Annotated in this window: 47 protein-coding genes and 1 pseudogene (2 of these 48 only partly in view); 26 read left to right on the forward strand and 22 right to left on the reverse strand. The window is 67.6% G+C overall.

Going from position 1 to position 57,671, the window contains the following annotated elements; genetic code table 11:
* Positions 1-388, forward strand: the 3' portion of a protein-coding gene (gene greA / locus ABNK63_RS07950) for a transcription elongation factor GreA (protein WP_007805425.1). Its footprint begins 89 nt before the window's first position; the window shows 388 of its 477 coding nt (coding positions 90-477); the start codon falls outside the window, past its left edge; its stop codon occupies positions 386-388.
* Positions 389-495: 107 nt separating this feature from the next.
* On the opposite strand, the gene ykgO is transcribed toward greA, so the two are convergent.
* The 4 genes from ykgO to ABNK63_RS07970 all read right to left on the reverse strand — a co-directional run bounded on the left by ykgO (position 496) and on the right by ABNK63_RS07970 (position 4,331).
* Positions 496-621 (reverse strand): type B 50S ribosomal protein L36, encoded by a 126-nt coding sequence (gene ykgO / locus ABNK63_RS07955; protein WP_007508267.1) that lies wholly within the window; start codon positions 619-621, stop codon positions 496-498.
* 61 nt (positions 622-682) lie between these two features.
* Positions 683-1,594, reverse strand: coding sequence for a LysR substrate-binding domain-containing protein (locus tag ABNK63_RS07960; protein WP_007805427.1), 912 nt, complete (start codon positions 1,592-1,594; stop codon positions 683-685).
* A gap of 372 nt (positions 1,595-1,966) precedes the next feature.
* Entirely contained in the window at positions 1,967-3,985 is a 2,019-nt protein-coding gene (locus tag ABNK63_RS07965; protein WP_350017115.1) for an NADPH-dependent 2,4-dienoyl-CoA reductase, read from the reverse strand.
* Positions 3,986-4,073: 88 nt separating this feature from the next.
* Positions 4,074-4,331, reverse strand: a complete 258-nt coding sequence (locus tag ABNK63_RS07970) for an acyl-CoA-binding protein (RefSeq protein ID WP_007805431.1) — start codon at positions 4,329-4,331, stop codon at positions 4,074-4,076.
* A gap of 111 nt (positions 4,332-4,442) precedes the next feature.
* On the opposite strand from ABNK63_RS07970, the gene cmk reads away from it, so the two are divergent.
* The 10 genes from cmk (at position 4,443) to ABNK63_RS08020 (ending at position 14,411) form a co-directional block, all read left to right on the forward strand.
* Positions 4,443-5,120, forward strand: a complete 678-nt coding sequence (cmk, locus tag ABNK63_RS07975; protein WP_007805433.1) for a (d)CMP kinase — start codon at positions 4,443-4,445, stop codon at positions 5,118-5,120.
* Positions 5,121-5,294: 174 nt separating this feature from the next.
* Positions 5,295-6,968, forward strand: coding sequence for a 30S ribosomal protein S1 (gene rpsA, locus ABNK63_RS07980; protein WP_007805435.1), 1,674 nt, complete (start codon positions 5,295-5,297; stop codon positions 6,966-6,968).
* 71 nt (positions 6,969-7,039) lie between these two features.
* Complete coding sequence (locus tag ABNK63_RS07985; protein ID WP_007805437.1) at positions 7,040-7,339, forward strand: integration host factor subunit beta; 300 nt, start codon at positions 7,040-7,042, stop codon at positions 7,337-7,339.
* 160 nt (positions 7,340-7,499) lie between these two features.
* Positions 7,500-7,757: a lipopolysaccharide assembly protein LapA domain-containing protein gene (locus ABNK63_RS07990; protein ID WP_007805439.1), complete on the forward strand. Its 258-nt coding sequence runs from the start codon at positions 7,500-7,502 to the stop codon at positions 7,755-7,757.
* Positions 7,754-8,926, forward strand: a complete 1,173-nt coding sequence (gene lapB, locus ABNK63_RS07995; protein ID WP_007805440.1) for a lipopolysaccharide assembly protein LapB — start codon at positions 7,754-7,756, stop codon at positions 8,924-8,926. The genes ABNK63_RS07990 and lapB overlap by 4 nt, the downstream gene beginning before the upstream one ends.
* 7 nt (positions 8,927-8,933) lie before the next feature.
* Complete coding sequence (locus ABNK63_RS08000) at positions 8,934-9,956, forward strand: glycosyltransferase family 4 protein (RefSeq protein ID WP_007805442.1); 1,023 nt, start codon at positions 8,934-8,936, stop codon at positions 9,954-9,956.
* Positions 9,943-11,841, forward strand: a complete 1,899-nt coding sequence (locus tag ABNK63_RS08005; protein ID WP_350017116.1) for a nucleoside-diphosphate sugar epimerase/dehydratase — start codon at positions 9,943-9,945, stop codon at positions 11,839-11,841. Before ABNK63_RS08000 ends, ABNK63_RS08005 begins: the two co-directional genes overlap by 14 nt.
* Entirely contained in the window at positions 11,838-12,713 is an 876-nt protein-coding gene (gene galU / locus ABNK63_RS08010) for a UTP--glucose-1-phosphate uridylyltransferase GalU (protein WP_007805444.1), read from the forward strand. Before ABNK63_RS08005 ends, galU begins: the two co-directional genes overlap by 4 nt.
* Before the next feature lie 46 nt (positions 12,714-12,759).
* A complete protein-coding gene (locus ABNK63_RS08015) occupies positions 12,760-14,067 on the forward strand; it encodes an FAD-binding oxidoreductase (protein ID WP_007805446.1) in 1,308 nt (435 codons plus the stop codon).
* Positions 14,064-14,411: a tRNA-binding protein gene (locus tag ABNK63_RS08020; protein WP_007805447.1), complete on the forward strand. Its 348-nt coding sequence runs from the start codon at positions 14,064-14,066 to the stop codon at positions 14,409-14,411. Before ABNK63_RS08015 ends, ABNK63_RS08020 begins: the two co-directional genes overlap by 4 nt.
* Before the next feature lie 4 nt (positions 14,412-14,415).
* Here ABNK63_RS08020 and ABNK63_RS08025 read toward each other — a convergent pair whose 3' ends face one another.
* A complete protein-coding gene (locus tag ABNK63_RS08025) occupies positions 14,416-15,336 on the reverse strand; it encodes an MBL fold metallo-hydrolase (protein ID WP_007805449.1) in 921 nt (306 codons plus the stop codon).
* 144 nt (positions 15,337-15,480) lie between these two features.
* Between ABNK63_RS08025 and ABNK63_RS08030 the strand changes: the two genes are divergently transcribed.
* The 5 genes from ABNK63_RS08030 to ABNK63_RS08050 all read left to right on the forward strand — a co-directional run bounded on the left by ABNK63_RS08030 (position 15,481) and on the right by ABNK63_RS08050 (position 20,739).
* Positions 15,481-16,134 carry a hypothetical protein gene (locus tag ABNK63_RS08030; RefSeq protein ID WP_007805450.1) on the forward strand — a complete coding sequence of 218 codons (654 nt, stop codon included), beginning with the start codon at positions 15,481-15,483 and terminating at the stop codon, positions 16,132-16,134.
* Between the two features lie 7 nt (positions 16,135-16,141).
* Positions 16,142-18,496, forward strand: a complete 2,355-nt coding sequence (locus ABNK63_RS08035; protein WP_007805452.1) for an EAL domain-containing protein — start codon at positions 16,142-16,144, stop codon at positions 18,494-18,496.
* The gene (locus ABNK63_RS08040) at positions 18,493-19,704 is read left to right on the forward strand and encodes a hypothetical protein (RefSeq protein WP_350017117.1); all 1,212 of its coding nucleotides are present in this window, start codon (positions 18,493-18,495) and stop codon (positions 19,702-19,704) included. Before ABNK63_RS08035 ends, ABNK63_RS08040 begins: the two co-directional genes overlap by 4 nt.
* A gap of 261 nt (positions 19,705-19,965) precedes the next feature.
* Entirely contained in the window at positions 19,966-20,307 is a 342-nt protein-coding gene (locus ABNK63_RS08045) for a hypothetical protein (RefSeq protein WP_007805456.1), read from the forward strand.
* Positions 20,308-20,313: 6 nt separating this feature from the next.
* Entirely contained in the window at positions 20,314-20,739 is a 426-nt protein-coding gene (locus ABNK63_RS08050; protein ID WP_007805458.1) for a DUF2231 domain-containing protein, read from the forward strand.
* On the opposite strand, the gene ABNK63_RS08055 is transcribed toward ABNK63_RS08050, so the two are convergent.
* The 4 genes from ABNK63_RS08055 to ada are packed head-to-tail and all read right to left on the reverse strand — an operon-like array spanning position 20,720 to position 23,859.
* Positions 20,720-21,382, reverse strand: a complete 663-nt coding sequence (locus tag ABNK63_RS08055) for a DNA-3-methyladenine glycosylase (protein ID WP_007805460.1) — start codon at positions 21,380-21,382, stop codon at positions 20,720-20,722. The two genes, ABNK63_RS08050 and ABNK63_RS08055, sit on opposite strands and share 20 nt — an antisense overlap.
* A gap of 16 nt (positions 21,383-21,398) precedes the next feature.
* Entirely contained in the window at positions 21,399-22,052 is a 654-nt protein-coding gene (gene alkB, locus ABNK63_RS08060; protein WP_007805462.1) for a DNA oxidative demethylase AlkB, read from the reverse strand.
* Positions 22,049-22,783 carry a 2OG-Fe(II) oxygenase gene (locus ABNK63_RS08065; RefSeq protein WP_350017118.1) on the reverse strand — a complete coding sequence of 245 codons (735 nt, stop codon included), beginning with the start codon at positions 22,781-22,783 and terminating at the stop codon, positions 22,049-22,051. Before ABNK63_RS08065 ends, alkB begins: the two co-directional genes overlap by 4 nt.
* Positions 22,780-23,859 (reverse strand): bifunctional DNA-binding transcriptional regulator/O6-methylguanine-DNA methyltransferase Ada, encoded by a 1,080-nt coding sequence (gene ada, locus ABNK63_RS08070; RefSeq protein WP_350017119.1) that lies wholly within the window; start codon positions 23,857-23,859, stop codon positions 22,780-22,782. The genes ABNK63_RS08065 and ada overlap by 4 nt, the downstream gene beginning before the upstream one ends.
* Positions 23,860-24,131: 272 nt before the next feature.
* Between ada and ABNK63_RS08075 the strand changes: the two genes are divergently transcribed.
* From ABNK63_RS08075 to ABNK63_RS08095, 5 genes are all read left to right on the forward strand, one after another.
* Entirely contained in the window at positions 24,132-26,759 is a 2,628-nt protein-coding gene (locus ABNK63_RS08075) for a glycoside hydrolase family 2 protein (RefSeq protein WP_350017120.1), read from the forward strand.
* Positions 26,756-28,195, forward strand: a complete 1,440-nt coding sequence (locus tag ABNK63_RS08080) for a glycoside hydrolase family 125 protein (RefSeq protein WP_007805469.1) — start codon at positions 26,756-26,758, stop codon at positions 28,193-28,195. Before ABNK63_RS08075 ends, ABNK63_RS08080 begins: the two co-directional genes overlap by 4 nt.
* 28 nt (positions 28,196-28,223) lie before the next feature.
* Positions 28,224-30,647 (forward strand): GH92 family glycosyl hydrolase, encoded by a 2,424-nt coding sequence (locus ABNK63_RS08085; protein WP_350017121.1) that lies wholly within the window; start codon positions 28,224-28,226, stop codon positions 30,645-30,647.
* Positions 30,648-31,068: 421 nt separating this feature from the next.
* Entirely contained in the window at positions 31,069-31,449 is a 381-nt protein-coding gene (locus ABNK63_RS08090) for a carboxypeptidase-like regulatory domain-containing protein (protein ID WP_350017122.1), read from the forward strand.
* A 226-nt stretch (positions 31,450-31,675) separates the two neighbouring features.
* Positions 31,676-32,245 carry a carboxypeptidase-like regulatory domain-containing protein gene (locus tag ABNK63_RS08095; RefSeq protein WP_238530873.1) on the forward strand — a complete coding sequence of 190 codons (570 nt, stop codon included), beginning with the start codon at positions 31,676-31,678 and terminating at the stop codon, positions 32,243-32,245.
* 143 nt (positions 32,246-32,388) lie between these two features.
* Here ABNK63_RS08095 and ABNK63_RS08100 read toward each other — a convergent pair whose 3' ends face one another.
* Complete coding sequence (locus ABNK63_RS08100; protein WP_238530878.1) at positions 32,389-33,945, reverse strand: SDR family oxidoreductase; 1,557 nt, start codon at positions 33,943-33,945, stop codon at positions 32,389-32,391.
* 346 nt (positions 33,946-34,291) lie between these two features.
* Here ABNK63_RS08100 and ABNK63_RS08105 point away from each other — a divergent pair, with 346 nt between their 5' ends.
* From ABNK63_RS08105 to ABNK63_RS08120, 4 genes are all read left to right on the forward strand, one after another.
* Positions 34,292-35,329: a hypothetical protein gene (locus ABNK63_RS08105; protein ID WP_007805478.1), complete on the forward strand. Its 1,038-nt coding sequence runs from the start codon at positions 34,292-34,294 to the stop codon at positions 35,327-35,329.
* A gap of 116 nt (positions 35,330-35,445) precedes the next feature.
* Positions 35,446-35,976: an ECF-type sigma factor gene (locus ABNK63_RS08110; RefSeq protein WP_040672800.1), complete on the forward strand. Its 531-nt coding sequence runs from the start codon at positions 35,446-35,448 to the stop codon at positions 35,974-35,976.
* A 131-nt stretch (positions 35,977-36,107) separates the two neighbouring features.
* Entirely contained in the window at positions 36,108-38,918 is a 2,811-nt protein-coding gene (locus ABNK63_RS08115; RefSeq protein WP_350017123.1) for a serine/threonine-protein kinase, read from the forward strand.
* A 161-nt stretch (positions 38,919-39,079) separates the two neighbouring features.
* Complete coding sequence (locus ABNK63_RS08120; RefSeq protein WP_350017124.1) at positions 39,080-40,501, forward strand: hypothetical protein; 1,422 nt, start codon at positions 39,080-39,082, stop codon at positions 40,499-40,501.
* Positions 40,502-40,520: 19 nt separating this feature from the next.
* On the opposite strand, the pseudogene ABNK63_RS08125 reads toward ABNK63_RS08120, so the two are convergent.
* The 5 genes and pseudogenes from ABNK63_RS08125 to ABNK63_RS08145 form a co-directional block, all read right to left on the reverse strand.
* A pseudogene (locus ABNK63_RS08125) lies at positions 40,521-41,195 on the reverse strand (ribonuclease H-like domain-containing protein); the annotation flags it as partial.
* A 230-nt stretch (positions 41,196-41,425) separates the two neighbouring features.
* Complete coding sequence (locus ABNK63_RS08130) at positions 41,426-43,834, reverse strand: DEAD/DEAH box helicase (RefSeq protein ID WP_350017125.1); 2,409 nt, start codon at positions 43,832-43,834, stop codon at positions 41,426-41,428.
* 170 nt (positions 43,835-44,004) lie between these two features.
* Positions 44,005-46,473: a PAS domain-containing protein gene (locus ABNK63_RS08135; RefSeq protein ID WP_350017126.1), complete on the reverse strand. Its 2,469-nt coding sequence runs from the start codon at positions 46,471-46,473 to the stop codon at positions 44,005-44,007.
* A 181-nt stretch (positions 46,474-46,654) separates the two neighbouring features.
* On the reverse strand, positions 46,655-47,158 hold the full coding sequence (locus ABNK63_RS08140; RefSeq protein WP_350017127.1) for a PepSY domain-containing protein: 504 nt from the start codon (positions 47,156-47,158) through the stop codon (positions 46,655-46,657).
* A gap of 256 nt (positions 47,159-47,414) precedes the next feature.
* Positions 47,415-48,911, reverse strand: coding sequence for a catalase (locus ABNK63_RS08145; protein ID WP_350017128.1), 1,497 nt, complete (start codon positions 48,909-48,911; stop codon positions 47,415-47,417).
* Positions 48,912-49,156: 245 nt separating this feature from the next.
* Between ABNK63_RS08145 and ABNK63_RS08150 the strand changes: the two genes are divergently transcribed.
* Entirely contained in the window at positions 49,157-50,209 is a 1,053-nt protein-coding gene (locus ABNK63_RS08150) for an NAD(P)-dependent alcohol dehydrogenase (RefSeq protein WP_007805496.1), read from the forward strand.
* 60 nt (positions 50,210-50,269) lie between these two features.
* Here the strand turns inward: ABNK63_RS08150 and ABNK63_RS08155 are convergent, their stop codons facing one another.
* From ABNK63_RS08155 to ABNK63_RS08185, 7 genes are all read right to left on the reverse strand, one after another.
* Entirely contained in the window at positions 50,270-50,827 is a 558-nt protein-coding gene (locus ABNK63_RS08155) for a DUF3228 family protein (protein ID WP_350017129.1), read from the reverse strand.
* A 21-nt stretch (positions 50,828-50,848) separates the two neighbouring features.
* A complete protein-coding gene (locus ABNK63_RS08160; RefSeq protein WP_350017130.1) occupies positions 50,849-51,532 on the reverse strand; it encodes an SDR family NAD(P)-dependent oxidoreductase in 684 nt (227 codons plus the stop codon).
* Between the two features lie 94 nt (positions 51,533-51,626).
* Positions 51,627-53,399: an ABC transporter transmembrane domain-containing protein gene (locus ABNK63_RS08165; RefSeq protein ID WP_350017131.1), complete on the reverse strand. Its 1,773-nt coding sequence runs from the start codon at positions 53,397-53,399 to the stop codon at positions 51,627-51,629.
* Positions 53,400-53,515: 116 nt separating this feature from the next.
* Positions 53,516-54,112, reverse strand: a complete 597-nt coding sequence (locus ABNK63_RS08170) for a YigZ family protein (protein ID WP_350017132.1) — start codon at positions 54,110-54,112, stop codon at positions 53,516-53,518.
* The gene (locus ABNK63_RS08175; RefSeq protein WP_350017133.1) at positions 54,109-55,074 is read right to left on the reverse strand and encodes a hypothetical protein; all 966 of its coding nucleotides are present in this window, start codon (positions 55,072-55,074) and stop codon (positions 54,109-54,111) included. Before ABNK63_RS08175 ends, ABNK63_RS08170 begins: the two co-directional genes overlap by 4 nt.
* Positions 55,071-55,625: an RNA polymerase sigma factor gene (locus tag ABNK63_RS08180; RefSeq protein WP_350017134.1), complete on the reverse strand. Its 555-nt coding sequence runs from the start codon at positions 55,623-55,625 to the stop codon at positions 55,071-55,073. Before ABNK63_RS08180 ends, ABNK63_RS08175 begins: the two co-directional genes overlap by 4 nt.
* 283 nt (positions 55,626-55,908) lie before the next feature.
* On the reverse strand, positions 55,909-57,671 hold the 3' portion of the coding sequence (locus tag ABNK63_RS08185; protein ID WP_350017135.1) for a VWA domain-containing protein. 61 nt of this gene lie beyond the right edge of the window; 1,763 of the gene's 1,824 nt are visible here — the last part of the coding sequence; its start codon lies beyond the right edge, outside the window — the gene reads right to left on this strand; the stop codon is at positions 55,909-55,911.

Consider the following 57,671-nt stretch of genomic DNA (forward strand, 5'->3'; position numbering starts at 1 on the left):
CGCGGCGATTGCCGAGGCCCGCGCGCATGGCGATCTGAAGGAAAACGCCGAGTATCACGCGGCGCGCGAGCTGCAGAGCTTCACCGAGGGGCGCATCGCCCAGCTGGAAGCCCTGTTGTCGAACGCCGAAGTGATCGACGTGGCGAAGTTGAACCCCGGCAAGCGGGTCGTCTTCGGCGCGATCGTGGATCTGGAGGACGAAGACAGCGGCGTGGCGGTGACCTACCAGATCGTGGGTGACTTGGAAGCCGACATCAAGCAGAGCCTGATAGCCGTGTCATCGCCGATCGCGCGGGCGCTGATCGGCAAGCATGAAGGTGACAGCTTCGAATTCACCGCGCCGAACGGCGTCAAGCATTACGAAATCACCGGCGTGCGTTACGAATAGCCGGCCTGGCGGCTTCGGTGGATACGATCCGCCGAAGCCACCAGGTGGTTTGCAGACACGAAAAAGGCCGCTTGCGCGGCCTTCTTCGTGTCGCCTTGCGCGATGACTCAGCGCTGACGAGCCTTGAAACGGGGGTTGCTCTTGCAGATCACGAACACCTTGCCGCGACGGCGAACAACCTTGCAGTCGCGATGCCGCGCCTTGGCGGACTTCAAAGAGTTAAGCACCTTCACGGCCAGCTCCTGACACAAAAGAATAAAGTAAGCTGGCAATTGTAACCAGTTGAAAGCCTTGTCACAAGCCCGGGGCAATCACCGTTTCCGTGACCGTGGCCAGGAACTGCTGCAGCACGGGCGAGCTGTCGTCGACGCGGGAGGCCAGGGCCAGCAACAGGTAGGCATCGGCGTCTTCCAGCGGCACATAACTGACGCCTGCCAGCCGCACGGCCCGCATGCTGGCCGGGACCAGGGCCAACCCCAGGCCCCCGGCAACCAGGGCCAGCAAGCCGTTGACCTGCTGAGCGTGCTGGATGATCGTGGGCTGAAAACCGGCCCTGGTGGCCAACTTCACCAGGCGATCGTAGAGCGTGGCGACCAGTTGGCGCGGCTGCGACACGAACGCATCGCCGGCGACTTCGGCCAGGTGCAGGCTGCTGCGCCCGGCCAGCGGATGACCGGTGGGGAGCGCCAGCAGCAGCGGTTCACGGTCGATCACGTTCAGCCGCAGGCTGCGCGCCGTCTGGGGGTTGGCCGGTTCATCCCGCACGAAGCCGACGTCGATCTGGCCGGCGAGCAGGGCGGCAAACTGCGGTTCGGTATACATCTCGCTCAACTGCAGCGCGACCCTGGGCGCGATCTGGCCGTAACGGAGCAGGGTCTGGGGCAGGGCGGGATGGAACGAGACAGACACGCTATAGGCCAGCCGCAGCTGGCCGCTGTAGCCGGCAGCAGCGGCGGTGACCTGGCTGCGCGCCTCATCGGCCTTGGCGAGAATCTGTCGAGCCTGTTCGAGGAACACGCGGCCCGGTTCGGTCAGGGCCACGTGGCGCTTGTTGCGCTCGAGCAGCCGTACATCGAGGTCCTCCTCGAGGGCGCGGATCTGCTGGGACAGCGGCGGTTGGGATAGGTGCAGGCGCAACGCCGCCCGGGTGAAGCTCAGCTCCTCGGCGACGGCGACGAAATAGCGCAACTGGCGAAGGTCAAACATATAGCGATATCGAATTAATAATGGGCAAAATATATATTAGATACTTTATTGAGGCGATCATAAAATGACGCCGTCCCGCCACCTCCCCTCCCCCCAGTGGCGGTGACCCTCGCCCCGCAGCGACGCTAAATACGACGTCTGGTTCAACTCCCCCCCTGAACCCACGTCGATGCGTCTCACCTGCGGGGCGCTTTCTTTTTCAGGATCGAACGACACCGCTGTCATCCGGCAGCGGTGTCGTCGCCATGGGCGGCCGCACGACTCCGGTCTCCGAGCGCCCCGGAATGCGCACGCCCTGCGGGCGGTGGCTGGCCCGATTCGGCGCCTCGAAAAAGCGCCGCGCGGTCGGGCAAGACTGGAGGAAGGGCGAGACTAGATCCTGCTGGCGAGTCGAGTGCCCTGGTCGATGGCCCGTTTCGCATCGAGTTCCGCCGCCACGTCGGCGCCGCCGATCACGTGCACCGTGATGCCGGCAGCGATGAGTTCGTCGGCAAGTCGACGGTTGGGTTCCTGGCCGGCGCATATCACCACGTTGTCGACGGGCAGGATCTGCGCCTTGCCATCGACGGTGACGTGCAGGCCCTGGTCATCGAAGCGTTCATAACCGACCTTGCCGAGCATGCCGACCTGCTTGGCCTTCAGCGTCGCACGATGCACCCAGCCGGTGGTCTTGTTGAGTCGAGCGCCAGGGCGGCCCTCGCTGCGCTGGAGCAGCCACACTTGCCGCGCGGGCGGCTCCGGCTGCGGCGCCTGCAGGCCGCTGCGCTGCCGGAGTTCCATGTCCACGCCCCATTCCCGGGTCCAGCGAGCCACGTCCGTGGTGGGCGAGGGCAGGTGTTCGACCAGGAATTCGGCCACGTCGAAACCGATGCCGCCGGCGCCGATGACGGCCACCCGTGCACCGACCGGCTGGTGCCGGGCCAGCACGTCGAGATAGCCAAGCACGCGCGGATCATCACTGCCGGGAAAGCTCACCTTGCGTGGCGTGATGCCGGTGGCGATGACCACCTCGTCATAGCCGCCTTCGCGCACCGTCGTGGCATCCGCCAACTGGCCGAGTCGTACCTCGACGCCGACGTCCTCAAGCCGGTGGCGGAAGTAGCGCAAGGTCTCGTGGAACTCTTCCTTGCCCGGAATCTGTTTGGCGACGTTGAACTGGCCACCGATTTCATTGGCCTGGTCGATCAGGGTCACCGCGTGACCCCGTTCGCCCAGGGTGCTGGCGCAGGCCATGCCGGCGGGGCCTGCACCGATCACGGCGATGCGCTTGCGGAGGCTCGCCGGCTCGATCTTCAGCTCGGTCTCGTGACAGGCGCGCGGATTGACCAGGCAGCTGGCGCGCCGGTTCTGGAACACGTGGTCGAGGCAGGCCTGGTTGCAGGCGATGCAGGTGTTGATGCGTTCGCTGCGCCCGGCTCTGGCCTTGTTCGCCCAGGCGGGATCGGCCAGCAGTGGCCGCGCCATCGAAACCATGTCGGCTTCGCCGTCGGCCAGGATGCGTTCGGCCACGTCGGGCATGTTGATCCGGTTGGTGGCGACCAGCGGGATCGCGACCTCGCCCTTCAGTTTTTGCGTGACCCAGGCGAAGCCGGCACGTGGCACGCTGGTGACGATGGTGGGAATGCGTGCCTCGTGCCAGCCGATGCCGGTGTTGATGATGCTGGCGCCGGCCGCCTCGATGCCCCTGGCCAGCGTGGCGATTTCATCCCAGTCCTGGCCGCCCTCGACCAGGTCGAGCATCGACAGCCGATAGATGATGATGAAATCCCGCCCCACCGCTTCGCGCGTGCGGCGCACGACCTCGATCGGAAAGCGCATGCGCCGGTCGGCGTCGCCACCCCAGCGGTCGTTGCGCCGATTGGTGCGCGCGGCGATGAACTCGTTGATCAGATAGCCTTCCGAGCCCATCACCTCGACACCGTCGTAGCCGGCCTCCCGCGCTAGCCGGGCGCAATCCACGAAGTCATTGATGGTGCGCTCCACCCCGCGGGCGGACAGCGCGCGCGGCGTGAACGGGGTGATCGGCGACTTGATCTTCGACGGTGCCACCGACAACGGGTGGTAGCCGTAACGTCCCGCGTGCAGGATCTGCATGCAGATCCGTCCGCCCTCGGCATGGACGGCGTCCGTGAGCTTGCGGTGGCGGGGCTTGTGCCAGGGCATCGTCAGGCGGCCGCCGAACGGCTTCAACCAGCCCTCGATGTTGGGCGAGATGCCGCCGGTGACCATCAGCCCCACGCCGCCGCGGGCGCGCTCGGCGAAATACGCGGCCAGCTTGTCGTAATCGCCGGCCTTGTCTTCCAGCCCGGTGTGCATCGAGCCCATCAGGATGCGGTTGGGCAGGGTGACGTGGCCCAGATCGAGCGGGGCAAACAGGTTGGGGTAGTTCATGCGATCCACGGCAGACTCAAACGATCGTATGAATGTGCCGGTGTTCGCTATCCGAAAGCAAGCACCATCTGCGGATGCAGGCGGTGCTTTAGGCCAGCAGTTGCTGTACCAGCGCGATGTAGCGGCGCATGGCCTCGTCTTGCGGAACACCGCTCAATTGGGCCCAGGCCTCGTGTTTGGCCGTGCCGACAAAATCGAAGAAACCGGGTTGGGTGCGCTTCAGATCACCCTCCGAACCCTGTTTGTACAGGGCATACAGCTTCAGCAAGGTGTCGTTGTCGGGGCGCATTCCCAGTCGTTGGATGTCTGCGGCAGCCTGTTCGAACTCGCGGCGAAGATCGGTCATAAGGCAGTTCGACAACGCAGACAGGCAAGGTGGGATCGGCTAGATAGCACGCGTCCGGTAGCGGGTCAACGCGTTAAACTGCGCGCTTTGCCGTTCAGCCAGGATACCGCCATGAGCCATGCCCCAGCCCCCGTACTCACCATCGACGGACCATCGGGATCGGGCAAGGGCACCATCAGCGCGCTGGTGGCCGAGCGGCTGGGCTGGCGCCTGCTGGACTCGGGGGCGCTCTATCGTGCCGTGGGTTACGCCGCGGGGATGGCCGGGCTCGACCTTTCGGACGTGGAGGCGGTGACCCGTTGCGCGCAGGGGACGAAGATCCAGTTCCGGGCCGCGCCCGATGGCGGCGAGACCCGGGTGATCGTCAACGGCCACGATGCGACCGACGAATTGCGTACCGAAACCGCCGGTGCAGCCGCTTCGGCGATCGCCTCGATGCCCTCGGTGCGCGAAGCGCTGGTGGCGCTGCAACTGGGCTTCCGCAAGCTGCCGGGCCTGGTGGCTGACGGGCGCGACATGGGCACGGTGATCTTCCCCGATGCCCGGTACAAGGTTTTCCTCACCGCCAGCGCCGTGGAACGGGCGAAAAGGCGCTATAAGCAGTTGAAGGAAAAGGGACTCAGCGTTACACTTGCTGGCCTTCAGCGCGAAATTGAGGCGCGTGACAGCCGCGATGCTTCGCGTGCCGTGGCGCCGCTCAAGCCTGCCGCTGATGCCTTGCTGGTGGATACCACCGGCATGGGCATCGACGAGGTCGTTGCGAAAGTATTTGCCGTCGTGCAGCCCTGAACGGGTTGCGCGGCGGCTTTTGTGCCCCTGCCATGGCAGGGGGTTTTGGCCAACGGTGATGGCGGTCGGTTCCTTGTTGGAACCCCTCATGCACCCTCAACCGGTGGATCGGAAGTTCGCGCACCAACCATTCCAGCGCAATGAACCACGATCCTTTCCCACTATGGAATCAACATGACTGAAAGTTTTGCCGAACTGTTTGAACAGAGCCAGCAGGCCATCTCCAAGCTGAAGCCCGGCGCCATCGTCACCGGCATCGTTGTGGAAATCCGCAACGACGTCGTCGTGATCAACGCTGGCCTGAAGAGCGAAGGCATCGTCCCCATCGAGCAGTTCAAGAGCGAAGAGGGCGTGCTGGAGGTGCAGGTAGGCGACGAGGTGAAGGTAGCCCTCGAAGCTTTGGAAGACGGTTTCGGCGAGACCAAGCTGTCGCGCGAGAAAGCCAAGCGCTCGATGGTGTGGGACGACCTGGAACAGGCGTTCGACAAGGAAGAGACCATCAAGGGCATGATCTCGGGCAAGGTCAAGGGCGGTTTCACCGTCGACATCAAGGACGTTCGCGCGTTCCTGCCCGGTTCGCTGGTCGACGTGCGCCCGGTGCGCGAGCCGACCTACCTCGAGGGCAAGGAACTCGAGTTCAAGATCATCAAGCTCGACCGCAAGCGCAACAACGTGGTGGTCAGCCGCCGCGCCGTCGTCGAGACCGAGTTCTCCGCCGAGCGCGAGCAGCTGCTTGAGCGCCTGACCGAGGGTGCCGTCGTCAAGGGTGTGGTGAAGAACCTCACCGATTACGGCGCGTTCGTGGACCTGGGCGGCATCGACGGCCTGCTGCACATCACCGACATGGCGTGGAAGCGCGTGCGTCATCCGTCCGAAGTGGTCAACGTCGGCGACGAGCTGGACGTGCGCGTGCTGAAGTACGACAAGGAGCGCAACCGCGTTTCGCTGGGCCTGAAGCAGCTGGGCGACGACCCGTGGGTCGCCATCGCCCGCCGTTACCCGGTCGGCAGCCGCCTGTTCGGCAAGGTCTCCAACGTCACCGATTACGGCTGCTTCGTGGAGATCGAGCCGGGCGTGGAAGGCCTGGTGCACGTGTCCGAGATGGACTGGACCAACAAGAACGTCAATCCGGCCAAGGTGGTTCAGGTCGGTGACGAAACCGAAGTCACCGTGCTGGACGTGGACGAGGAGCGTCGCCGCATCTCGCTGGGCATCAAGCAGACCCGCTCGAACCCGTGGGAAGCATTCGCAGCGATGCACAAGAAGGGTGACAAGGTGTCCGGCCAGATCAAGTCGATCACCGACTTCGGCGTGTTCATCGGCCTGGACGGCGGCATCGACGGCCTGGTGCACCTGTCCGACATCTCCTGGCAGATGTCCGGCGAAGATCTGGTTCGCAACTTCAAGAAGGGCGACGAGATCGAGGCCGTGGTGCTGGCGGTTGATCCTGAGCGCGAGCGCATCTCGCTCGGCATCAAGCAGATGGAGCAGGATCCGTTCGGCCAGTTCATGGCGGCGAATCCGCGCGGCACCATCGTCAACGGCACCGTCAAGGAAGTCGATGCGAAGGGTGCGGTGATCGATCTGGGCGAAGGCGTCGAGGGTTACCTGCGCGCCAACGACATCGCCAAGGAGCGCATCGACGATGCCACGCTGCATCTGAAGGTGGGCGACAAGGTCGAGGCCAAGTTCACCGGCATGGATCGCAAGGGTCGCCAGCTGGCGCTCTCGATCCGCGCGAAGGACGAGGAAGACGCACCGGATACGTCGGTCGACTATTCGTCTGCCGCCAGCGGCACGACCAAGCTTGGTGCGCTGCTCAAGGAGCAGTTCAACAAGGCTGACTGATCGCGTTGCATCCGTCTGACACGGGGCGGCTTCTGCCGCCCCGTTGTTTCACGTCACGGACATTGGGGCCCATGACTAAATCCGAATTGATCGAGGCGCTGGCCAGGCGTCAGACCCATCTTGCGTTTGCCGATGTCGAGATGGCCGTCAAGAGCGTCATCGAACAGATGAGCCATGCCCTGGCTCATGGCGAGCGTATCGAGGTGCGTGGTTTCGGCAGCTTCGCGCTGCATTACCGGCCACCGCGCATGGGGCGCAACCCCAAGACCGGCGAAGCCGTGGCATTGCCCGGCAAGCACGTTCCGCACTTCAAGCCAGGCAAGGAGCTGCGTGAACGGGTCAACCAGGATCTCGAGACAGGCACCGTCTGACCGGCAGGTCATGCACAGTGCCATGGAAACAAGGCAGGCGACGCGAGTCGGCCTGCTTTTTTTCGTCTTTGATCCGGGCCGGCGCACACGCATGAATCATCGCCGCACGGAATCCCTGTGGCGCCTGTGCCAGTCATCACCAATCGGGTAAAGTCGCCCCATGCGACTGCTCGCCATCATTCTCCTGCTGATCTTCATCGCCGCCGGCATCGTCTTCGGTGCGCTCAACGCCGACCTCGTCGGCTACGACCTGGGCATTGCGCAACTCCGTCTGCCCAAGGGCGCAGCGCTGCTCGGCGCGGTCGTGATCGGATGGCTGCTCGGTGGACTGACCGCCTGGCTGGGCGTGAGCATGCGCCAGGGTCGCCAGCAGCGCCGCCAGTCGCGCGCGGACAAGAAGTCGCCGGTCAAGCCATGAATCTCGTGCTCGTGCTGGTTTCCCTGGTGCCGATCGCGTTCGTGCTGGGCTGGTGGACTTCGCGCCAGTTCGGCGCACGCCGCTCCGGCGCCGAGGTCAGCGCGTTGTCGTCGGACTACTTCCGTGGCCTGAACTACCTGCTCAACGAGGAGCAGGACAAGGCGATCGAGGTGTTCCTCAAGCTGGCCGAATACAACCGCGATACGGTCGAGACGCACCTGGCCCTGGGCAACCTGTTCCGCCGGCGCGGCGAGGTGGATCGGGCGATCCGCCTGCACCAGCACCTGGTTTCGCGCCCCGGCCTCACCGATGCAATGAAGACGGTGGCGCTGCTGGAACTGGGTGAAGACTACATGCGGGCGGGGCTGCTCGATCGCGCCGAGGCGCTGTTCTGCGACCTGGTGGCGATGAACGCACACGCGCCCTCTGCGCTGCGGCACCTGATTGCCATCTACCAGCACGAACGCGACTGGCACAAGGCGATCGAGCACGCACGCCGCCTCGAGGTGATGACCGGCGAGGACGAGGCGCCGATGATCGCCCAGTTCTATTGCGAGCTGGCCGACCGCTCGCGCCAGCACGGAGCGCGCGCCGAAGCACGCGACTATCTCAGGCAGGCCTTCGACTGCCAGCCGGATTGCGTGCGGGCATTCATGTTGACCGGCAGGTTGCTGTCCGAAGATGGCCAGCACGCCGACGCCGTGACGGCGTATGAATCGGCGATCCAGGCCGATATCGCATTCACCCCGGAAATCCTGCCGCCGCTGCTCAACAGTTACGCCAGGTCTCAGCAGATGGAACGTGCGGAAGTTTTTCTGCGCGAGATGATCGGTCGCTACCACGGCGTCTCGCCGGTGCTGGCGCTGGCCCACCTTTACAAGGAGCGCGACGGCGAGCGTGCGGCGATCGATTTCCTCACCACCCAGCTGCGCCAGCGGCCTTCGGTGCGCGGCCTGATGGCGCTGATCGACGCGACCATGGACAAGATCGAGGGGGAGGCACGCGAGAACTTCCTGATCCTGCGCGACCTTACCCGCAAGCTGCTTGAAGGGCAGGCGATGTACCGCTGCAGTCGATGCGGTTTCGGTGCCAAGGCCCATCACTGGCAGTGTCCGAGCTGCAAGAGCTGGAGCACGATCCGGCCCATCCATGGTGTGGCCAGCGAGTGAGCAGCGGATGTTCGTGACCATCGGATGGTTGTCCTGCAGTTTCCTGATCACCTTGCTCGTGGTCCGAGCTTCGATCAGTTATGCCCGTCGACGCGGCATGCTGGATCTGCCCGGGCAGCGACGATCTCACAGCGTAGCCACGCCGCGCGGCGGCGGGATCGGCGTGGTGGTAGCCATGCTGGGGTGTCTTCCGGGCGTGTTGTGTGCGGCGCCGGCGGGCTGGCCCCTCGGCGTGACGGCCGGGCTGCTCGCCGGATTCCTGCTCGTCGCCGTCGCCGGGTGGTGGGACGACCATCGCTCGTTGCCGGTGTTGCCACGGCTGTTTGCCCAGTTGCTCGGCACGGGCCTGTTTTCGGCAGGCTTGCTGGCGACTGGCATGCCGGCGTGGTGGTTGCCCCTGCTGCTGGTAGGTGGCGTATGGAGCATCAACCTGCACAATTTCATGGACGGCATCGATGGTTTGCTGGCGCAACAGGCGATCTTCCTCGGCGCGGGGCTGGCCCTGTTGGCATGGCAGGCGGCGCAGCCGGCCCTGGCGCTGGCGGCGGCGGTGATGGCGGTGTCGCTGGCAGGATTCTGGTGGTTCAATCGCCCGCCCGCGAAGATCTTCATGGGTGATGTGGGCAGCGGCAGCATCGGCCTGCTGATCTTCGCCTTTACCGCCATGCTGTGGCGCGTCGAGGCGGCGCTGGTCTGGCCCGCTCTGATCCTGTCCTCGGCGTTCGCGGTGGACGCCAGCCTGACGCTGTTGACGCGCATGTGGCGGGGGCGGCGCTGGTACACTGCGCATCGCGAGCATCTCTACCAGTGGACGGTACGTCGTGGTGCCACCCACGCCCAGACCGATCTCGCCTATCTGGGCTGGAACCTGCTTGTTGCCGCGCCAACGGCCTGGTTGGCCTGCAGTCATCTGCGCCTGGCCCTGCCGATTACCATGGCGGTCTATGCAGTGGCGTCGACCGTGTGGCTGGCGCTGAAACGTCGTTGTCTGCGGCGCAACTTGAACGGGACATCTCATGTCGCTGCGTAAGCTTGTCGGTTTCATCCATCCCCGCATCGCCGTCGTCCTGCACGACTTGATGATGGCCGCGCTGGCCTGGTGGATTGCCAAGCTGTTCCGCTATGCCTTGAAGCCCGATGAAGTGGTCAGCTTCCAGCTGCTGGAGTTTCCCATCGTGCTGCTGGTGCAGGGCCTGATCTTCCGCTGGACCGGGCTGTACAAGAGCGTATGGCGCTTCGCCAGCCTGCCTGATCTGTGGAACATCGTGCGGGCGGTGCTGGCGGGTACGATCTCCATCGGCGTGACGCTGTTCCTCTACGAGCGCCTGGAAGGCGTGCCGCGCTCCGTGCTGGTGCTCTATCCGCTGCTGTTGTCGATACTGCTTGGCGTACCCCGACTGGCTTATCGCTACTGGAAGGACAGCCGCAACGACCTGCTGCAGAACCAGAGCGTCAAGCGCGTGCTGATCGTGGGCGCGGATCGCGCCGGCGAGGTGCTTTCGCGCGACCTCCATCGCGACCGACGTTACGCGGTGGTCGGTTTTGTCGACGACAAGTCCAGCCTGCGTGGCGCCAGCATCAACGGACATCCGATCCTGGGACGACTGGAGCAATTGCCCGAAGTGGCACGCGAGGCGGCGGTCGACATGCTGCTGATCGCACTGCCGGGCGCTTCCACGATCGAGATGCGACGGGTGGTCGCGCTGTGCGATGCCACCGACCTGCCATACCGCACGGTGCCCCGGCTGGAGGACGTGGTTGCCGGCCGGGCCCAGTTCAACCAGATCAAGGAAGTGGCGATCGAGGACCTGCTTGGTCGCGACGCGGTCGAACTGGACTGGACGGCCATCCGCGAAACGCTCAGCGGCCGTCGCGTGCTGATCACCGGTGGTGGCGGCTCGATCGGTTCGGAGCTGTGCCGGCAGGTGGCTCGTCTGGGGGCGCAGTCGCTGACCGTGGTGGAGCAGAGCGAGTACAACCTGTACCGCATTGGCCAGGAACTGCGCGCCGAGTTTCCCGAGTTGATCTTCGACGGCGTCCTGGCTCGCTGTGGCGACCGGGTGGCCATGCGCAAGGTGTTTGCCGACCTGCAACCTCAGGTCGTGTTCCACGCGGCAGCGTACAAGCACGTGCCGATGCTGCAGGGGCAGCTTCGTGCAGGCTTCGACAACAACGTGCTGGGTACCTGCGTGGTGGCCGATGCCGCACGCGAGACGGGCGTCGAATGCTTCGTGCTGATCTCCACCGACAAGGCGGTCAACCCGACCAGCGTCATGGGCGCGTGCAAGCGCGTGGCCGAGATCTACTGCCAGAACCTCAATGCGCAGACCACCACCCGTTTCATGACGGTGCGCTTCGGCAACGTGCTGGACTCGGCCGGATCGGTGGTGCCGCTGTTCCGGCGGCAGATCCGTGCAGGTGGCCCGGTCACCGTCACCCATCCCGAGGTGTCGCGCTATTTCATGACGATTCCCGAAGCCTGCCAGCTGATCCTGCAGACTGCGAGCATCGGCAAGGGCGGCGAGATCTATGCCCTGGACATGGGCGAGCCGGTGAAGATCCGCGACCTGGCCGAGCAGATGATCCGCCTGGCCGGCAAGAAGCCCGGCAGCGAGGTCCCGATCGTGTACACCGGCCTGCGCTCTGGCGAGAAGCTGTTCGAGGAATTGTTCCATCCGCTGGAAAACTATTGCGCGACCACCCACGCCAAGATTTTTCTGGCCCAGCACCGCGAAGTGTCGTGGGAGCTGCTGCAATCCCTGCTGAAGAAGGCCGCCGAAGCGGTGGACGCCTTCGATGAGGAAGAACTTCGCCGTTGCGTGTCCAGCCTGTTGCCCTCGTTCCGCTGGAGCGAGTCGGCGCAGCCGGACAACGTGGTGTCCATCCGTCGTGCCAATCCGGAGATCAATGAGTGAGCAAGCCTCTGCGCAAAGTGGTGTTCCCCGTCGCCGGCCTCGGCACGCGCTTTCTGCCGGCGACCAAGGTCGTCGCCAAGGAAATGCTGCCGGTCCTGGACAAGCCCCTGATCCAGTACGCCGTCGACGAGGCTGTCGATGCCGGCGCGGACACGCTGATCTTCGTCACCAATCGCTACAAGCACGCCATCGCCGACTACTTCGACAAGGCCTACGAGCTGGAGTCGAAGCTGCAGGAAAAAGGCAAGGCCGAACTGCTGGCGCTGGTGCAGGGCACCCTGCCGCGCAACGTCCGGGCGATCTTCGTGACGCAGCCCGAAGCGCTCGGCCTGGGCCACGCCGTGTTGTGCGCCAAGCCCGTTGTCGGTGACGAGCCGTTCGGCGTGGTGTTGCCCGATGACCTGATCTGGAACGGCCCCGGCAAGGGCGCGCTGCGGCAGATGGCCGAACTGGCCGATGCGCAGCAGGCCGGCGTGATCGCGGTCGAGGAAGTGCCGCACGACGAGACGGACAAGTACGGCATCGTCGACGCCACCCCGATCGATGAGCGCAGCGCGCTGATCCGCAGCATGGTCGAGAAGCCCAAGCCGGCAGACGCCCCGTCGAACCTGGCCGTGGTCGGTCGTTATGTGCTGCCTGGCCGGATCTTCCAGTTGCTGGAGCAGACCACGCCGGGGGCAGGAGGCGAAATCCAGCTCACCGACGCGATCGATGCCTTGCTCAGGGAACAGGGCAAGGTGCTGGCGCATCGTTTCGAAGGCATCCGCTTCGACTGCGGCAACAAGGCCGGACTGGTCCGCGCCACCATGCACATGGCGATGCAGGATCCGAAGCTCGCTCCGACGGTCCGCGCGTTCCTCGAACAGCTTTGAGCGTTACCGCGCCCGCGTCTGCACCGGCCAGGTCAGCAGCGCGGGCATGGGCCACGGCCTCGGCATGAATCAGGTTTCCCTTCCTTCGTACTACCGCGCCACGGCGACGCCTTACCCGGCGTACGCCCCGTTGCAGGGCAGCGGACGTGCCCGGGTGGCGATTGTCGGTGGCGGCTTTGCCGGACTGAACACGGCACTCGGACTGGCCGAGCGCGGTGTCGGCGAGGTGGTGCTGCTGGAGCGCGAACAGATCGGTTTCGGCGCCTCCGGTCGCAACGGCGGTTTCGTGTTCGCCGGCTATTCGCTGGGCGAGCAATCGCTGCTCGATCAGCTGGGCGAGGCGCGCGCGCAGGCCATTTTCCGGCTCACCACCGAAGCGGTGCAGCGCATTCGACGGCGCATCGCCGACTACGCCATTCCCTGCGATGCTGTCGACGAGGGCGTGATCTGGGCCAACTGGTTCCGCGATCCCGCGGTGTTGCGCCAGCGCCAGCAGTTGCTGGCCGGGCACTACGGCGTGCAATGGCAATGGCTGGCCGAGGCGGAACTGCGCCAGCGCATCCACAGCGAGCGCTATCACGATGGCCTGTATGAGCGTGACGCGCTGCACCTGCATCCGCTCAACTATGCGATCGGGCTTGCCGCGGCCGCAGCCGGAAAGGGCGTGCGCATCCACGAGCACAGCGGTGTCCGCAGCCTCGAACGCGAAGGCCTGCAATGGCGCTTGCGCACCGCGCAGGGCGACCTGCTGGTCGACCAGGTGGTGCTGGCCTGCGGCGGCTACCTGGCGGGCCTGCAGAAGCCGATCGACCGGGCGATCCTGCCGATCGCCACCTATGTGATGGTGACCGAACCGCTGGGGCCACGCATGGACGACTGCCTGGCCACCCGTGCCGCGGTCTACGACAGCCGTTTCGCATTCGACTACTACCGCGCGCTGCCGGACACCCGATTGCTGTGGGGCGGCCGCATCTCGATCCGCAACCGCTCGCCCCAGGCGGTGCAGCGGATGCTGACGAAAGACCTGCTGCGGGTGTTTCCCCAATTGCACGGGGTGAAGATCGACTACGCGTGGTCGGGCCTGATGAGCTACGCGCGCCACCAGATGCCGCAAATCGGCGGCAGCGACAACGGGCTCTGGTGGGCACAGGCGTTTGGCGGCCATGGCCTGGCGCCGACCTGCGCGGCCGGCGAACTGCTGGCGGCGGCGATCGCCGATGGCGACCAGGGCTGGAAGCAGTTCGCCGACTACGGCCTGGGCAGCACGCACCGGCCGTTCGGTTATCTTGGTGCGCAGGCGACCTACTGGTGGCAGCAGGGCCGCGACTGGTTGAAGACGAGGCTGGAAGGATGAGCGAAGCAGGGCAGGGTGAAATCAGCTGGGCCGATTTCGAGAAGGTGCGGATCGTCGCCGGTACGGTGACACGGGTGGAAGCGTTCCCCGAGGCGCGCAAGCCGGCCTGGAAAGTGTGGGTGGATTTCGGCGGGTACGGCGAGAAGAAGACCAGCGCGCAGATCGCCGCGCTGTACAGCGCCGAGCAACTCGTGGGCCGGCAGGTCGTCGGCGTGATCAACTTTCCCGAAAAGCAGATCGGCCCGTTTCGTTCGCAGTTCCTGCTGACCGGGTTTCACACCGACGACGGGGTGGTGTTGACCGCCGTCGAGCGGCCGGTGCCGAACGGTACGCGCCTGGCCTGAGTCGTCAGCGGTCCAGCCAGACCTCCAGCCCCTGCGCATTGAGTTCGATGTCCATGCCCAGCAACTGGCGCAAGCTGCTGCGTCCGCGGTTCCAGCCGTGCGCTTCGGCGCGGGTGGCGTAGAGATCGGTGAGCGATTCCATCAACGCGGCGTGTCGGTCAGGTTGGCCGTGCGCCGCGCGGGCCAGCGCGACCATCGCGTCGATCTGCGTGTGCAGGTCGGTGGCCAGCCGCTCCACTGCCTCCACCCGGCCGTAGTGGGTGAGGTACATCGCCTCGGGGCGCAGCGCGATCAGTCGCTCGATCGAGGCATGCAGCGCTTCCGGGTCGAACTGCACCGGCGAGGTGGTGGGCAGGATGAACGGGCCCTGCGCCGTGTCGAAATCGCGATACGACAGGCCGAACACGTCGCCGGTGAAACAGATGTTGGCACGCTCGTCGTAGACGGTGAGGTGGTGCTTCGCATGGCCCGGAGTATCGATGCACGACAGCGGCCGCCCGGCCAGGTCCACCACGTGCCCGTCCACCGCCTCGATCACCCGTTCGGCCGGAATGGGCCGCAGCCGGCCGTAGGTCTGTTCCATCACCGCCTCGCCGTAGACGGCGCTGGCGCCGGCCCACAACACCGACGGATCGACCATGTGGCGTGCCCCGCGCGGATGCACCACCAGCTTCGCGTTCGGCAGCTGCGCGATCAGCTCGCCGGCACCGCCGGCATGATCCAGATGCACGTGGGTGAGGATCAGCCAGTCGACATCGGCTGGCGTGATGCCGGCGCTGCCCAGTGCATCCAGCATCCGCGGCACCGCGAAGTTGGTGCCGCAGTCGATGAATGCGCCGCGACCGTTCTCGACGACCAGGTAGGCCGCGTCGAACCGTGGCCGCACGAAGCCGGTATCGATGGTGTGGATGCCGTGTTCTGCCATGCCTGCCTCGCGATCGGTGGATTCCGCGAGGGTAGCAAGTTGCCGGGGCCCCGGCACGACCGCCCGGGTTGATTCCGGTGAATCCGGCCAGCAGGCAAACTGCGGTAGGCTAGCTGCCAATGAGGGGATCGGGGGACTCCGTCAATGCGCTGCCTGCTCGTGGTTGCGTCACTGCTGCTGGGAAATGCATGGCCGGTGCTGGCGGCGGAGGTCACCGTCCACCTCGACGATGGCCGCGGCCATGCGGTAAGCGACGCGGTGGTCATGCTGATCCCGGATGCGGCTCCGGCTGCGGCAGCCGCGCCACCGGCACCGGCCACCCACGTCGTCGACCAGCGGGACGAGACCTTCGTTCCCTACGTGCAACTGCTGCGCCCCGGCGACGAGGTGGTGTTCCGCAACAGCGACAGCACCCGCCATCACGTCTATTCGTTCGCCGCGATCAGGACGTTCGAATTCGTGCTGCGGCCGGGGGAAAGCTCGCCGGCCCTGGTGATGGACAAGAGCGGCATCGCCGCGGTGGGCTGCAACATCCACGACCACATGATCACCTACCTGTTCGTGTCCGCGGTGCCGGCGATCGCGCTGTCCGGTGGTGACGGCAACGCCACCATCGGCCATCTGGCGCCGGGTCGCTACACCGCGCACGTCTGGCACCCGCAGTTGCATCCCGGTCATCCGCAACCGAGCCAGAGCGTGACCATCGGGGGTGATGCCGACATCGGGCATCTGGATTTCACGCTGTCGCTGATGCCCGATCCGCGCATGTTCATGGATCGCGAGCACCTGGACTACTGAGCCGACCATGCGCACCATGGGTTTCCGCCTTCGCCTTGCGCTGTTTTTCGTCGCCACCCTGGTGACGGTGCAGCTGCTGACCGCCGGCCTCGTCTATGAGGTGACCCGGCGCGCGCTGGTGACCGAGGGCGAGCGCCAGCTGACCGCCAACGCGCAGGCATTCGTGGCGCAGATGGATGACATCTCGGCGCGGATCGGCGGCAACGTCGAAGTGCTGTCGCTCGACTACGCGCTGCGCTCGGCCATCGCCGAACGCGATCGCGGCACCGTGTTGTCGGTGCTGCGCAACCACGGCCGGCGGGTGGGCGCCTCGCGCATGCTGCTGATCGGCCTGGACGGAACGGTCGAGGCCGATACTGCCGCCACCTCGAGCACGCCGCAGCGCTTTCCGTTTCCCGACCTGATCGATGACGCCTATGACCGGCGCACTGCGGCGGTGGTTGCGCTGGACGGCAAGGCGTCGTGGATGGTGGTGGTGCCGATCTACGCGCCGCAGCCGGTGGGCCTGGTGGTGGTCAACGTGCCGCTCGATGACGTGCTGCTGGCGCACATGCAGCGGCTTTCCGCCTTGCCACGCGACATCGAGCTGGCAACGCAGAGCGCACCGGGGCGCTGGGACGTGGTGGCGCGGGGCGATCGCCACACCGGGCTGGTCGACAGCCTCGCCAGCGCACATCGCGGGCTGCCATGGAAACCGCTGCTGACCGAAGTCGACGGCAAGGAATACATGGTGCTGGCGCAGCGCCTGAAGCAGCCGAAGCAGGGCGCGCCGGTGGTGGCGGTGCTGGGCTATTCGCTGGACGACGCGTTGAGTCCGTTCCGCTCGATCGCGATCGCGTGGGCGACCCTGCTGGCGCTGGGCCTGGGCGTGGGCCTGCTCGGCGCGTGGTTCACCGCGCGCAGCGTGTCGCGCCCGGTCGAGGCGCTGGCCGCCGCGGTGCGACGCATCGGTGCGGGTGATTACCGCACTCCGGCCGGCACCCGGCGACATGACGAAATCGGCCAGCTGGCCGGCGCCTTCGACGCCATGACCGAAGCGGTGCGCCAGCGCGAGCTGCGTATCCGCCACCAGGCCATGCACGACAGCGTCACCGACCTGCCCAACCGGCTGGCCGCCGAAGCCAGCATCGATGAGAGCCTCGGCGGCCAGGCGGGCGGGGGTGCACTGCTGATGGTCGGCCTGACGCGGGCCCCGGAAATCATCAAGACGATGGGGCACGCCCTGTGCGACCGGCTGATGCGCGACGCCAGCGAACGCATTCGCCGGGTCGCGATGGATGCCTTCCTCGCCCGCACCAGCGACACGCAGTTCATGCTGTGGCTGCCGCGCGCCGGGCAGGACGCCGCGATCGCCGCCGGGCTGCGCGTGCTCGACGCACTCAACGAGCCGTACCAGGAAACCGACGTCAGCATCGACCGGCTGCCGTCCGTGGGCATCGCGATGGCGCCGGCCGATGGCCGGCAAGCCGACACGTTGCTGCGCCATGCCGAGGTGGCCCAGTTCGCCGCCGCCGGTTCGGCCAGCGCGCTGAGTTTCTATGACGCGGCCACCGACCCGCATCGGCCCGAGCGGTTGTCGCTGATGGGGGACCTGCGCGAAGCACTCGACCGCGACGGCCTGCTGCTGCACTACCAGCCCAAGTTCGACCTCGCCAGCCAGCGCACCGACGGCGCCGAGGCGCTGCTGCGCTGGAACCACCCGCGACGTGGCTGGGTGGCGCCGGACACGTTCGTCGGCATGGCCGAGGAAACCGGCAACATCCATCGCGTCAGCCGCTGGGTGCTGGCCAGCGCGCTGGCGCAGGTTCAGCGCTGGATCGAACGTGGGCTGGCGCTGCACATCGCGGTGAACCTGTCGACCCGCGACCTGGAGGATGCCGAGTTGCCGGCGTGGATCGCCGCGCTGCTGTCGATCCACCGGGTGCCGGCATCCTGCCTGACCGTGGAAGTGACCGAGCGGGCCGTGATCGGCGAACCGGACACGGCGATCCGCATCCTGCGGGGGCTGGCCGAGCAGGGCATCGGCATCGCGATCGATGATTTCGGCGTGGGCCAGGCCACCTTCGCCTATCTGCGCCACCTGCCGGTCAGCGAACTGAAGATCGACCAGATGTTCGTCAGGCACCTGGCCACCGATGCGAACGACCGGATCATCGTGCGTTCCATCGTCGAGCTGAGTCACCAGCTGGGCTATCGCGTCACCGCCGAAGGCGTGGAGGACCAGGGCGCGCTGGATTACCTGGCCGCGGTCGGCTGCGATCATGCGCAGGGCTTCTTCATCGCCCGGCCGATGCCGGCCGAGGCTTTCGCGACCTTCGTCGGCGGACAAGCCGGGCAGGCCGCCGGGGGATCGCGACGATGAGGCGTCGGATATTTCTGTGCTGCCTGCTGGGCCTGTACGTGCCGGCGGGTCTCGCCCAGGATTTCAAGTTGCATGCATGGCTGGACGGACGCCTGGTCGCTGCACCCGCCGAAACCAGCTGGACCCACGGCGGTCTGGGCAAGACGCGTTTCGGCGGTGGCGGCGTCGATGCCCGCTTCGGCGGTGCGGGCGTGGTCGGCACCGCCCAGTTCACGCCCGCGCTGATGGCGCTGGCCTCCGTCCAGTGGCAGGACACCGACTACGCCACGCTGGACACGATCGAGGCCTACCTGCGCTACCGCCCGGTGTCGCTGTCGCGCTGGCGCTGGTCGCTGCAGGCCGGCGCCTTCCTGCCGCCGATCTCGCTGGAGAACGATGCGATCGGCTGGACCAGCTCGTGGACGCTCACGCCCTCGGCGATCAACAGCTGGGTCGGTGAGGAATTGCGCGCGACGGGCGCGGAGGGCCGGCTCGAATGGCGCGGCGACGACGCCAGCTGGGAACTGCGCAGCGCCCTGTTCCAGCGCAACGATCCGGCCGGCAACCTGCTGGCCGTGCGTGGCTGGTCGCTCAGCGACCTCACCTACGGGCTGGGCAGCCGCCTGCACGAGCCCGACGCGGTGGTGCGCCGAAACGGTGGCCAGCCGCCGGGACGCTACGATCCGTTCCAGAACATCGGCCATCGCAGCGGCTGGTACGCGAACCTGGACTGGCGAACGTCTGTCGGCGGCAGGCTGAGCCTGATGCGTTACGACAACCGCGCCGATCCGGCCGCGCACAGCGACAGTGGCGTGTTCGCCTGGCACACCTGGTTCTGGAGCCTGGGCGCCTCGGCCGACACCGGCCCGATCCGCTGGATCGCCCAGGCGATGGACGGCGCCACCGTGATCGAGCCGGTGGACGGATTGCAGTTCGAAACGCGCTTCCGCTCGGCCTTCCTGCTGGCGGGATGGAACCGCGGGGCATGGCGTCCGGCATTGCGCATCGAGCACTTCAGCACCCGCGAACTCGCCGCCGCCGTGGGCACCGGCCAGGGCGAGCACGGCAACGCCGTCACCGCGGCGCTCAACTGGCGCCCGCGCGACTGGCTGCGGTTGAGCGCCGAGGTGCTGCGCATCGACAGCGTACGTAAGCAGCGCGTCGAGGCGGGGCCGGCACCAGCGTCGGCGGTCACCCAGGTGCAGCTGGGCGTGCGGCTGATCTACTGAGAGGTTGTGAGTTTTACAACCTCTCAGGTCGGCCAGGCACGGCCGACCGCGGATCGGTCACGCCAGTGACTGATTCGCGTGAGCGAGTCCGGGCGTGTACCGGACTCGCGATAGAAGAAAACCACAGGACGTGGTTTTCTTCACAGGCTCTGAGCGGCTTCCGCGAGATCCTCGCCCGGCATGCGGGAACCTCCGGCGCATGACTGCATCCGATCCATGACGATCCGCTTCATCCATGCCATGCCACGAGGGGAGAACGACATGTTGCTCTATGCAGTCCTGATTTTTGCGGTGGCCGCCATCGGCGGCCTGGTGCTGGCCTCCAGCGTGCTGCGCGGCAAGCTGGCGCCGTGGGCGATCTCGGCATTGCACGCCTTGCTGGGCGCCAGCGGCCTGGTGCTGCTGATCCTGGTCGCGCTGCAGGGCGCGGCGCCGGGACGGCTCACTGCGGCGCTGGCCTTGCTGGTGCTGGCGGCACTGGGCGGCTTCTTCCTCGCTTCGTTCCACATGCGCAAACAGGTGGCGCCGAAAGCCGTGGTGCTCGTGCATGCCGGCGTCGCGGTGGTCGGCTTCCTGACCTTGCTCAGCCTGCTGCTGGGCTGAGCGGCCATGCGCCATCCGCTGCACCCCGCACTGGTCCATTTCCCGATCGCCTGCTGGTCGCTGGCCACGGCGGCGGATCTGGCCAGCCTGGTCTGGGGTGAGCCGGCGTGGCATCTTGCCGGCGTGTTGCTGGTGGCGGGGATCGGCTTCGCGATACCCGCCATGCTGGCCGGTTTCCTGGAACTGGCGAAAGTCGCCGCGGACCACCCGGCGATCCGCGACCTCAACCGGCACATGATCGCGGTGATGAGCGCACTGTCCTGCTATGCGGCCAGCCTGTTCCTGCGCCTGCAGGGCGCCCGGCTGACCGAACCGGGCGTGCCGGCGATCGCGCTGAGCGTGCTGGGTTTCGTCGCGCTGGGCGTGGCCGGCTGGCTCGGCGGCAAGCTGGTGTATGGACACCGGCTCGGCGTCACTCCGCCGTCGGCGTAGTGGTCCGCTTTGCCTTCACCGGTCGGGGCACGCGCCACAGGTACCACGCCGCGGCCGTGCGATGCGGGCTCCACGCCTGGCCGATCAGCGCCATCGCCTTCGGCGTCGGCGCCGCGTCGAGCGACTTCAGCAGCCGGTAGCCTTCGCGCACGCCGAAATCGTCAGCCGGCAGGATATCGGGCCGGGCCAGACTGTAGATCAGGAACATCTCCACGGTCCACCGACCGATGCCCTTCAGCGCGCCCAGGCGGGCGATGAGCTCGTCGTCGGCGAGCGCCTGCGCGGTGGCGAGGCCGGGCACCACGCCTTCCAGCGTGGCCGCGGCGATGCCCCGGATCGTCTCGATCTTGCGCGCCGAGAAACCACAGGCGCGCATCGCGTCGAAGCTGGCGTCGAGCAGTTGCCGCGGCGACGGAAACGCCGACCGTGGATGCAGAGTGAGCAGGCGGGCGACGATCGCATCGCCGGCCTTGACGTGCAGTTGCTGGTAGGCGACCGCGCGCACCAGCGCCTCGTACGGTTCGCGGGCGGGTTTCGGTTCGTGCCCGCAAGGACCGAGTTGCGCCACCAGTTGCGCCCAGTCGGGGTCGATCGATGCCAGATGTTTCGATGCATCGACGGATGCCGGCTTGCGGCCTTTCATCGGGCGAACTCCCTGGCTAGCCGGCGCGGCGAAAGGTGAGGTTGATGCGGCATTCGCCCAGCGCTTCGTGATGGTTCGGCTTCAGTGGCAGCACGCCGTGATGACGCAACCGCGCCGGGCCGCCCCACACGACCACGTCGCCGTGAGCCAGCGGCACCCGCATCGCGGCGTCGCTGCGTTGATCGCCACCGAACAGGAATATGGCGGGAATGCCCAGCGACACGGAAACGATCGGCTGGCCGAAGTCGCGCTCGTCGCGATCCTGATGCAGGCTCAGCCGGGTGCCTGGCTCGTAGCGGTTGATCAGGCAGGCATCCGGCGCGAAACCGGCAAAGCCGGCCTGCGCGGCCGCGCTGGTGGCGAGCTTGCGGAACACGTCGGGCAGCGGCGGCCAGCGCTTGCCGCTGTCCGGATCGACCGGATCGTAGCGATAGCCGCGCCGGTCGCTGACCCAGCCCAGCGATCCGGCGTTGGTCATCGCCACCGACATGCGCAAGCCGCCGGGGGTGATCAGGTGGCGGAACGGCGCCTGCGCCACGATCGCATCGATCGCCTGCAGCAGCGGCGCCTCGTCGGCCAGCGCAAAGCCGCGCAACACCACCGCGCCCGCGCACAGGGACTCGTCGCGCCGCGGCGCCTGGATGCCGGCGAACAGGTCGGTGGTGATCATGTGGCGTCGTGGAAGATGATGCCCAGCGTGTGGCGATGGCCGCTGCGCAGCCGGCTGACGCCATGACGCAGGTTCACCCGGTAGCTGCCCCGCGTGCCCCGCACCGGGCGCTGGTGCACCGCGAACACCACCGCATCGCCCTGGTGCAGCGGCACCACGTCGGCGCGCGACTGCATGCGCGGGCGCTGTTCGGTCAGCACGAATTCGCCGCCGCTGAAATCCCGCCCCGGCTCGGACAACAGGACCGCCACCTGCAACGGGAACACGTGCTCGCCGTAGAGATCCTGGTGCAGGCAGTTGTAGTCACCGGCGCCGTACTGCAACAGCAGCGGCGTGGGCCGCCGCTGGCCGGCGCCGTGGCAGCGCGCGAGAAACGCCGCGTGGGAATCGGGATAGCGCACGTCGATTCCCATCGCCGCATTCCAGCGATTCGCGATCGGTGCCAGTCGCGGATAGATCGCGCCGCGCAGACTGGCCACGGTGTCCGGCAGCGGGTAGGCGAAATACTGGTATTCGCCGCGCCCGAAACCGTGCCGGCCCGTCACGACACGGCTGCGGAAGATCGTCTCGTCGGCGTAGAGGCCGGCCAGGTCGCGGCACTCCCGCGGCGACAGCAGGGCTTCGAGCATCGCAAAGCCCTGCGCGTCGAGGTCGTCCGCGACGTCGGCCCAGTCGAAAACCTGCAGTCGCGCAGCGGCGTCATCCGTCATCGCGTCAGGCATCGCGTTCATGCCTTGGCCTCGCGGGCGAGCAGGGTGCGCTTGCGTTCCACGCCCCAGCGATAGCCGGACAGGCCGCCGTCGTTGCGCACCACGCGATGGCAGGGGATCGCCACCGCCAGCATGTTCGCCGCGCAGGCGCCGGCCACCGCCCGCACCGCCTTGGGCGAACCGATGCGCTGGGCGATCTCGCTGTAACTGGCGGTGGTGCCGGCCGGGATGTCGCGCAGCGCCTGCCAGACGCGTTGCTGGAACGCCGTGCCGCGCACGTCCAATGGCAGGTCGAGGCCGAGCGCCGGCGCCTCGACGAAACCGACCACCGTCGCCACCAGTTGCTCGAACGCGCGATCGCCACCGATCAGGTTCGCCCTGGGGAAGCGGTCCTGCAGGTCGCGGGCCAGGGCGTCCGGGTCGTTGCCGAACAGGATGGCGCAGACCCCGCGCTGGCTCTGCGCGACCAGGATGGCGCCCAGCGAGCATTCGCCGATCGCGAAGCGGATGTCGTGGTCGACGCCGCCGGCGCGGTAGCTGGACGGCGTCATGCCGAGCAGCTGGTTCGAGCTCTCGTAGAAACGGCTGCTGGCGTTGTAGCCGGCGTCGAAGATCGCCTCGGTCACGCTGCTGCCGCGACCGAGTCCGCTGCGCACCCTGCTGGCGCGGTGTGCGGTGACGTATTGCTTCGGGGTCACCCCGGCGATGGCCTTGAAGATGCGGTGGAAATGGAACGGGCTCAGGCCAGTCGGTTTCGCCAGTTGCTCCAGCGTGGGCGCGGTCTCTGCGTTCTCGATCAGGCGGCAGGCCCCGGTGACCATGGCCGCGTGCTGCTCCTGCAGCGACAGCTGGTCCGGCTTGCAGCGCTTGCACGGACGAAAGCCGGCACGTTCCGCCGCCGCGGCCGAGTCATGGAAGGCCACGTTCTCGGGCCGGGCCGGGCGGGCGGCGCAGGAAGGGCGGCAGTACACGCCGGTGGTCCTGACCGAATAGAAGAAGCTGCCGTCGGCACGCGCATCGCGCGCCTGCAGCGCGGCCCAGCGGGGGTCGCTTACGGTGGCGGCGGCCTGTTCGGCGATTTTGTCGGCGGTTTTCATGGGCGTGCTCCCGAAGATTATCTCGTGCAGCCAATCTACGGAGCGGTGATCGTGGCCACACCCCGGGTCTTGCGGTCGAATTCCCGCGGCGGCGCGCGTGCGGGAGGTGGCGATTTACCACGGGCGCGAACGCGTATACCTTCATCGAGTCGCCGCCACGCCACATCCGCGGCGACACTACTGTTCAGGGCCGGGGGTTCGCGATGACCAAGCAGGGGACGCGAGCGGGCAGGGATGCGCCAGGCACGGCGTCCCTGCGGTGCTGCGCCTGCGTGGTGGGCCTGATCCTGGCGCTCTGGGCCGGTGTCGCGGGCGCGGCCACGCAGACATTGTCCAGCGGCTGGCGCTTCCGCCTCGACCCGCATTCACCGGCCACACAAACCCACCCGGAAGCAGCGGCCTGGCGTGCTGCCCAGGTGCCGGGCAGCGTGCAGACCGACCTGCTGGCGGCGGGCGTGATCGTCGATCCGTTCCAGCGCGGCAACGAGGCCGCGCTGCAATGGATCGGCCTGGCCGACTGGCAATACCAGTTGCCACTGGCGATCGATGCGGCGACCTTGCGGCATGACCACGTCGACCTGGTCTTCGACGGCCTGGACACGTTCGCCGACGTCTCGCTCAACGGCCAGCCGCTGCTGGCTGCGGACAACATGTTCAGGCGCTGGCGCGTGCCGGTGAAGGACGTGCTGCACGCGGGCAGCAATACGCTGCAGGTCACGCTGCATTCGCCGATCGCCCGGATCCAGCCCTGGCTGCTGAAACAGCCCCACGCCTTGCCGGGCGAATTCGATTCCGCGTTCGGTGACGAGCCGAAGGGCAGACAGACGGCCAACTACGTGCGCAAGGCGAACTACCAGTATGGCTGGGACTGGGGCCCGCGCTACGTCACCGAGGGCATCTGGCAGCCGGTGCATCTGGAGAGCTGGGACGATCTGCGGCTGGCGGATTTCCATGTCGCCCAGCAGCACGTCGATGCGCAGGCCGCGCAATTGCTGGCGCAGTTCGATCTTCGTGCCGACCATGCCGGCAAGGCCGGGTTGCGGGTGAGGTGGACGGCGCCGGACGGCAGCCAGCGCAGCACGACCCTGGCGACCTCGCTGACTGCCGGCGACAACCATGTCGAGCTGCCGTTGCGCATCGAACATCCGCAGCGCTGGTGGCCGGTCGGCTACGGCGAGCCGAACCTGTATCGCTTCCATGCCGAAGTGGTGGTGGCCGGCAAGGTCATCGCCAGCGCCGAGCGCGATACCGGGCTGCGCAGCGTGGAGCTGCGGCGGCAGCGTGATCGCTGGGGCCGCAGCTTCGCCTTCGTGATCAATGGCGTGCCGGTCTTCGCCAAGGGCGCCAACCTGATCCCGCTGGACAGCTTCCCCGAGCGCGTCACCGGATCGCGCCTGCAACAGATCCTGCAGTCCGCCCGCGACGCCAACATGAACATGCTGCGCGTGTGGGGTGGCGGCTATTACCAGAGCGATGCTTTCTACGCGCTGGCGGACCGGCTCGGCCTGATGATCTGGCAGGACTTCATGTTCGGCGGCGCGATCCCGCCGTACGACGCGGCGTTCCGCGAGAACACGAGGATCGAGGCCACCGAACAGGTCATCCGCCTGCGCGATCACCCGAGCATCGTGCTGTGGTGCGGCAACAACGAGGTGCAGACCGGTTGGGAGTCCTGGCCTGACCGCAAGCAGTTCGCCGAGGCGATCGGACCGGTCGAGCGGGCGCGCGTTGAGCAGGGCATGCGCACCCTGTTCGGCGAAACCCTGCGCGACGTGGTGCAGCGCCATGCGCCGGACGTGCCGTACTGGGCCAGCTCGCCCGGCACGGATTTCGACGGGCCGGCCAACGTGCCGGACGATGGCGACATGCACGTGTGGGACGTCTGGGCCGGCTCCGCTCCGATCGAGGACTACCTGAAGACCACGCCGCGCTTCCAGTCCGAGTACGGCCTGCAATCGTTCCCGGCGCTGGCCACCCTGCGCAGCTTCGCCGCACCGTCCGACCTTTCGCCGGAGTCGCCGGTGATGCGGGCGCACCAGAAATTCGACGGCGGCAACGGCAACCAGCGCCTGCTGTCCTACATCCGCAAGTATTACGGCGAGCCGAAGGATTTCGCGTCCTTCGTCTACCTCAGCCAGGTGATGCAGGCCGAGGGCATCGAGCTGGCCGCCGACCACCTGCGCAGCGCGCGGCCGCAAAGCATGGGCTCGCTGTACTGGCAGCTCAACGACGTGTGGCCCGGCGCCTCGTGGTCGAGCGTCGACTACTTCGGACGCTGGAAGGCGCTGCAGTTCCACGCGCGCCGTTTCTACGCGCCGCTGCGGGTGGCGCCGATCCGTCGAGGCGGACGTACCGAGGTGTTCCTGGTGTCCGACCGCACCGCGCCGCTGGACGCCCGGCTGCGCCTGCGCGTGATGGACATGGATGGACGGCTGCTGCACGAGCGCGTCGAGCCGGTGCGTCTGCCCGCGTCGAGCAGCACCCGCGTGGCGGAGCTGAATGATGCGGCGTTGCTGCAAACTGCCGATCCCCGTCGCAGCTTCGCCGTGTTCGAGCTGGTCGGGCAGGGCAGGACGCTTTCGCGTCACCTGCTGTATTTCGAGCCAGCGCTCGCGTTGCAGCTCCCCGATCCCGGCCTGCATGCCGAGCTGGCCGAAGATCATCAGGGCACCGTGCTGAGAATTCGTGCGAAGCGGCTGGCACGCGAGGTCTGGGTCGACTTCGGCTCGCTCGACGCGCAGCTGTCCGACAATGCGTTCGACCTGCTGCCGGGCGAGCAGGTCGAACTGCGGGTTGCCGGCACGGCCGACATCGCCTCGCTGCGCAACGCGCTGCGGGTGCATTCGCTGGTCGATGCCACCGCCCATGCCGCAAGCGCCCAGGAGAGTGCACGGCCATGATCACCACGCGCCGCGCGCTGCTGAAGTTGATGGCCGCCACCGCTGGCGGGATGCTGCTGGGGCGTGTGCCGACGGCGCGGGCCGCATCGCGCCACGCGAGTCACCGCCCGCCACCCGGCCAGCGCCGGTTTGCCAGCCCGGCCGTGGAGGCGCTGATCGCCCGCACCCGGGCAAAAATCGGCGATCCCGAACTCGCCTGGCTGTTCGAGAACTGTTACCCGAACACGCTGGACACCACGGTGCAGCTGGGCAGCCTGGGTGGCAAGCCCGATACCTTCATCGTCACCGGCGACATCGACGCGATGTGGCTGCGCGATTCCTCGGCACAGGTGTGGCCATACGTGTCGCTGGCAGCGCACGACGAAGCGCTACGCCGATTGTTCCGCGGGCTGATCCATCGCCACGCGCGGTGCATCTCGATCGACCCGTACGCCAACGCGTTCCTGCCCGATCCGCGGGCGAAGACGCCGCTGTCGTGGGCCCAGCACGACCTCACCGACATGCGCCCGGGCGTGGCCGAGCGCAAATGGGAGATCGATTCGCTGTGCTATCCGATCCGCCTGGCGCATGCGTACTGGCAGGCTACCGGCGATCGCCAGCCGTTCGACGACGACTGGCGCGCCGCGATGCATGCCGTGCTGGCGACGTTCCGCCAACAGCAGCGCAGGCATGGCCCCGGTCCGTACCGTTTCCAGCGGCCATCGGCCAACCCCACCGATACCCAGTTCCTCGGCGGCTACGGCCAGCCGACCCGCGCAGTCGGGCTGATCCATGCGATGTTCCGGCCATCGGACGACGCCTGCGTGTATCCGCTGTCCATCCCCGGCAACCTGTTCGCGGTGAGTTCGCTGCGCCAACTGGCGCGGCTGTCGATCGCGCTGCACGACGACCGCACCTTTGCCGGCGAATGCACCGCGCTGGCCGACGAGGTGGAACAGGCGCTGCAGGAGTTCGGCGTGATGCATGACGAGCAGGGCAACGAGATCTGGGCCTACGAAGTCGACGGTTATGGCAACCAGCTGTTCATGGACGATGCCAACGCGCCGGGGCTGTCGAGCCTGGCCTACCTTGGCTGCTGCCCCGGCGACAACCCGCGCTACCGGCGCAGTCGCGCACTGGCCTGGAGCCCGCGCAACCCGTATTTCTTCCAGGGCCGCGCGGCGCAGGGCATCGGTGGTCCGCACGAGGGCTTGCGCATGATCTGGCCGATGTCGATCATCATGCGGGGCCTGAGCAGCGACGACGACGGCGAGATCCGCCAATGCCTGCACTGGCTGAAGACCACCCACGCCGGCACCGGCTTCATGCACGAGGCCTTCGATCAGGACGATCCGGCACATTTCACCCGCGCGTGGTTCGCCTGGGCCAACACCCTGTTCGGCGAACTGATCGTGCAAGTGGCGGCGCAGCGACCCGAACTGCTGCGGCACGCATGAACCCCGAACACGCAACGGAGAACGCATCATGGTGACACGCAGACGTTTCCTGCAGGGCGCAGCCGCCCTGGGCCTGTTCGGCACCCGGCTGGAATCGCTGGCGGCGTTCGCGGCGCCGCGCGGCGGCCAGGCGATGTCGCCGGCGCCCGAGCCCGACGGTTTCGCCCGCCATGTGGATGTCTTCATCGGTACTGGCGGCCACGGCCACGTCTATCCCGGCGCCACCTTGCCGTTCGGCATGGTGCAGCTCAGCCCGGACACCAACGACGCCGGCTGGGATGCCTGCTCGGGCTACCACCAGGGCGATGGCTCGATCATGGGTTTCTCGCACACGCACCTGAGCGGCACCGGCGCCAGCGACATGCTCGACGTGCTGGTGATGCCGGCACAGGGACCGGTGCTGTTGCAGCCGGGCGGGCGTGGATTGCCGGACCTGAACTACCGTTCGCGCCACGACGGCGCCGATGTCGGCGAGCGGATTTCGCCCGATGCGATGGCGCAGCCCGGCCCGGGCTACCGCTCGACATACGATCAGGAACAGGCGCAGCCGGGCTACTACCGGGTGCACCTGAAGAACCACGACATCCTCGCCGAGCTCACGGCGACCCTGCGCACCGGACTGCATCGCTACACCTTCAACGGCGACGGCAGCGGCCACCTGCTGGTCGATCTCGCGCACGGCTACCACGACGACGCCGCGGTACCGAGCAAGGTCAGCGATGCGCAGCTGAAGCTGGTCGGCAACGACACCCTGGTCGGCGAGCGCCGCGTGCACCAGTGGGCCGGCGGCCGGCACATCCATTTCGCGATGAAGCTGTCGCGCCCGATCACCCAGGCCACGCTGTACAACGAAGATGCCGCCCTGCCGGCCGGCACCGGCGAAACGCGGGGTCGGCACCTCAAGGCAGTGCTGCACTTCGACGACATCGCCAGCGCGCCGTTGCTGGTCAAGGTCGGCATCTCCGGCGTCGACGTGGCCGGCGCGCTGCGCAACCTCGATGCGGAAGTGCCTGGCTGGGACTTCGAGCAGGTGCGCAAGTCGGCGGCCGCGACGTGGGAGCGCGAGCTGGGCCGCATCCGCATCGACACGATGTCCGAAGACATGCGCAGCATCTTCTACACCTCGCTGTACCACACCATGCTGGCGCCGACCCTGTTCAGCGACGTCGACGGTCGCTACCGCGGCATGGACCTGGCCGTGCACCAGCTGCCGCCGGGCGCCAACAACTACAGCACCTACTCGCTGTGGGATACCTACCGGGCGCAGCATCCGTTGCTCACGCTGTTCCAGCCCGATCGCGTGCCCGACCTGGTCAACGGCCTGGTGCGGATGGCAGGTGAAAGTCCCGATGGCCCGCCAGTGTGGCCGCTGCAGGGGGTGGAAACCGGTTGCATGATCGGCTACCACTCCGCCGCGGTATTGGCCGAGGCACATGCGAAAGGCTTCACCGGCATCGACTACGCGGCAGCCTGGCCGCTGTTTCGCCAGCGGGCGATGGACGACGACTACCGCGGCCTGCCGTACTACCGCAAGCTCGGCTACATCCCCAGCGACAAGGAAGGCGAGGCGGTCAGCAAGACGCTCGAATACGCCTACGACGACTGGGCCGTGGCCAGGCTGGCCGATGCCGCCGGCGCGCATGACGAAGCCACCCGGCTGCGCGAACGCTCGCGCAACTACCGGCACGTGTTCGACCGCCATTCGGGTTTCGTGCGGCCACGCGCGAAGGATGGCCACTGGCTGGAACCGTTCGACCCCCGTGGCATGGGCCACTCGAAGAAGTGGCGAGACTTCACCGAATCGAACGCGTGGCAGGCGACCTTCCTCAACCAGCACGACCTGTACGAGTACATGAAACTGTTCGGCGGAGAGCAGGCGTTCGAGCGCAAGCTGGATGAACTGTTCAACACCAGTTCGGCGCTGCCGGCCGATGCGCCGCCGGACATCGCCGGCATGATCGGCCAGTACGCGCATGGCAACGAACCCAGCCATCACGTGGCCTACCTGTACGCGTACACCGGCGCGCACCACAAGACCCAGGCACGCGTGCGCATGCTGCTGGAAAGCATGTACGAGGCGCAGCCCGACGGTCTCGCCGGCAACGAGGACTGCGGCCAGATCAGCGCCTGGTACGTGCTCGGCACACTGGGTCTGTACGCGGTCGATCCGGTCAGCGCCAACTACGTGTTCGGCAGCCCGCTGGTCGATCGCGCGGAGATCGAGCTGGCCGACCGGCGCAGGCTGATGGTGCTGGCGCCGGGCAACGGACCGGACAGTCCGTACATCCAGTCGGTCAGCTGGAATGGCCAGCCGTGGAGCCGCAGCTGGATCAGCCACGCCGAGCTGGCCGCCGGCGGCACCCTGGAATTCCGGATGGGCGACACGCCCAACACCGCGTTCGGCGCGGCGCCGGCAGACCGGCCACCATCATTCGGCGGGGCCGCCGTTTAGGTTCGCTGTCTGCCAGGTTGTGTCCGACATCCTCGACGGCGTCGATCCGGACACCGTCTTGCCGTGAATTCGATGGGGGCGCCCGGTTTCACGCCCGGCCTCCCATCATGGCCGCGAAAGCCCGTTTGAGCGCATGCGGATCAGGTCCGCTGATGCACGGCGCCTAGCCATTACTTTTTTCACCTTCATGACCTTTGACCCTTAGGCCGACGTTCGGGCTGGCGTAGTCTGCGCGCCGTCGGCCGGTTGGGGGCGATCCGTGCATCAACTGGCCGAGTGGACGCTGAAACATTGCCTGTGACTGACCGTGACCGGTCAGTCCCACCATCGCATCAGGCTGTCCGGAAGTCCCCCATGAGTCCTCGGCAAAATTGCCGGGCAAGCTCATGTTCCATAGCTGTCACCCATAAAAGGAAGCCCCATGAAAACCAACACTTCTCACCTGAACAACCGCTCTTCTCGCCGCAACGCCTTCTCTGTTCGAAGCCTCGCAATTGCCGCTGTCATCGGGATTTGCGGTGTGGCAGGTTCTGCCGCGGTTTATGCGCAAGCCACCGCAGGCAAGATCTTCGGTACGGCACCGGCCGGTGAGACCATCTATGCGAAGAGCGTCACGACAGGCTTCAAGCGCCACGTCCAGGCGGATTCCAAGGGGCGTTACAGCATCGGAGCATTGCCTGTGGGCGTCTATACGGTGACCTTGGAAAAGGACGGCAATCCCATCGAGAAGCATCCGAATGTCGGGGTGATCGTGGGACGGGGCGTCAAGGTCGACTTCGCTGATTCGGCAGCCAAGGAATGACGTGATGCGCGTCGTGACCGGGGGCTCGTCCCCTGTGGGACCCGAGCCTTCGCCGTACGCGATCACCTGAAGTCACATTGACCTTTGATTGCCCGACGCTGAAAGGCGTTGGGCAATCTCGTTTTACATGCAGGAGCACAAGTCATTCACTTTTCTTCCGACGTTTCGTCGTGACTTCCCGCTTTTCGTGGGTCGCTGTCGCCTCGTCAAATTAAGGCGGCCACCGATGTTGTATCGTTTGATCCGGCCACCACCCGTCCAGACGCACATGGACGGCTCGGAACCGGTGTTTGCCAAGGCAGGTCAACCGAAGCCTGTGTTCGATCCTGCGCACATGCCCGCAGGCGAAGGTCAGTCATTCAATTCATTCAGACGTAAACACGAAAAAACAGGGAGTTCCATGAAGAATCGCAGTCATCTCGGCACTCGCACCAATGGCCGCCGTGCGGGTTGGTCCTTGCTTGGCCTGTCCGTGGCAATTGCTGTCAGCGTGTCCGGAACGGCAGGAGTCACCGCTGCCCATGCCCAAGCAACCGTTGGCAAGGTTTTTGGCTGGGCGCCCGCGGGTGTCACCATCACCGCGCACAGCAACACCGGCGTCCATCGTCACACCACGGCCAACGACAAAGGCCGCTACACCATCGGAGCACTGCCCATGGGTGTCTACGAAGTGGCGCTGGAAAAAGATGGCAAGGCCATCGATACGCGTCCGAACATCAAGCTCACCGTGGGTCGCGGTGCGGAAGTCGATTTCGCCTGCGATCACGACCAGTGCGCGAAACCTTCCGGCAACTAGAGTTGCGTGCTTATCGCGCTGCGACAGTGCGATAAGCATCCGGAAAGGCATGGGGCATGCTTGCCCGTCGACTTGAGGTGACCGCCCGGTGCGCAAAGGCGCCGGGGTTCCGACCTGGAATATTCAGAGTTCGCTTTGCAGATTCACCAGTCGGTCGGCTTGTAGTCCTTGAGGAACTGCCCCCACACGTGCTCACCGGTGTTGATGCCGTGGATGATCGGGTCGACGATGCGGGCCGCGCCGTCGACGATGTCCAGCGGCGGGTGGAAGCGTTCTTCCGCCACCTTCCTCGCGGCCAGCTCGGCCGGGTCCTCGTCGGTCACCCAGCCGGTGTCCACGCTGTTCATGTGGATGCCGTCGTTGTGGTAGTCGGTCGCCGAGGTGCGCGTCATCATGTTGAGCGCGGCCTTGGCCATGTTGGTGTGCGGGTGCCGGGTGGTCTTGAAGTTGCGGTAGAACTGGCCTTCCATCGCCGACACGTTGACGATGTGCTTGTCCCGATTGGCCGTGCGCAGCATCAGCGGCTTCAGTCGCGCATTGATGATGAACGGCGCGATCGCGTTCACCAGCTGCACCTCCAGCAACTCCACCGACGGCACCTCGGCCATCAGCAGGCGCCATGAATTGCGCTGGCGCAGGTCGACCTGCTGCAGGTCCTGGTCGAGCCGGCCTTCGGGGAACAGGTGGCTCTGCGCCAGCAGTTCCTCCGGCAGCAGCGCCACCTGGGACAGCTCGGCGGCGCGGGTCAGGCCGGGAACGGACGAATCGTACCGGGCCGGCGCATCGCCTTGCGGCAGGATGTTCGAGCTGCGCAAACCCTCGTAGTGGCCGACCAGCTGGCGCACATGCTCGGGCATGTCGTGCAGCGCGGCGGTCTCGCCTTCCATCATGTGGGCGTAGAAGTCCGGCGGTCGGCGCACGGTCTGGCAGGCGTTGTTGATGATGAAGTCCAGCCGCGGTCGGGTGGCCACCAGTTCCTGGCAGAACGCTTCCACGCTGGGCGTGTGGCGCAGGTCCAGGCCGTAGACCTGCAGCCGGTGACCCCATTCGGCGAAGTCCGGTTCCGCCGCGTAGCGCGCCGCCGAATCGCGTGGGAAGCGCGTGGTGACGATAAGCTCGGCGCCGGCGCGCAGCAGTTTCAGGCCGGCCTGGTAGCCGATCTTCACCCGGCCTCCGGTGAGCAGGGCCACGCGTCCGCTGAGGTCGGCCAGTTCGTCGCGCTTGGCGTAGTTGAATGCGGCGCAGTCGGGGCACATCTGGTCGTAGAAGAAGTGCAGGGTGGCGTATTTCTTCTTGCAGACGTAGCAGTGCCGGGGCTCGATGGCTTCGCGCGGCTGCGCGGCATCGGCCTCCGGTGGGATGTCGTGCGGCTGGAACCCCTGCGGCGGGAACAGGTTGGCCGTGGTGAACACGGGGCGACGGCGCAGCGTGCGGATGCCGGTCTGGTTGAGTACCGATTCCTCCGCCTCGACCTTGCTGGCGTAACGCGCCTTTTCGGCCGCCTTCAGCTTGATCCGGCGCGCCACCGGGTCGGGGTGGTAGACCTGTGCCACGGCCTGGTGCAGGCGCTGGCGATCGTCAGCCGGCAGCCGATCCAGCAGCTCGCGATCCGCCGCTACCGATTCCAGCAGCTCAGCCGCCTCGCGCAGACGTTCCAGCAGGCGGGCATCGGTGTCTTCGGGCGGGGAGGCGGGGGGCACGTTCAAGGCGGTCATTCTTCGTCGGTCATCGGCAGGGAGGGGCGAGCACCCGGGATGGCGTGCCGCAACCGCCTATTTTGCCTGTTTTTCCCCGCCAACCGGGAAATTCGGGGCGTTCGGGGCGTGCGATGTCCCCGATCCAACCCGCACGAGCTTCCAGCGATGGGAGCCAGCGCACATTTTGTTGGCGTGGTCGATGCAAGAGTGGCCCCGTAGTTGTCCAGGCTGGACGGCAGGTATTCGGGTGACGGGCGCTGGCAGAGTCGAGAGCCGTGGTCGCCCAAGCAGGCAGGGTTGTTTCGTGAGTTTGTCGATTTCTGCAAGTGCGCCAGTGCAAGAGGCCGCCATGGCCGATCCGTCCGTCGTATTGCCGACCATCAAGAGCGTGCTCGACAGCCTGCCGACCGCGCACCGCGCCCTGCCGATCGGGCGCCGGATCGTCGGCCAGGGCTGCCACGGGGCCGCCCGCAGTGACGAGACCACGCCACGCGTCCGTTTCGTCTATTTCCCGGCCGGGGCCGAGCATGACCGCCATGCCGCCTACCATCGCCATCTGATCACCGCCGAAATCCTGCTTGAGCGCGTACTGGCGGCCCACGCCGCCGGGCTGCGCTCGATGGCCCCGTCGCTGGATTACGCGGCCGAGGCGCGCGCCACGGTTCCGCCTCCGCCTGGCCTGTTTCATCGCGCCACGCTGGAACACCGGCGCTGGTACCGCGCCGACGGCAGCGCCCGCCCTGTGCCGCTGACGCAGGAGGCACTGTCCCTGCGGATGGCGGCCACCGACGAGTTGTCCATGCGGGAAGCCCGGGCCCGCACCGCGCAGCGTTCGCATGCGTTGCCGGCACGCGACCAGGCCTGGCTGGTGGCCCGTCGAGGCATTCCGCTGGGCCAGCGCCCGCTGAACCAGCCGGAGTGCCGCAGGCTGGCCGCTGCCCTCGACGGGATCTGGCAGGCATCCACAGGCAACTCGCACGTGGAACGGACCAACCGGCGGATCGCGCTGAGCGTGGTGGCCGTGCTGGGCAGCCTGCTGGATGAATACGTGGCCTCGCCCTTCCAGTGCGCCGCCTTGAGCGAGGCGTTCAACACGAGCCACCTGGCCCATCTGCGCCAGACCATCGCGAACTCGCGCCGGACCGAGTCGGCATCGGACAGCCTGCGGGCCGGTCCGAAGGCCTGGTTTGCCGCCAAGGCCGTCCGCATGCGCGCCGAACACCAGCTCGGCCTGTCGATGTCGCCAACGGCGTCCGCCAGCATCCGGCTGTCCGGCCGTGCCGTGGTGACCATGATCGGCGGTCGTCTGTACACCTTCATCGACGGTCGGCGCTCGGGCTCGCGCCGGTTGCCGTCCCTGCTGGCGGCGGACGCGCTGTCGGCCTGAGCCGATGGCCCAACGCGGAGCCCGACCGGGCCATTGCAGGGCCGAACAAGGCACGGATTACCGGCAAAGGCGTACCATGCGGCGCTAAGGATGGCGGCTGCAGGGAGGTGCTCGTCGTGTCCGATTCCCGACCCCTGGCCAGCGACGGTTCCACCGACGCGCTGTTCGTCGTGGTGTACGCGCGACTCAAGGCGATGGCCGCCCGACAGTTGTCGAACCGTCGCCAGGCCACCCTGGATACCACCGAACTGGTGCACGAACTGTACCTGCGCATGGGCCAGCGCGAGGCCCTGCATTTCGACCATCCCGCCCAGTTCTTTGCCTACGCCGCGCGCGCCATGCGCCACCTGCTGATCAACCGCGCCCGTGATCGCCTGCGCCTGTGCGCGGGCGGGCAATGGTTGCGCGTCACCCTCGACGACCAGGATCTGAAACTGGCGCTCGACACCGCCGAGCAGACGCTGGCGCTGGACGCCGCGCTGGACGCACTGGAACAGTCCGATGCCCGTGCTGCCCAGGTGGTGGAGCTGCGTTACTTCGCCGGGCTCAGCCTGGAGCAGGTCGCCGATACGCTCGGTGTGGCCCGGCGCACCATCGATCGCGACTGGCGCTTCGCCCGCGCGTTCATCAAGGCGCGCATGGGTTGAGAGGATGCCGGGGTTGAGGATGCCGAACCCGGCATGCCGCCGTGGTGGCGGCGAAGCGCAGCGGGGGGCGAGGTCGCAAACGGGGCATGTTCGGGGTTAACCGTGGCAAGGCATACCGTGGGGAGTTCGGCGTGGAGCCTGCAACGACAATACGCGACGTGTTCGAAGCGGCGCTTGGCCTGCCCGCCGCAGAGCGTGCGCGCCTGCTGGACGAGCGCTGTCCCGATCCGCTCCGGCGCGCGGAGATCGAACGCCTGCTCGCCGCCGACGCCACTGAAGGCGAGCTGCTGTCCACCGGCGACGCCGCCTGCGCCGCGCGGGCCGTCGGCGACACCAGCGTCGCCCAGGCGCTGCCGGCCGGCAGCCGCATCGGTCCGTTCGAGCTGGTCGAGGTGCTGGGCGAGGGCGGTTCGTCCACGGTGTTCCGGGCCTTTCGCCAGGTCGATGGCGTACGCCAGGAAGTGGCGATCAAGCTGCTGGCGCGCGGCCTCTATACCGCCGACGCGCAGCGCCAGTTCCGCCGCGAGCGCGAGGCGCTGGCACGCCTGCGTCATCCCGGCATCGCCCGGCTGATCGAGGGTGGCATCACCGAGGCCGGCCTGGCCTATATCGCACTGGAGCTGGTCGACGGCCTGCCAATCACCCGCTATGCCAGCCAGCACCGGCTGGACTTGCGCCAGCGGCTGGTGCTGTTCCTGATGGTCTGCCGTGCGGTGGAGACGGCGCATCGGGCACTGATCGTGCACCGTGACCTGAAGCCTTCCAACGTGCTGGTCACCGCCGACGGCCACGTCAAGCTGCTCGACTTCGGCATCGCCATGCTGCTCGACGAGGATGCCGCCGAGCAGATCCATACCCAGCATCGCGCCTTGACACCCGCCTACGCGGCGCCCGAACAGTTCGCCCAGGAGCCGGTCACCGCGGCGACCGACGTGTATGCGCTGGGCGTGTTGCTGGACGAACTGATCACCGGGCAACGGCGCGCCAGCGCGGATGCCGGTACGCCATCGTCTCGGCTCAGCCCGGATACCGTCACCACGGCTTACGGCACCGTGCCGGCCGGCGTGTCGACGCTGCGACACAAGCTGCGCGGCGATCTCGACAACATCGTGCTGAAAGCCACCGCCAGCGAAGCGGAGCGTCGCTACGCCTCGGCCGGCGCGCTGGCCGAGGACATCGAGCGCCACCTGGACCGCCAGCCGGTGCTCGCCCATCCGCCGTCGCGGTGGTATCGCACCAGCAAGTTCGTGGCCCGCCATCGCGGTGGCGTCGTGCTCACCGCGTTGTTCATGGCGGCCGTCCTCACCTCGTTGTCGATCGCGCTGTGGCAGGCACAGGTGGCCCGCCAGCAGGCCGCACGCGCGAACATGGTGCGGGATTTCGTCGAGAGCCTGTTCGCGCCGGTGCGCTACGGTACCGCCCCCTCCGAACAACCCAGCCTGGACGAATTGCTGGCCCATGGCGTCGCGAAGCTCGACAACGCGCCGTCGATGGATGACGGCAGCCAGGTGGACCTGCTGGCGATGTTCTCGCGCCTGTACGAGGATCTTGGCGATGTCGCGCAAGCGCGGCAGCTGGCGAACCGGGCCGTCGCCCTGTCGGAACGGACGCTGGCGCCGTCCGCCATCGAATCGATCCGTGCGCTGACCGCCAGGGGCTACGCTGCGGTGCGCATGGAGGACTACGCCGACGGTGGCACCGACCTGCGGCTTGCCCACCAGCGCATGCTGGCACAGGGCATCCGCGGCGAAGCGCTGATCGACCTGCTCGGTCCGCTGGGCGCGGTCGAGAACAGCGAAGGCCATGGCGAAGCCGCGCTCGATCTCGCCCGCGAGGCGCTGGCCGAACGGATCGACAGCTGGGGACCGGACGATCCGCGGGTCGGCATCGGCTACAACGACGTCGCCTCCGCGCTGGAAGGCCTGGAACGCTACGACGAGGCGATCCCGATGTGGCGCAAGACGTGGCAGTTCGAGCTCGCGCATTTCGGACCGTCCAGCAGCCAGACGACGCTGGCGCTGGCCGGCCTGGCTTCGTCCAGCTTTCGCGCCGGCCACTGGACGCAGGCGCATGCACTGTTCGGGCAGGCCCTGGCGATGTACGCCCGCAACGGCAACGCGCCCCAGCTCACCCAGGTGTATGCGGCGCAGAAAGCTTGCGTGCTGGAAGGGTTGCGCGCCGATCACGCCAGCGCGCAGGCGCGTTGCGGGCAGGCGCAGGCCTGGTCGGCCGCTGGCTTCGGCGCGGACACCGCCCTGCATGGCGACTCACTGGAAGCCACGGCGTTCGGCGAGGTGGAGGCGGGCGATCTCGTCGCTGCGCGCAAGCTGTTCGACGCGGCCCGCAAGCTGTACGGCAGTGACCCGGCCAACCGCATGCGGATCGGCCGGGTGGACAGCGAGCTGGCCGGCATCGCCCTGCTGGAAGGCCAGCCTGCCGTGGCGCGCGAGCTGCTGCCCGAGGCCATCGCCGGCCTGCGCACGCGCAAGTACCGGATGCCGCCGTTGATCGCCGAGGCGCGCCTGCTGCTGGCCTGCACCCGGACGCCCGCCACGCCGTGTCCGCCCGACCTGCAGGCGACGGTCGAGCATGACCTTGCTGCGGTGGCGTCGCGCAACGACCCGCAACTGCTGTGGGTGCACACGCTGCTGGCGCAGGTCGAGCTGGCGCATGACCAGGCCGGCGCGGCAAGGGCCCGGCTGACAGCAGCGATTCCCCGTGCCGCCGGCGAGTTGCCACCGGCGCATCCGCGTCGACTCGCGGCGCAGCTGTGGCTTGCCGTGGCCGCGGCGCGCAGCGGCGACTGCGCCGATGCCGAAGCGCAGGCCCGCGCTGCCAGCGCGACCATCCAGCTTGGCGGCCTCGCTGCACATCCCGAACTGGCCAGCCCCAGTACGCTGTTGCGCCATCCCCTGGCATCCTGCGGCCCGTTGCTGAACTGACCCGCGCTTGCAGCGTTCCACCCGTCGCCCCGCCTGGCCTGCGTGAACCACGCGTGGGCGTGTCGCAACTTGTCGCCCTTCGGTGTTCTCCGTCTTGCCACGACCACGCGGTCGGGCGGGGCAGGGCCTGCATCAACGACGAGCCAAGGGGGCAAACCGTCATGTTCCATCAGCGCACTTTCGTATCCGTCGCAGCCGGCCTGGTCCTGCTGGCGACCGTCGTCGGCACACCGGCGCAGGATCGACGTCACCAGCCATCACCGGCCAACACGCTGGTCACCGCCAACCCTTCGGGCTGGCTGCAGACCACCACGCCTGGTGGCAGCATCGACACCGCCAACCCGTTCTTCCAGAGCTTCGGGCCCAACGGTCGCACCTGCGATTCCTGTCATCGACAGGCCCAGGGCTGGTCGATCACTCCGGACGAGCTGCGCCAGCGCTTCGCCAGGACCAACGGCAACGATCCGATCTTCCGCCTGGTCGATGGTGCCGTTTCGCCGCGAGCCGATGTGTCCAGCCTCTACGCGCGGCGCATCGCCTACTCCATGCTGCTCAACCGGGGCCTGATCCGCGTCGGCATGCCGATGCCGGCGAATGCCGAGTTTCGCCTGACCCGCGTCGATGATCCCTACGGTTACGCCAGTGCGAGCGACCTGTCGCTGTTTCGGCGCCCGCTGCCGTCGACCAACCTGATCTGGCTCACCGCGGTCATGTGGGACGGGCGTGAGACCGTCGCGCCGTTCAAGCCGCCGATGGATGCCGGCATCAATCACGAGGACATCATCGAGAGCCTGGCCTCGCAGGCACGCGATGCCATCCTCGGCCACGAGGAGGCCGCGGTGGCACCCGACGCCAGCGTGATCGATCGCATCGTGGATTTCGAGCTGCACCTGTTCACTGCCCAGCTGATCGACCAGGACGCCGGCAAGCTCAATGCCGAGGACGGCATGGGCGGCGCCAGCATCCTGGCGCAACAGCGCTTCTGGGTCGGCATCAACGACACCCTGGGCGGCGATCCCACCGGCGATGCCTTCGACGAGAAGGCGATGCGCCTGTTCGACGAGTGGAACGTCCCCGGCGCCCAGTTCAGCCACGATCGCGGCGAGCGTGCGCGGGCCGCCATCGCCCGCGGCGAGCAGCTCTTCAACACGCTGCCGATCGCGATCAGCGGCGTGGCCGGGCTCAACGACGTGACCGGCCTGCACGTCATCCAGGGCAGCTGCAGCAGCTGCCACAACGCGCCAAACATCGGCAACCACTCGGCGGCGCTGCCGGTCAACATCGGCATCGCCGACGCTAGCCGACGCACGCCGGACATGCCGTTGTACACGTTGACCAACAACGCCACGGGCAGGAGCGTGCAGACCACCGACCCCGGCCTGGCATTGCGTACCGGCAAGTGGGCCGACATCGGCAAGTTCAAGGGGCCGATCCTGCGCGGGCTCGCCGCACGCGCGCCGTACTTCCACAACGGTTCGGCCGCGACGCTGATGGACGTGGTCGACTTCTACGACACGCGCTTCAACGTGCATATGAGCGGGCAGCAGAAAAGCGATCTGGTCGCGTTCCTGTCGGCGCTCTGAACCCCCTTGCCCGGGCCGGCTAGCCCGGGCTGGCCGGGCAGCGGGCCATGTGCAGCAGCACGCCGGCCAGGCTCTTCAGGTCCTGCGCGTTGTGTGCCGCCACCCGCCGCAGGTTCCGGGCAGGGCCGCCGCGCAGGTAGGTGAGCCAGGCTGCCGGCGCCTCGGCGCCGGGCAGGTCGTCCTCGCGCACCACACCCAGCAGCTGGCGTTCGGCCGTGGCCAGGCGGCAGTCGGGCCACTGCCGCTTCCAGTGCCGTCGCACCGGATGCAGCAGATCCAGGTGAGCCAGGCCGGCCAGCGGATTGGGCAGGCGCGCCAGGCGATAGCGGGTCGCCAGCAGGGGCGCGTCGTAACACTTGCCGTTGTAGCTGACGAGCACGGTGTCACCGCTCAGCCACTCGGCGAACGTGCGCAGCATCGCCGTCTCGGCAGCCATCGTGGTGAGGGTGAGCTGGCGGATGCGGAAGCGGCCGTCGAGCCAGTCCGCGGCGCCGATCATGAAGGCGCGGGTGCCGGTGCCGCCGGCCAGGCCGGTGGTTTCGGTATCGAAGTGCAGCAGGCGGTAGTGATGGACCGGCGCCATCCGGGCGAAGCCGGTTTCGACGACCGCCGGCGGATCGAGCCAGTCGACCAGGGCTTCGGTGTAGCGCAGGCCCGGCGCGATCTCGATGCCGGGCACCTCGCGGTCGCCGGACGAGATCGTGGCGGGGCCGCGCCTCATTTGCGCGTGACGCTGCAGCAGACGGCGTAGCTCGGGCGAGATCGCGCGATCGGTTGTCGCAATGCCTGCAGAAGGCGGACGTTGCGCGACGGGCGCGGAAGCTACGGAACCCGTCAGGCCGGTTGGCAAGTCCAGGTTCGGCGCACGGCTACCGACCTTGCCGGCCTCCGCCCGCAGCTTGCGCATCCGCGCGGCCAGCGCGCTCACAGTGCCACCAGCAAGGCCAGCACGCGCAGCGCCAGTGCCTTCGGCGTGCTGGCTGCCGCTTCGTCCGCGGCCAGCACCGGGCCGACACAGGCCGGGCAGCCGGCGCGGCAGTCGCAGCGTTCGATCAGGCTGATCGATTGCGCTACCAGATCCTCGCGACGCTGGAACAGCGGCTCGCTCTGGCCGATGCCGCCGGGGAAGGCGTCGTACAGGTAGACGGTGGGCGTGAACGGCGCACCTGGTGCCGGCGTGGCGGGTTGGCCGTCATTGCCGCGGATCTGGCCGCGGCCGCTGAAATCGGCGCTGACGAACCACGCACCATCGCCCGAGCCCACGGATTTCTGCAGGTCGCGCGCCTCGGCCATCACCGCCACGGTGGCCACGATGTGCAGCGCGTAAGCCGCGCCGAGGAAACCGTCCAGCGCCTGCTGGCGCTGTTCGAACGCGGCATCCAGCACCGCCTGCGGCAACTGCCACCACACCGCGGTGGTATGCAGTTCCTGATCGGGCAGGGTGACCGGGCCGTAGCCGATGTTCTCGTGCGAGTAGAAGCGGATCTTCTTGTAGCCGGGCACGCGGCGCACCACGTGCACCTCACCGTGGTGGGCCTGGCCGCAGCCGGCGTGCGAACTGTCGAAGCAGTCCAGCACTTTCAACCTGGTGTAGTCGATGGCGTCGGTGTAGTAGTCGACCTGGGTGCGGGTGACATAGGCCTTGCGGCCTTCCCAGTCCAGCTTCTCGACCTGGTAGGGCAGCGACTGGATCATGTGGATGGCGCCCTCGTACAGCGTCACCGCGGCGGCGGAATAGTCGACTTCGGCAATGATGGTCTGGCGGCCGTCGGTGCGGTCGACCACCACGAAGTTGCCGTCGGCCACCGCGCGCAGCGACACCGCGATGGCCGGGTAGCTGTCGGCAATCCATTCCCGGCGGTCGCCCTCGCGGTGCAGCACGCCTTCTTCACCCAGCAGGTCGAGCCAGGGGGTCGCCACTTCGGTGCCGAACATCTCGTCACCTATGAACGGCAGTTCGAACGCGGCGCAGCGGATGTGGTCAAGCAGGATCAGCGGTTGATCGGGCTGGATGCGCGCGTGCTCGGGCGTGGCGTCCTGGAAGAACTCAGGATGCCGCACCAGGTACTGGTCCAGCGGGTCGGAGCTGGCCACCAGCACGCCCAGGGCCGACTGCTGGCGCCGCCCGGCGCGGCCGAAGCGTTGCCAGGTGGCCGCGACGGAGCCGGGATACCCGTTCAGCACCACCACGTCGAGGCTGCCGATATCCACGCCGAGCTCCAGCGCGGACGTGCTCACGATGCCGTCGATGCTGCCCGCACGCATCTCGCGCTCGGCGGCGCGGCGCTCCTTCGGCAGGTAGCCGCCGCGATAGGCGCGGATGCGTGGTGGCTTGCGCGGGTCATGGTCGAACACGTCCTTGAGGTACTTGGTGAGCACCTCGACCATGCTGCGCGACTGGGCGAATACCAGCGTCTTCATGCCCGACTTGATCGCCAGCCGCGCGATGCGATTGGTCTGCGAACGCGCCGACGCGCGCAAGCCCAGATCGGGATTGATCACCGGCGGGTTCCACAGCAGCACGTGCTGGTCGCCGGTGGGCGCGCCGCTTTCGGTGATCGCGGTGACCGCGTCCTCGATCAGCGCCTCGGCGTGCTCCTGCGGGTTGCCGATGGTGGCCGAGCACAGGATGAACTGGGGAGTGACACCGTAGAACGCGCAGACGCGTTTCAACCGTCGGATCACATTGGCTACATGCGAGCCGAACACCCCGCGATAGGTATGCACCTCATCGATCACCACGTAGCGGAGGTTCTCGAAGAACTGCGCCCACTTGGTGTGATGGGGCAGGATCGCCTGGTGCAGCATGTCCGGGTTGCTGACCACGATGTCGCCATGCAGGCGGATCGCCTGCCGCGCATCGCCGGGCGTATCGCCATCGAAGGTGAACGCCTTCACGCCCAGCTCGCCAGCCTTGTTCAACTCCAGCAGCTCGGCCACCTGGTCCTGCGCCAGCGCCTTGGTCGGGAACAGATACAGCGCCTTGGCCTTGTCCTGCATCGCCGCGCTGATCACCGGCAGCGTGTAGCACAGCGACTTGCCCGAGGCGGTGGGTGTGACGATGGCCACGTGCACGCCCGATTGCGTGGCCGTCCACGCCTCGGCCTGATGGCTGTAAAGCTGCTCGATGCCCCGCGTGTGCAGGGCTTGCGTCAGTGCCGGCGGAAGATCCGCGGGCAAGGGCGCGAAGCTGCCCTCGCGACCTGGCACCACGAAGGCGCCGGTGATCCGCGCCGCGTACCGCTTCGACAAGCGCTGGGCCAGCGTGCGGCCATCGCCGGGATCGCGCAGGACGAGGTCATCGGTGGCGTAGCGGTCGGGCAGTGCATTCATGGTCGGACATCCGCAAAAGGTCTTCGCGGATTAGGCCGGTGCGTTGTCTCACTGCATGAGATGAAGCCATTCGTCTGCCGCCATGGCCGGCGAGCAGGCAGTGTATCGCTTGGGTCTGCTCAGATCCCCGGGCAACGATGCCACCACCAAGCGTAGGCTCGCCATCGGACTCAGCCCGGCAGGATGTCCCGGATCCTGCGCCGCAACGCGTCCAGCGAAAACGGCTTGGTCAGCACGTGCATGTCCGGCTCGAGGTTGCCGTTGCCGACGATGGAATTTTCGGCGTAGCCGGTCATGAACAGGATCTTCAGTTGCGGGCGGGTGCTGCGTGCGGTGTCGGCCATCTGGCGACCGTTCATGGCGCCGGGCAGGCCCACGTCGGTGATCAGCAGGTCGATCGTCGTGCCGGTCTGCAGGATGCGCAGGCCGGCGCTGCCGTCGCCGGCCTGCAGGACGGTGTAGCCGGCGTCGGCCAGGACTTCGCAGACCAGTTCGCGGATCGAGGGTTCGTCCTCGACCACCAGGATCGTCTCGCTTTGCGGCGGCGCTTCGGCCAGGCGCGCCGGTTGCGTGGTTTCGGGATCGACGGCGGGCTCGTGGTGGCGGGGCAGGTAGATGCTCAGGGTGGAGCCGGCGCCGGGTTCGGAGTAGATGCGCACCTGGCCGCCGGACTGGCGGGCGAAGCCGTAGATCATCGACAGGCCCAGGCCGGTGCCCTGGCCGATCGGCTTGGTGGTGAAGAACGGATCGAAGGCGCGGGCGATCACCTCGGGGCTCATGCCGCTGCCGTTGTCGGTGACGCTGAGCGAGACGTACTGGCCCGGTTCGAGTTCGCAGGCCGCCGCCGCGTAGTCGTCCAGCGAGCGGTTGGCCGTCTCGATGGTGAGGCGACCGCCATCCGGCATCGCATCGCGCGCGTTGATGCACAGGTTGAGCAGGGCGCTTTCCAGCTGCGGCGGATCGACCAGGCTGGGCCACAGGCCGCCGGCGCCGACCACTTCCAGCTGGATCGCCGGGCCGATGGTGCGGCGGATCAGCTCTTCCATGCCGGCCACCAGCCGGTTGATGTCGGTGGAGCGCGGATCGAGGGTCTGCTGGCGGGAAAAGGCCAGCAGGCGCTGGGTCAGCGAGGCGGCGCGGCGCACTGCCGTTTCGCTGAGGGCCAGGTAGCGCGGCACGTCCTCGATCTTGCCCTGGTCAAGCTTGGCCCGCGCCGCTTCCATCGCGCCCATGATGCCGCCGAGCAGGTTGTTGAAGTCGTGCGCCAGGCCGCCGGTGAGCTTGCCCACGGCTTCCATCTTCTGCGACTGGCGCAAGGCGGCCTCGGTGCGCGCCAGTGATTCGGCGGCTTCCTTGTCGGCGGTGATGTCGCGCGCGCTGCAGTAGATCTTGTCGTCCTCGGGAATGGCCACCCACGACAGCCAGCGGTAGCCGCCATTGGCGTGGCGGTAGCGATTCTCGAAGCACAGCGCCGGTTCGCCCAGTTCGATGGCGCGGGCGAATGCCAGCCGGTTGCGGGCCAGGTCGTCGGGATGCAGGAAGTCGAAGAACGGGGTGCGCGCGATGGTCTCCTCCGGCCAGCCCAGCACCGATTGCCAGGCGGGGTTGGACAGCTCGAAGATGCCCTCGGCATTGAGTACGCCCACGAGGTCCGTGCTCAGCTGCCAGGTGCGCGCGCGACCGTGCATGCGTTGGGCGACCTGCAGCTCCAGGTCGGCATTGAGCGCACGCAGGCGTGCCTCGCTGGAACGCAGCGCGTTTTCCGCCAGCGCGCGTTCGGTGACGTCGGTGCCTTCGACGAAGATGCCGGTGACTTCGCCCAGCGCATTCCTGATCGGCTGGTAGACGAAGTCCAGGTAGCGCTGGCTGATCGGCGCACCGGGTGCCGGCTGCATCGCGAACGGCGTCGCCACTGCCACGTAGGGCTCGCCACTTTCATAGACCGTGTCGAGCAGACCCACAAAACCCTGGGCGGCCGCGTCGGGCAGGGCCTCGGCCACCGAACGGCCGAGCACGTTGCGCTCGCCGATCAGGCGGACGTAGCTGGGGTTGGTCAGCTCGAAAATGTGTTCGGGCCCGCGCAGCATGGCCATGAACGACGGCGCCTGCTCGAACAGTTCGGCCAGGCGCTGGCGCTCCTCCACTGCGCGGCGGGACACCAGCACCTGCTCGGTGGTCTCGGTGCATACCACCAGCACGCCGCCCACGCCGCCGGGCGCGGACTCGTCGTCGATGGGACTGTAGCTGTAGGTCCAGTAGGTGTCCTCGTCGCGACCGTTGCGGTGGATGAGCAGATGCTGGTTCTCGTGCCAGGTGGCGCTGCCGCCCGCCATCACCTGGCTGACCTGGGCACCGATGTCCGCCCAGATCTCCGGCCAGACCTGGCGACCGGGCAGGCCGAGCGAGCAGGGATGGCGCTCGACGGTAAGCGTCTGCGCGTAGGCGTCGTTGTAGAACCAGATCGCCTCGCCGCCCCAGAACATGCCCATCTGGTGGCGCGAATTGAGCATCAGCCGGATGGCGGTACGCAGTGCCTGGGGCCACAGTTCCGGCTTGCCCAGCGGATGCGATGCCCAGTCGTGGGCGCGCATCAGCGCACCCATTTCGTCGCCGCCCGCCAGAAATGAAGCATCCGCCATGAAGTCAGGCCATTCGGGTCAGAAGAGCTGCTGCAGGTCGCAACCGTTGCGGCAGGCTACCATCGCTGGGGCATGGCCGGAATGCAATCGGGTTGATTGGCCCAGGGCTGGTGGGTTCTTCACGACACAAAAACCGGCGCGTCTTCACGCGCCGGGACCGGGCCATCTCGACGCCCGGGCATCAGTCGCGCGACTTGGCCACCACGCTGCCGTCTTCCGGATCGACCAGCAGGTCGACGTCGTGGCCGTGCGAGGTTTCCGCATCGACGCTCCACAGGCCGTGTTCGTATTCCACGTCGTGGATCTTCTGGTAGCCGGCGGCGGCCAGCTTGGCGCTGATTTCGTCCTTGTCCAGCTTCGAGGGCGCGTCATCGACATAGACCTTGCCGTTGACCGGCCCCACCGCCAGCTTCACCCACTGCTTGTTGCCGCCGCGGGCCTTGCCGTGCCACACGCCGTCCTTGAATTTCAGGCCCTTCACTTCCTTGTAGCCGGCGTCGGCGACCGCGGTCTTGATGGCATCCTCGCTCAACGCGCCACTGGGTGGCTGCGTGGTCCATGTGGAAACCGTGGTGGTGGTCTGCGTGGTCGTGGTCGCCGATTGGCTGCTGGCCGGCACGTCTTGCGCGAAGGCCGCAGCGCAAACCGACAACCCGATCAACAGGGGAAGCAGGCGCTTGATCATGGTGAACTCCTTGGGCTGTTGAGTACGAACGGTGTCGTCGGCGCAGTGGACGGGGGTTCAAGACGTGCATGTCTACCGATTCGCCGGCCGACTCGACGCGCACGATGGAAGCACCGTGGTCAGGACGGTGGCGTGAAAAGTGACGTGATTTACGGGTGAATGCAGGTTGCGGTTCACCTTGAGGTTATCCCGCATGCCGGCGCGACCCCTGATGCGCCATGCACGACGGCATGGCGCATCAGGCTCTGCGATCGGCTCAGCCTTCGCCCATGCCCTCGGCCGGTTCCGGCGCACGGCCGGCGCGCACCTTGTCCTCGATCTGCTGGCCGACCGTGGCGTCCACGCTCTTCCAGTACGCAAAGGCGCGCTCCAGCACCGGGCTGCGCACGCCGCCGAGCAGGCTGCCGGCGACCTGGTCGACGAATTGCGCACGCTGGGCGTCGTTCCACACCTCGCGCACCAGGGTGCCGGCCTGGCCGAAGTCGTCGTCTTCCGCGTGCAGGGTGTACGCGCTGCGCACCATCTCGCCGTCGGCTTCCCAGCCGTTCTCGACCGGGCCGGTGTCGTCCGACCACGGGCGGCTGCCGCTGTTGGGCGCATGTACCGGCGCGTTGCCGCTGTGGTGGTAGGCCATCTGGCCGTCGAACATGTACGTGTTCACCGGCACCTTGGGCTGGTTCACCGGCAGTTGATGGAAATTGGTGCCGATGCGGCTGCGCTGCGCGTCGGCATAGGCGAACGCCCGACCCAGCAACATCTTGTCCGGCGACAGGCCGATGCCCGGCACGGTGTTGCCCGGCGAGAACGCGGCCTGCTCGATCTGCGCGAAGAAGTTTTCCGGGTTGCGGTTCAAGGTCATCGTGCCGACCTTGATCAATGGATAGTCCTTGTGCGACCACACCTTGGTCAGATCGAACGGGTTGAAGCGGTAGTCCTTGGCCTGCGCATACGGCATCACCTGCACCGACAGATCCCACACCGGGAATTCGCCGCGCCTGATCGCGTTGAACAGGTCGGCGCGGTGGAAGTCGGCGTTCTCGCCGGCCATCGCGGCCGCCTCGGCGTTGTTGAAGAAGGCCATGCCCTGGCGGGTGTGGAAGTGGTACTTCACCCAGAACTTCTCGCCCTTGGCATTGATCCACATGTAGGTGTGCGAGCCGTAGCCGTTCATGTGCCGCCAGGTGCGCGGCAGGCCGCGTTCGCCCATCACGTAGGTGACCTGATGGGCGGTTTCCGGATTGGACGTCCAGAAGTCCCATTGCATGTGGTTGTCGCGCAGGCCCGAGTCGGGCAGGCGTTTCTGGCTGCGGATGAAGTGCGGGAACTTCATCGGGTCGCGCAGGAAGAACACTGGCGTGTTGTTGCCGACCAGGTCGTAGTTGCCTTCGTCGGTGTAGAACTTCAGCGAGAAGCCGCGCACGTCGCGCCAGGTATCCGGGCTGCCCGATTCGCCGGCGACGGTGGAGAAGCGCGCCAGCATGTCGGTCTTCGCGCCCCTCCGGAACAGTGCCGCTTTCGTATAGGCCGAAACGTCTTCGGAGATTTCCAGCACGCCGAACGCGCCGGCGCCCTTGGCGTGCGGCTGGCGCTCGGGCACCTTCTCGCGGTTGAAGTGCGCCATCTGTTCGAGGAAGTGCACGTCGTGCAGCAGCAGCGGGCCGTTCGGGCCGATGCTCAGCGAGTTGCGGTCGCTGACGGCTGGGGCACCGGAGCCGGTGGTGGAGGTGCCGGGCTTGTTCGGGTCATGGGACATGGGGATTGCCTCCTTGGTTGATGGCCAGCCGGGGTAACCTGATCGAGTCTGCCCCCATGCACCCAAACAAGCCATTCGGTTTTTCCGATCGGGACGATAGGCGGTGTCATCCCGGTCCGCGACCCGGCACCGGCTTTCACGGCCGCTGGCCGGAAGGATGGAGAAGATGGGCGATCAGGAATATCGTGTAGGGCTGATCGCCTGATCCTGCTGACTCCACTGATACCCCAACCCAAGGAAATGCCATGACCACCAAAGCCTACGGCGCCCACGCCGCCGACAAGCCGCTGCAGTCCCTGGATATCGAGCGCCGTGCGCCCGGCCCGCAGGACGTGCAGATCGAGATCGCCTATTGCGGCGTCTGCCACTCCGACCTGCACACCGTACGTTCGGAGTGGGGCGGCACGCTGTATCCCTGCGTGCCCGGCCACGAGATCGTCGGCCACGTCAGCGCCGTGGGCCATGAAGTCACCGGCTTCAAGGTCGGCGACACCGTGGGCGTGGGCTGCCTGGTCGGCAGTTGCCAGCATTGCGCGGCCTGCGACGAGGGGCTGGAGCAGTATTGCGAGAACGGTTTCGTCGGCACCTACAACGGCCCCACGCCGGACGCGCCGGGACACACCCTGGGCGGCTATTCGCAGCGCATCGTGGTGGACAGGAAGTTCGTGCTGAAGATCCGCCATCCGGAAGAGCAGCTGGCGGCGGTCGCGCCGCTGCTGTGCGCAGGCATCACCACCTATTCGCCGCTGCGCCACTGGAAGGTCGGCCCCGGCAGCAAGGTCGGCGTGGTCGGCATCGGCGGGCTGGGTCACATGGGCGTGAAGCTTGCCCACGCGATGGGTGCGCATGTGGTGGCCTTCACCACCTCGGACGGCAAGCGCCAGGCGGCTTTGGACCTGGGCGCGAACGAGGTGGTGGTGTCGCGCAACGCCGACGAGATGAAGGCGCACGCCAACAGCTTCGACTTCATCCTCAACACCGTGGCCGCCAGCCATTCGCTGGATGCCTTCACCAGCCTGCTCAAGCGCGACGGCACCATGGTGCTGGTCGGCGTGCCGGAGCATCCGCATCCGTCGCCGAATATCGCGAACCTGATCTTCAAGCGCCGCGCGATCGCCGGTTCGCTGATCGGCGGCATCGCCGAAACCCAGGAGATGCTGGATTTCTGCGCCGACAAGGGCATCGTCTCCGACATCGAGATGATCCGCGCCCAGCAGATCGACGAGGCCTACGACCGCATGGTCAAGGGCGACGTGAAGTACCGCTTCGTGATCGACAACAGCTCCCTCGCGGGCTGATCTCGCTTCCGCTCCCTCCCCTGCAACGCAGGGGAGGGCTGGGGTGGGGTCGCTCCCGGCTCACCCGCGCCAGTTCGCATGCCGCTCCCAGAACGCCACCGCCTGCCGATACGCCGCGCGGTCCAGCGGCACACCCGAGCCGCCTTCCTCCACGCCCAGCGCATTGCGCAGCATGGTGATCGGCACCATCGGAATCTCTTCCGGCTCAGCGGTGTAGAGGCAGCCCACCACGCCCCAGTCCGCGTCGATCGGCGCGCCTTCCTTCGCCAGCTGCTCGCGGGTGTAAAGGATCGGCAACAGATAGTTCGCGACCGGCGGATCGATGCCTTCGAACCAGCGCACCAGTACCGGCAGTTCGTCGGTGCTGCGCGCCTCGTAGGCGGAACGAAGCAGGTGGCGATTGGCCTCGGTGATCGGCGTGGCGGTGCAGCGCGTGGACGTCCAGTTGCGGTGCACGTGCAGCTTGCAGAACGGGGCGTAGCCGTCGAGTACGTGCAGCGGTGTTTCGCTGTTGAGGCGCCGCTCGAACGCCTCGGCGCTGCAGTCCTGGATCGCGCTGGGTCGCTGGTCGCGGGGGAACAGGCGGGTGCGCGCGAATCGGGTCAGGACGATGGACATGGGGTGTTCCGGCCCGTCCGTTCAGACGCGGCCGGTCACCGGGATCAGCGCACCGGTAATCGCGGAAGACTGTTCCGACAGCAGGAACACGATCACGTCGGCGAGTTGCTCCGGCCTGACCCAGCGGGAGAAGTCGGCCTTGGGCATGTCGGCGCGATTGGGTGCCGTGTCGATGATGCTGGGCAACAGCGCGTTGACGGTGATGTCGCGTTCCTTCAGCTCCTCGGCCAGCGCTTCGGTGAAACGCATCACGCCGGACTTGGAGGCGGTGTAGGCGCCGACGCCGGCACCGGCCTTCACGGCGGACGCGGCGCCGATGTTGATGATGCGGCCACCCGCCTGCAGGTGTTCCAGCGCAGCCTGGCTTGCCGCCACGGCGCTGCGCAGATTGACCCGATACAGCAGGTCCCAGGTATCCACGCTGCCGTCGGCGACGTTTTCGTAGCGGAAAGTGCCCGCGATATTGACCAGCGCGTCGAGGCCGCCCATGGCATCGGCAGCCGCCGCCAGCGCCTGTTTCGCCGCCTGCGGATCAGCCAGGTCGACACCGCCGAGACAGGTAGCCTGGGCAAGGCCGCCAGCCGGCGGATCGGCCCGATCGATGGCCACCACCCTGGCGCCGGCGTCGAGCGCCGCGCGCACCGCCGCCAGGCCGAGTGTGCCGAAACCGCCGGTGATTGCGATGCGTCGCTGCTTCAGTTGCATGGTGCTCTCCAGGGATGTCCACGGAACAGGATAGCCGCCCCGCCGGATGCCTGAAAGCGGCGCCGACCCGCCCAAGCGATGCCGATACCCTGTGTCAGGCCACGAACTGCAACCGCGCCAGCTCGGCGTACAAGCCGCCTTCGGCCAACAGGCTTTCATGCGTGCCCTGCGCCACGATGCGGCCACCGTCGAGCACTACGATGCGGTCGGCGCGCTGCACGGTGGCCAGTCGATGCGCGATCACCAGGGTGGTGCGGCCTTTCTCCAGGCGTTCCAGCGCCTGCTGGATCGCCGCTTCGGATTGCGCGTCGAGCGCCGAGGTGGCCTCGTCGAGCAGCAGCAGCGGCGCGTCGCGCAGGATCGCGCGGGCGATCGCGATGCGCTGGCGCTGGCCGCCGGACAGGCGCACGCCGCGTTCGCCCATCTCGGCCTGGTAGCCGTCGTGCAGGGCGCTGATGAAGTCGTGCGCCTCGGCGGCGCGGGCCGCCTCGTGCACCTCCTCGTCACTGGCGCCGTCGCGGCCGAAGCGGATGTTGTCGGCGGCGCTGCCGCTGAAGATCACGGTTTCCTGGGGCACCAGCGCGATCGCGCCGCGCAGGTCGTCCAGCGTCACCGCGCGCAGGTCGACGCCGTCGAGGCTGATGCGGCCGGACTGCGGATCGTAGAAGCGCAGCAGCAGCGAGAACACCGTGCTCTTGCCGGCGCCGGACGGGCCGACCAGGGCGACGGTTTCGCCGGGGCGCACGTCCAGGGTGAAGTCGTGCAGCGCAGCGGTGTCGGGGCGGGTCGGGTAGTGGAAGCTGACCTGCTCGAAACGCAGCGCGCCGCTGACCGGCCGGGGCAGGGCCAGCGGTTGCGCGGGCGCCACGATTTCGGGACGCTCGTCGAGCAGTTCGCCCAGCCGTTCCATCGCGCCGGCCGCACGCAGCACATCGCCCCACACCTCGGACAGGCCGGCGACCGAGCCCGCGGCGAATACCGCGTACAGCACGAACTGGCCCAGCACGCCGGCATCCAGCGTGCCGGCCAGCACGTGGCGCGCGCCGGCCCACAACACCAGGGTGATCGCGCCGAACACCAGCACGATCACCGCCATGGTCAGCAGCGCACGCATGCCGATGCGCCGGCGCGCGGTGGCCAGCGCGCGCAGGATCGCGTTGCTGTAGCGGGTGCTTTCGATGTTCTCGCGGGCGTACGCCTTCACCGCGGTGGAGGCGTTGAGGGTTTCGTTGGCGATCGCCGCGGCGTCGGCGAGGCGATCCTGGCTGGCGCGCGACAGTTTCTGCACGCGCCGGCCGAACACCAGGATCGGCAGCATCACCGCGGGAATCACCAGCGCGGTGAGGCCGGCCAGCGACGGTGCGGTCCACACCATCATGGCGCTGGCGCCGACCAGCATCACCACGCTGCGCAACGCCACCGACACGCCCGAGCCGATCAGCGCCTGCACCACCTCGGTGTCGGCGCTGAGCCGCGACAGCAGCTCGCCGACGCGGCTGCGCTCGAAGAAGCCCACGTCGAGCCGGATCACCTGCGCATACAGCGTCTGCCGCAGCGAGGCCAGCGCGCGTTCGCTGAGCAGGGTGATGCAGAAATAGCGGGCGGCGGTGGCGAAGGCGAGCACCAGCGCCACGCCGAACAGCGCGATGAAGGTCTCGTTGATGACCGCGTTGCTGGAGTGGCCGAAACCCTGGTCGATGATGTGGCGGAACGCCAGCGGCAGCACCAGCGACGCGCCCGAGGACAGGCCGAGGAACAGCAGCCAGCCCAGCGCCAGCACCCGATGGGGTCTCAGGAACGGCCACAGTCCGCGCAGGGCACCGATGCGACGGGAAGGGCGGGGTGTATCGGTGGTGGCGTCGCTCATGGGTACTCGCAGATGGGGGCGGGAATGACGCGGGCAATGCCATTCAAAGTGGGGCGTGGCACGGTCGATTCAATCGTCGTGCTGGCGATTGCCCGGACGGTTGCCGGCTGCGACGGTCAATCCAGGCGTTTCGCGCTGCTGCGGCCGCGGCTGATGTCGCTGATGCGCAGGCAGGCCTCGGCGATGTGGCTGTCCGGCAGGCGCAATTCCAGTTCGACGCCGTCGGCACCGAACGACTCGTGTTCGACCTCGGCCTGCAGCTCCTTCAGGCGCGCCTTGAGCAGGGCCAGTTCGGCGAAGTCGCAATGCAGGGCCAGGCGCGCCATCGCCACGATCGGGGTGCGCTCGGCGCGGCGCAGGCATTCGGCGGCGGTGCCGCCATAGGCCCGCACCAGCCCGCCGGCGCCGAGCTTGATGCCGCCGTACCAGCGCGTCACCACCACGACCACGCCGTCCATCTGCTGGCCCTCGATCGCCTGCAGGATCGGCCGGCCGGCGGTGCCACCGGGTTCGCCATCGTCGTTGAAGCGATAGTCCTGGCCGATGCGGTAAGCCCAGCAGTTGTGCGTGGCGGCGGGGTCGGCGATGTCGCGCAGGAAGTCCAGCGCCTGCCAGGGCGTCGTCACCGGGGCGGCGTTGGCGAGGAAACGGCTTTTGCGGATTTCTTCCTGATGAGCGCAGCGCTGGACCAGGGTCGACAGTGGCTCGCTCATGGTTCCTGCAGTTGCGCCTGCAGCTCGGCTGGCAAGGGCCACTGCGGATGCGCCTGGCGGAATGCGCGCAGCCGCTGCAGCGCCTCGTCATGCTGACCTTGCGCGAACAGTTGGCGGATCTTGTCCAGCTCCTGCGCCGGCGCATCGCCGGGCCGGGCGGCGGTGGCCTGTTCGCCGGCTGCGGCGCTGGAGGCAGCCGGTTGGTCGGCCTGGTCGAGCATGCCGCTGGCCGCCGCATTGGCGGACACTTCCTGCGGCGGTGCGGGCGGTGCGGGCGGCGCCGGGGGCGGGGGCGGTGCGTACTGCACCTGCGGCGCGGGTGCGGCCACTTCGGCGAGCGGTGGGGGCGCCGCCATCGGTTTGGCCGCGGCCGCGCGTCGAGCCGACTGGACCGCGCTGTCCTGTTTCATCTTCTTCGCCGCGGCTGCCTGCAGCGCGGCGCGCTGATCGGCGAGCCGGGGTGTCGGCTGGGCGGCGGGCGCGGGCGCCGTGGTGCCCGCCAGCGGCGTTGCCGCTTCGCGACTGGCCATGTCGGAGGTGGCGGGCGTGGTGGCCTCCGGCGCGGCGACCGGTGCCGACGGTGGCGGGCTGGATTCGCGCAGCTGCCAGGCCAGGCCGGCCACCAGCACCAGGCTGGCGGCGCTGCCCAGGGTGATCAGCCACGGTGGTGCGCGCCGCCGCCGCGGGGCGCCGTCGATCGAAGGAATCGCCTTTGCCGTGACCGCCGAAACCGGCTTCGGATGAACCCAGTCACCGGGCTCGCGGGGAGCCTTGCGCCGCTCGGTAACGGTGGGGTCGCCGGATGGGGCGAGGGCCGCGGCGGCCGCGCGCAACACCGCCGCATCCAGCGCGGGCGAAGGCTCGCTGCGCGGCAGTTCGCGATACAGCGCGGCCAGCTCGGCCTCGCCGGGCAACGGCTCGTCGGAACGGGGCGGATCGTTCGGGGGCAGGGGCGTGGTCATTCGGACAGCACTTCGCGTAGTCGATTCATGGCATAGCGCAGGCGCGACTTCACCGTTTCGCGCCCGGCACCGGTGACCACGGCAATTTCCTCCAGGCTCAGCTCCTGCTCCAGCCGCAGCAGCACGGCGGTGCGCTGTTCGTCCGGCAACTGCTCGATCGCCAGCTGCAGGTTGCGTCGGCGTTCGAAGGCGGACAGCGCGTGGTCGGGCTGCTCGCGTTCGGGCGTGGCCAGGTTGGCCAGCGCCACCTCGGCTTCGTCGCCATCGGCCATCGGGCGCTGGCGGCGGGTGCCGTCGATCATCAGGTTGTGGGCGATCTGCAGCAGCCAGGTGCTGAATTTCGCCTGTGGCTGGTAGCGTTCGCGGGCGCCGATCACCCGGCTCCAGGTTTCCTGGAACAGCTCGTCGGTGCGATGCGGATCGCGCACGCTGCGCAGCAGGAAGCGATACAGCATGCCGCGATGGCGCGCATACAGCGCCTCGAACGCGGCGAGGTCGCCACGGGCGTAGGCCAGCATCAGCAGGGCATCGGGATCGACCGCGGCATCCATGGAGTGCGAGGGTAAGGCAAATCGGCGGAGAGCGGGGAGGTTGTGATGTTTCCCGCGAAAAGCGTTACCCCCTCCCGACCTCCCCCTGCGTGCAGGGGGAGGAGCAAAGCCGGGCAGCGTCACGTTTGGCGGATGTGGTCGACCGGCTCCCTCCCCGGCTTGCAGGGGAGGGTTGGGGTGGGGTGCTGTCGCCGGTTCCAGTCCCGCTGCGCGGTGGTGGCCGGGGAAGGGCAGCGGGGAGAGCCTGCCCATGACCGCCACCGCCGCAGCGGGGCCGGAAACCTCAGCGCGCCGCGGTGTCGCTGGCGCCGTCATGACCGCGCGTGACCAGCCCGTTGGCCAGTTTCACCAGTTGCACGAAGCCGGCGCGGTAGCCATCCGCGTCGCCGCCGCGGGCGTCGCTGGCCAGTTTCGCGATCTGCGTGTAGCCGTAGCCGTCCAGGTATTTGCCGCCGCGCAGGGCGTCGGCGAAGGCGGCCACGGCAGCGGCGTAGCGCAGGCGTTCGCTGGCCTGTGCCTCGGCGTGCGCGGCGATCGGCTGTTCGATCAGCTTGCTGTCCGCTTGCCCCGGCAATTTGTAGCGCAGGCGCAGGAAGGCCAGTTCGTTGCCGCTTTCACCCGTGGCCACGTGTTTGCCGTAGCGCAGCGGATCGATGCGCGCGGCGTTCGAGCCTTTCGGGGTGACCTCGTAGATCGCGGTGACGTTGGCGCCTGCACCGATCTCGCCGGCGTCGACCTTGTCGTTGTTGAAGTCCTCGCGCTTCAGCATGCGCTTCTCGTAGCCGATCAGGCGATATTCCTGCACTCGCGCGGGGTTGAACTCGACCTGGATCTTCACGTCCCTGGCGATCGTCAGCAAGGTGGCGGACATTTCATCGACCAGCACGCGACGGCCTTCCTGCAGGCTGTCGATGTAGTGATGGCTGCCGTTGCCCACGTCGGCCAGCATCACCGCCATCGCGTCGTTGTAGTTGCCTTCGCCGAAGCCCAGGGTGGTCAATGCCACGCCGCTCTTGCGGTGGTCCTCGATGGTGGTCTTCAGCGCTTCCTGGTTGACCGTGCCCACGTTGAAGTCGCCGTCGGTGGCCAGGATCACCCGGTTCACGCCGCCCTTGATGAAGCCCTGTTCGGCCTGCGCATAGGCCAGCTCGATGCCGGCGCCGCCGTTGGTGGAGCCGCCAGCCGACAGTTGGTCGATCGCCGCATCGATGGTCGCGTGCTGGTCGCCCGCGGTGGAGGGCAGCACCACGCCGGCGTAGCCCGCATAGCTGACGATGGCCACCCGGTCCTGCCTGCGCAGCTGGCGCACCAGCTGTTTCAGCGAAGCCTGCAGCAAGGGCAGCTTGTCCGCCTCGTCCATCGAGCCGGAGGTGTCGACCAGGAACACCAGGTTCGAGGCGGGGATCTGCGCCGTGGGCACGCGATAACCCTGGATGCCGACCAGCAGCAGTTGCCGCTTCGCGTTCCAAGGCGCGGGCGCCAGTTCGGTGGTCACGCTGAACGGCTGCTCGCGATCCGCCGGCGGCGTGTAGCCGTAGTCGAAATAGTTGATGAACTCCTCCGCCCGCACCGCATCGGCCGGTGGCAACCGACCCGCACCCAGCATGCGGCGCACGTTGGTGTACGAGCCGGTGTCGACGTCGATGCTGAAGGTGGACACCGGCTGCTCGCTGACCAGCTGCACCGGATTGGTGTCGCGATGGGTGTAGTTCTCGGTGTTGAAGTCGCCCGGCATCGGCTGCATCGGGATCGGCGACGGCATGTAGGCCATGCGTTTCGCGCTTTGTGCGTTGTAGGACATCGCGGCGACCTCGGCCAGCGCCGGTGGCGCAGGAGGTGCCGGCGGCGCCGCGGGCATCGGGACAGCCCGGCCGGCGGGGGCGGCGCGGTCGGCGGGACTGCCGCTCGGGCCGTCGCTTCGGGACTTGGCTTGCGCCGTGGCCTGGGGATTAGTCGGCGCGGGCTCCACCACCGGCTCGGCGGGTGGCGTGGATGCGCCGTCGTTCTTGCGCGCGTGGGTATCGGTGGCGGGTCGCGACACGCTGC

The sequence above is a fragment of the Rhodanobacter sp. IGA1.0 genome (genome assembly GCF_040208325.1).
GTDB classification, from domain to species: domain Bacteria; phylum Pseudomonadota; class Gammaproteobacteria; order Xanthomonadales; family Rhodanobacteraceae; genus Rhodanobacter; species Rhodanobacter spathiphylli.

Excerpts from the sequence above, each read along its gene's own strand:
- ABNK63_RS08035 (WP_007805452.1), top strand. The coding sequence starts at position 16,142 with ATGCGCACCATGGGTTTCCGCCTTCGCCTTGCGCTGTTTTTCGTCGCC.
- ABNK63_RS08020 (WP_007805447.1), top strand. The coding sequence starts at position 14,064 with ATGAGCGAAGCAGGGCAGGGTGAAATCAGCTGGGCCGATTTCGAGAAG.
- ABNK63_RS08025 (WP_007805449.1), bottom strand. The coding sequence starts at position 15,336 with ATGGCAGAACACGGCATCCACACCATCGATACCGGCTTCGTGCGGCCA.
- ABNK63_RS08065 (WP_350017118.1), bottom strand. The coding sequence starts at position 22,783 with ATGAACGCGATGCCTGACGCGATGACGGATGACGCCGCTGCGCGACTG.
- ABNK63_RS07970 (WP_007805431.1), bottom strand. The coding sequence starts at position 4,331 with ATGACCGATCTTCGCCGCGAGTTCGAACAGGCTGCCGCAGACATCCAA.
- ABNK63_RS08055 (WP_007805460.1), bottom strand. The coding sequence starts at position 21,382 with ATGAAAGGCCGCAAGCCGGCATCCGTCGATGCATCGAAACATCTGGCA.
- ABNK63_RS08085 (WP_350017121.1), top strand. The coding sequence starts at position 28,224 with ATGGTGACACGCAGACGTTTCCTGCAGGGCGCAGCCGCCCTGGGCCTG.
- ABNK63_RS08180 (WP_350017134.1), bottom strand. The coding sequence starts at position 55,625 with ATGGATGCCGCGGTCGATCCCGATGCCCTGCTGATGCTGGCCTACGCC.
- ABNK63_RS07990 (WP_007805439.1), top strand. The coding sequence starts at position 7,500 with ATGCGACTGCTCGCCATCATTCTCCTGCTGATCTTCATCGCCGCCGGC.
- ABNK63_RS08000 (WP_007805442.1), top strand. The coding sequence starts at position 8,934 with ATGTTCGTGACCATCGGATGGTTGTCCTGCAGTTTCCTGATCACCTTG.
- ABNK63_RS08145 (WP_350017128.1), bottom strand. The coding sequence starts at position 48,911 with ATGTCCCATGACCCGAACAAGCCCGGCACCTCCACCACCGGCTCCGGT.
- ABNK63_RS08155 (WP_350017129.1), bottom strand. The coding sequence starts at position 50,827 with ATGTCCATCGTCCTGACCCGATTCGCGCGCACCCGCCTGTTCCCCCGC.
- ABNK63_RS08175 (WP_350017133.1), bottom strand. The coding sequence starts at position 55,074 with ATGACCACGCCCCTGCCCCCGAACGATCCGCCCCGTTCCGACGAGCCG.
- cmk (WP_007805433.1), top strand. The coding sequence starts at position 4,443 with ATGAGCCATGCCCCAGCCCCCGTACTCACCATCGACGGACCATCGGGA.
- ABNK63_RS08005 (WP_350017116.1), top strand. The coding sequence starts at position 9,943 with ATGTCGCTGCGTAAGCTTGTCGGTTTCATCCATCCCCGCATCGCCGTC.
- ABNK63_RS08050 (WP_007805458.1), top strand. The coding sequence starts at position 20,314 with ATGCGCCATCCGCTGCACCCCGCACTGGTCCATTTCCCGATCGCCTGC.
- ABNK63_RS08150 (WP_007805496.1), top strand. The coding sequence starts at position 49,157 with ATGACCACCAAAGCCTACGGCGCCCACGCCGCCGACAAGCCGCTGCAG.
- ABNK63_RS08165 (WP_350017131.1), bottom strand. The coding sequence starts at position 53,399 with ATGAGCGACGCCACCACCGATACACCCCGCCCTTCCCGTCGCATCGGT.
- ABNK63_RS08030 (WP_007805450.1), top strand. The coding sequence starts at position 15,481 with ATGCGCTGCCTGCTCGTGGTTGCGTCACTGCTGCTGGGAAATGCATGG.
- ABNK63_RS08170 (WP_350017132.1), bottom strand. The coding sequence starts at position 54,112 with ATGAGCGAGCCACTGTCGACCCTGGTCCAGCGCTGCGCTCATCAGGAA.
- ABNK63_RS08140 (WP_350017127.1), bottom strand. The coding sequence starts at position 47,158 with ATGATCAAGCGCCTGCTTCCCCTGTTGATCGGGTTGTCGGTTTGCGCT.
- ABNK63_RS08090 (WP_350017122.1), top strand. The coding sequence starts at position 31,069 with ATGAAAACCAACACTTCTCACCTGAACAACCGCTCTTCTCGCCGCAAC.
- ABNK63_RS08040 (WP_350017117.1), top strand. The coding sequence starts at position 18,493 with ATGAGGCGTCGGATATTTCTGTGCTGCCTGCTGGGCCTGTACGTGCCG.
- lapB (WP_007805440.1), top strand. The coding sequence starts at position 7,754 with ATGAATCTCGTGCTCGTGCTGGTTTCCCTGGTGCCGATCGCGTTCGTG.
- ABNK63_RS08095 (WP_238530873.1), top strand. The coding sequence starts at position 31,676 with ATGTTGTATCGTTTGATCCGGCCACCACCCGTCCAGACGCACATGGAC.
- ada (WP_350017119.1), bottom strand. The coding sequence starts at position 23,859 with ATGAAAACCGCCGACAAAATCGCCGAACAGGCCGCCGCCACCGTAAGC.
- ABNK63_RS07965 (WP_350017115.1), bottom strand. The coding sequence starts at position 3,985 with ATGAACTACCCCAACCTGTTTGCCCCGCTCGATCTGGGCCACGTCACC.
- ABNK63_RS08105 (WP_007805478.1), top strand. The coding sequence starts at position 34,292 with ATGGCCGATCCGTCCGTCGTATTGCCGACCATCAAGAGCGTGCTCGAC.
- ABNK63_RS08045 (WP_007805456.1), top strand. The coding sequence starts at position 19,966 with ATGTTGCTCTATGCAGTCCTGATTTTTGCGGTGGCCGCCATCGGCGGC.
- ABNK63_RS08080 (WP_007805469.1), top strand. The coding sequence starts at position 26,756 with ATGATCACCACGCGCCGCGCGCTGCTGAAGTTGATGGCCGCCACCGCT.
- ABNK63_RS08135 (WP_350017126.1), bottom strand. The coding sequence starts at position 46,473 with ATGGCGGATGCTTCATTTCTGGCGGGCGGCGACGAAATGGGTGCGCTG.
- ABNK63_RS07985 (WP_007805437.1), top strand. The coding sequence starts at position 7,040 with ATGACTAAATCCGAATTGATCGAGGCGCTGGCCAGGCGTCAGACCCAT.
- ABNK63_RS08015 (WP_007805446.1), top strand. The coding sequence starts at position 12,760 with ATGGGCCACGGCCTCGGCATGAATCAGGTTTCCCTTCCTTCGTACTAC.
- ABNK63_RS08160 (WP_350017130.1), bottom strand. The coding sequence starts at position 51,532 with ATGCAACTGAAGCAGCGACGCATCGCAATCACCGGCGGTTTCGGCACA.
- rpsA (WP_007805435.1), top strand. The coding sequence starts at position 5,295 with ATGACTGAAAGTTTTGCCGAACTGTTTGAACAGAGCCAGCAGGCCATC.
- alkB (WP_007805462.1), bottom strand. The coding sequence starts at position 22,052 with ATGATCACCACCGACCTGTTCGCCGGCATCCAGGCGCCGCGGCGCGAC.
- ABNK63_RS08120 (WP_350017124.1), top strand. The coding sequence starts at position 39,080 with ATGTTCCATCAGCGCACTTTCGTATCCGTCGCAGCCGGCCTGGTCCTG.
- ABNK63_RS07960 (WP_007805427.1), bottom strand. The coding sequence starts at position 1,594 with ATGTTTGACCTTCGCCAGTTGCGCTATTTCGTCGCCGTCGCCGAGGAG.
- ABNK63_RS08130 (WP_350017125.1), bottom strand. The coding sequence starts at position 43,834 with ATGAATGCACTGCCCGACCGCTACGCCACCGATGACCTCGTCCTGCGC.